Origin of the sequence: Gaoshiqia sediminis (assembly GCF_025907915.1) — a bacterium.
GTDB lineage: Bacteria > Bacteroidota > Bacteroidia > Bacteroidales > Prolixibacteraceae > Gaoshiqia > Gaoshiqia sediminis.
This window is the reverse complement of record NZ_JAPAAF010000002.1, coordinates 57,672-115,342: the sequence shown is the minus strand read 5'-3', so window position 1 is coordinate 115,342 and position 57,671 is coordinate 57,672. Positions and strand designations below refer to the sequence as shown.

Annotated in this window: 45 protein-coding genes and 1 riboswitch (2 of these 46 cut by a window edge); of the genes, 16 read left to right on the top strand and 29 right to left on the bottom strand. The window is 48.3% G+C overall.

All coding sequences use genetic code 11. The features are described 5' to 3' along the window. The 3 genes in view from N2K84_RS02215 to N2K84_RS02205 are tightly spaced (at most 19 nt apart) and all read right to left on the bottom strand, a layout consistent with a single transcriptional unit that may run on beyond the window. Window positions 1-654 carry the 5' portion of a SusF/SusE family carbohydrate-binding protein gene (locus N2K84_RS02215; RefSeq protein WP_282590133.1) on the bottom strand. The gene continues 435 nt to the left of window position 1, outside the view, so the window shows 654 of its 1,089 coding nt (coding positions 1-654); the start codon lies at window positions 652-654; its stop codon lies beyond the left edge, outside the window. A 19-nt stretch (window positions 655-673) separates the two neighbouring features. Beyond that, window positions 674-2,239: a RagB/SusD family nutrient uptake outer membrane protein gene (locus N2K84_RS02210; RefSeq protein ID WP_282590132.1), complete on the bottom strand. Its 1,566-nt coding sequence runs from the start codon at window positions 2,237-2,239 to the stop codon at window positions 674-676. Between the two features lie 19 nt (window positions 2,240-2,258). Beyond that, on the bottom strand, window positions 2,259-5,228 hold the full coding sequence (locus tag N2K84_RS02205) for a SusC/RagA family TonB-linked outer membrane protein (protein WP_282590131.1): 2,970 nt from the start codon (window positions 5,226-5,228) through the stop codon (window positions 2,259-2,261). A gap of 332 nt (window positions 5,229-5,560) precedes the next feature. Between N2K84_RS02205 and N2K84_RS02200 the strand changes: the two genes are divergently transcribed. The 7 genes from N2K84_RS02200 to N2K84_RS02170 all read left to right on the top strand — a co-directional run bounded on the left by N2K84_RS02200 (window position 5,561) and on the right by N2K84_RS02170 (window position 15,501). Then, on the top strand, window positions 5,561-6,574 hold the full coding sequence (locus N2K84_RS02200; protein ID WP_282590130.1) for a LacI family DNA-binding transcriptional regulator: 1,014 nt from the start codon (window positions 5,561-5,563) through the stop codon (window positions 6,572-6,574). A gap of 237 nt (window positions 6,575-6,811) precedes the next feature. Further along, window positions 6,812-8,326: an MFS transporter gene (locus tag N2K84_RS02195; protein WP_282590129.1), complete on the top strand. Its 1,515-nt coding sequence runs from the start codon at window positions 6,812-6,814 to the stop codon at window positions 8,324-8,326. Window positions 8,327-8,334: 8 nt separating this feature from the next. After that, window positions 8,335-9,015, top strand: coding sequence for a beta-phosphoglucomutase (pgmB, locus tag N2K84_RS02190; RefSeq protein ID WP_282590128.1), 681 nt, complete (start codon window positions 8,335-8,337; stop codon window positions 9,013-9,015). Window positions 9,016-9,024: 9 nt separating this feature from the next. Further along, window positions 9,025-11,343: a family 65 glycosyl hydrolase domain-containing protein gene (locus N2K84_RS02185; protein ID WP_282590127.1), complete on the top strand. Its 2,319-nt coding sequence runs from the start codon at window positions 9,025-9,027 to the stop codon at window positions 11,341-11,343. Next, window positions 11,340-12,233, top strand: a complete 894-nt coding sequence (locus N2K84_RS02180; protein ID WP_282590126.1) for an alpha/beta hydrolase — start codon at window positions 11,340-11,342, stop codon at window positions 12,231-12,233. Before N2K84_RS02185 ends, N2K84_RS02180 begins: the two co-directional genes overlap by 4 nt. Before the next feature lie 19 nt (window positions 12,234-12,252). Then, entirely contained in the window at window positions 12,253-14,106 is a 1,854-nt protein-coding gene (locus tag N2K84_RS02175; protein ID WP_282590125.1) for a glycoside hydrolase family 13 protein, read from the top strand. A gap of 6 nt (window positions 14,107-14,112) precedes the next feature. Beyond that, the gene (locus N2K84_RS02170) at window positions 14,113-15,501 is read left to right on the top strand and encodes an alpha-amylase family glycosyl hydrolase (RefSeq protein ID WP_282590124.1); all 1,389 of its coding nucleotides are present in this window, start codon (window positions 14,113-14,115) and stop codon (window positions 15,499-15,501) included. Between the two features lie 289 nt (window positions 15,502-15,790). On the opposite strand, the gene metG is transcribed toward N2K84_RS02170, so the two are convergent. Then, the gene (gene metG / locus N2K84_RS02165; RefSeq protein ID WP_282590123.1) at window positions 15,791-17,824 is read right to left on the bottom strand and encodes a methionine--tRNA ligase; all 2,034 of its coding nucleotides are present in this window, start codon (window positions 17,822-17,824) and stop codon (window positions 15,791-15,793) included. A gap of 191 nt (window positions 17,825-18,015) precedes the next feature. Between metG and mscL the strand changes: the two genes are divergently transcribed. Beyond that, on the top strand, window positions 18,016-18,441 hold the full coding sequence (gene mscL / locus N2K84_RS02160; protein WP_282590122.1) for a large-conductance mechanosensitive channel protein MscL: 426 nt from the start codon (window positions 18,016-18,018) through the stop codon (window positions 18,439-18,441). A gap of 207 nt (window positions 18,442-18,648) precedes the next feature. Here mscL and N2K84_RS02155 read toward each other — a convergent pair whose 3' ends face one another. Genes N2K84_RS02155 through N2K84_RS02145 form a run of 3 tightly spaced genes read right to left on the bottom strand, consistent with a single transcriptional unit; the run spans window position 18,649 to window position 21,166 of the window. Beyond that, complete coding sequence (locus N2K84_RS02155) at window positions 18,649-19,671, bottom strand: glycoside hydrolase family 2 protein (RefSeq protein ID WP_282590121.1); 1,023 nt, start codon at window positions 19,669-19,671, stop codon at window positions 18,649-18,651. Window positions 19,672-19,673: 2 nt separating this feature from the next. Continuing rightward, window positions 19,674-20,756, bottom strand: a complete 1,083-nt coding sequence (locus tag N2K84_RS02150; RefSeq protein WP_282590120.1) for a glycoside hydrolase — start codon at window positions 20,754-20,756, stop codon at window positions 19,674-19,676. A 44-nt stretch (window positions 20,757-20,800) separates the two neighbouring features. Then, complete coding sequence (locus tag N2K84_RS02145) at window positions 20,801-21,166, bottom strand: hypothetical protein (protein ID WP_282590119.1); 366 nt, start codon at window positions 21,164-21,166, stop codon at window positions 20,801-20,803. A 256-nt stretch (window positions 21,167-21,422) separates the two neighbouring features. On the opposite strand from N2K84_RS02145, the gene N2K84_RS02140 reads away from it, so the two are divergent. The 3 genes from N2K84_RS02140 to N2K84_RS02130 all read left to right on the top strand — a co-directional run bounded on the left by N2K84_RS02140 (window position 21,423) and on the right by N2K84_RS02130 (window position 25,402). After that, complete coding sequence (locus N2K84_RS02140; RefSeq protein WP_282590118.1) at window positions 21,423-22,955, top strand: ATP-binding cassette domain-containing protein; 1,533 nt, start codon at window positions 21,423-21,425, stop codon at window positions 22,953-22,955. A 93-nt stretch (window positions 22,956-23,048) separates the two neighbouring features. Then, complete coding sequence (gene dapF / locus N2K84_RS02135; RefSeq protein ID WP_282590117.1) at window positions 23,049-23,912, top strand: diaminopimelate epimerase; 864 nt, start codon at window positions 23,049-23,051, stop codon at window positions 23,910-23,912. 227 nt (window positions 23,913-24,139) lie between these two features. Further along, window positions 24,140-25,402: a diaminopimelate decarboxylase family protein gene (locus N2K84_RS02130; RefSeq protein WP_282590116.1), complete on the top strand. Its 1,263-nt coding sequence runs from the start codon at window positions 24,140-24,142 to the stop codon at window positions 25,400-25,402. Between the two features lie 116 nt (window positions 25,403-25,518). Here the strand turns inward: N2K84_RS02130 and N2K84_RS02125 are convergent, their stop codons facing one another. From N2K84_RS02125 to galE, 10 genes are all read right to left on the bottom strand, one after another. After that, window positions 25,519-25,890, bottom strand: coding sequence for a hypothetical protein (locus tag N2K84_RS02125; RefSeq protein WP_282590115.1), 372 nt, complete (start codon window positions 25,888-25,890; stop codon window positions 25,519-25,521). 108 nt (window positions 25,891-25,998) lie between these two features. Further along, on the bottom strand, window positions 25,999-26,952 hold the full coding sequence (gene metF, locus N2K84_RS02120; RefSeq protein ID WP_282590114.1) for a methylenetetrahydrofolate reductase [NAD(P)H]: 954 nt from the start codon (window positions 26,950-26,952) through the stop codon (window positions 25,999-26,001). A 6-nt stretch (window positions 26,953-26,958) separates the two neighbouring features. Continuing rightward, window positions 26,959-27,117, bottom strand: coding sequence for a hypothetical protein (locus N2K84_RS02115; protein ID WP_282590113.1), 159 nt, complete (start codon window positions 27,115-27,117; stop codon window positions 26,959-26,961). A 185-nt stretch (window positions 27,118-27,302) separates the two neighbouring features. After that, entirely contained in the window at window positions 27,303-30,983 is a 3,681-nt protein-coding gene (gene metH, locus N2K84_RS02110; RefSeq protein WP_282590112.1) for a methionine synthase, read from the bottom strand. Window positions 30,984-31,032: 49 nt separating this feature from the next. Further along, the gene (locus N2K84_RS02105; protein ID WP_282590111.1) at window positions 31,033-31,803 is read right to left on the bottom strand and encodes a UPF0280 family protein; all 771 of its coding nucleotides are present in this window, start codon (window positions 31,801-31,803) and stop codon (window positions 31,033-31,035) included. A gap of 75 nt (window positions 31,804-31,878) precedes the next feature. Continuing rightward, window positions 31,879-32,289: an NIL domain-containing protein gene (locus N2K84_RS02100; protein ID WP_282590110.1), complete on the bottom strand. Its 411-nt coding sequence runs from the start codon at window positions 32,287-32,289 to the stop codon at window positions 31,879-31,881. After that, window positions 32,286-33,446, bottom strand: coding sequence for a homocysteine biosynthesis protein (locus N2K84_RS02095; protein ID WP_282590109.1), 1,161 nt, complete (start codon window positions 33,444-33,446; stop codon window positions 32,286-32,288). Before N2K84_RS02095 ends, N2K84_RS02100 begins: the two co-directional genes overlap by 4 nt. Before the next feature lie 193 nt (window positions 33,447-33,639). After that, window positions 33,640-33,748: riboswitch (SAM riboswitch) on the bottom strand. 188 nt (window positions 33,749-33,936) lie between these two features. Then, window positions 33,937-34,992 carry a dTDP-glucose 4,6-dehydratase gene (gene rfbB, locus N2K84_RS02090; protein ID WP_428221979.1) on the bottom strand — a complete coding sequence of 352 codons (1,056 nt, stop codon included), beginning with the start codon at window positions 34,990-34,992 and terminating at the stop codon, window positions 33,937-33,939. Between the two features lie 57 nt (window positions 34,993-35,049). After that, window positions 35,050-35,979, bottom strand: coding sequence for an RluA family pseudouridine synthase (locus N2K84_RS02085; RefSeq protein ID WP_282590107.1), 930 nt, complete (start codon window positions 35,977-35,979; stop codon window positions 35,050-35,052). A 221-nt stretch (window positions 35,980-36,200) separates the two neighbouring features. Further along, on the bottom strand, window positions 36,201-37,229 hold the full coding sequence (galE, locus tag N2K84_RS02080; RefSeq protein WP_282590106.1) for a UDP-glucose 4-epimerase GalE: 1,029 nt from the start codon (window positions 37,227-37,229) through the stop codon (window positions 36,201-36,203). Between the two features lie 165 nt (window positions 37,230-37,394). Between galE and N2K84_RS02075 the strand changes: the two genes are divergently transcribed. Then, entirely contained in the window at window positions 37,395-38,306 is a 912-nt protein-coding gene (locus tag N2K84_RS02075; protein ID WP_282590105.1) for an HU domain-containing protein, read from the top strand. A gap of 50 nt (window positions 38,307-38,356) precedes the next feature. Here the strand turns inward: N2K84_RS02075 and N2K84_RS02070 are convergent, their stop codons facing one another. Continuing rightward, entirely contained in the window at window positions 38,357-39,007 is a 651-nt protein-coding gene (locus N2K84_RS02070) for an NADPH-dependent F420 reductase (RefSeq protein ID WP_282590104.1), read from the bottom strand. A 119-nt stretch (window positions 39,008-39,126) separates the two neighbouring features. Here N2K84_RS02070 and N2K84_RS02065 point away from each other — a divergent pair, with 119 nt between their 5' ends. After that, a complete protein-coding gene (locus tag N2K84_RS02065) occupies window positions 39,127-40,029 on the top strand; it encodes a S66 peptidase family protein (protein ID WP_282590103.1) in 903 nt (300 codons plus the stop codon). A 110-nt stretch (window positions 40,030-40,139) separates the two neighbouring features. Here the strand turns inward: N2K84_RS02065 and N2K84_RS02060 are convergent, their stop codons facing one another. Next, window positions 40,140-42,392 carry an inorganic phosphate transporter gene (locus tag N2K84_RS02060; protein WP_282590102.1) on the bottom strand — a complete coding sequence of 751 codons (2,253 nt, stop codon included), beginning with the start codon at window positions 42,390-42,392 and terminating at the stop codon, window positions 40,140-40,142. 157 nt (window positions 42,393-42,549) lie between these two features. Between N2K84_RS02060 and N2K84_RS02055 the strand changes: the two genes are divergently transcribed. Further along, window positions 42,550-43,587 (top strand): sensor histidine kinase, encoded by a 1,038-nt coding sequence (locus N2K84_RS02055; RefSeq protein ID WP_282590101.1) that lies wholly within the window; start codon window positions 42,550-42,552, stop codon window positions 43,585-43,587. Window positions 43,588-43,681: 94 nt separating this feature from the next. Then, a complete protein-coding gene (locus tag N2K84_RS02050) occupies window positions 43,682-44,386 on the top strand; it encodes a response regulator transcription factor (RefSeq protein WP_282590100.1) in 705 nt (234 codons plus the stop codon). Window positions 44,387-44,449: 63 nt separating this feature from the next. Here the strand turns inward: N2K84_RS02050 and N2K84_RS02045 are convergent, their stop codons facing one another. The 4 genes from N2K84_RS02045 to N2K84_RS02030 form a co-directional block, all read right to left on the bottom strand. After that, entirely contained in the window at window positions 44,450-45,673 is a 1,224-nt protein-coding gene (locus N2K84_RS02045) for an ABC transporter permease (RefSeq protein WP_282590099.1), read from the bottom strand. A gap of 1 nt (window position 45,674) precedes the next feature. Further along, the gene (locus N2K84_RS02040; RefSeq protein WP_282590098.1) at window positions 45,675-46,490 is read right to left on the bottom strand and encodes a class I SAM-dependent methyltransferase; all 816 of its coding nucleotides are present in this window, start codon (window positions 46,488-46,490) and stop codon (window positions 45,675-45,677) included. A 69-nt stretch (window positions 46,491-46,559) separates the two neighbouring features. Beyond that, the gene (gene rbfA, locus N2K84_RS02035; protein WP_282590097.1) at window positions 46,560-46,898 is read right to left on the bottom strand and encodes a 30S ribosome-binding factor RbfA; all 339 of its coding nucleotides are present in this window, start codon (window positions 46,896-46,898) and stop codon (window positions 46,560-46,562) included. Between the two features lie 160 nt (window positions 46,899-47,058). Then, window positions 47,059-48,435, bottom strand: a complete 1,377-nt coding sequence (locus N2K84_RS02030; RefSeq protein ID WP_282590096.1) for a TrpB-like pyridoxal phosphate-dependent enzyme — start codon at window positions 48,433-48,435, stop codon at window positions 47,059-47,061. 412 nt (window positions 48,436-48,847) lie between these two features. Here N2K84_RS02030 and trpS point away from each other — a divergent pair, with 412 nt between their 5' ends. Continuing rightward, window positions 48,848-49,849: a tryptophan--tRNA ligase gene (trpS, locus tag N2K84_RS02025; RefSeq protein ID WP_282590095.1), complete on the top strand. Its 1,002-nt coding sequence runs from the start codon at window positions 48,848-48,850 to the stop codon at window positions 49,847-49,849. Between the two features lie 180 nt (window positions 49,850-50,029). Here the strand turns inward: trpS and N2K84_RS02020 are convergent, their stop codons facing one another. The 6 genes from N2K84_RS02020 to N2K84_RS01995 all read right to left on the bottom strand — a co-directional run. Then, window positions 50,030-51,043 (bottom strand): branched-chain amino acid aminotransferase, encoded by a 1,014-nt coding sequence (locus N2K84_RS02020; protein ID WP_282590094.1) that lies wholly within the window; start codon window positions 51,041-51,043, stop codon window positions 50,030-50,032. A 194-nt stretch (window positions 51,044-51,237) separates the two neighbouring features. Then, complete coding sequence (locus N2K84_RS02015) at window positions 51,238-52,041, bottom strand: DUF2797 domain-containing protein (protein ID WP_282590093.1); 804 nt, start codon at window positions 52,039-52,041, stop codon at window positions 51,238-51,240. A 3-nt stretch (window positions 52,042-52,044) separates the two neighbouring features. Continuing rightward, entirely contained in the window at window positions 52,045-52,761 is a 717-nt protein-coding gene (locus tag N2K84_RS02010; RefSeq protein WP_282590092.1) for an HAD family hydrolase, read from the bottom strand. Window positions 52,762-52,918: 157 nt separating this feature from the next. Then, a complete protein-coding gene (locus tag N2K84_RS02005) occupies window positions 52,919-55,492 on the bottom strand; it encodes a beta-mannosidase (protein ID WP_282590091.1) in 2,574 nt (857 codons plus the stop codon). 119 nt (window positions 55,493-55,611) lie between these two features. After that, the gene (locus N2K84_RS02000) at window positions 55,612-56,931 is read right to left on the bottom strand and encodes a Gfo/Idh/MocA family protein (RefSeq protein WP_282590090.1); all 1,320 of its coding nucleotides are present in this window, start codon (window positions 56,929-56,931) and stop codon (window positions 55,612-55,614) included. A 34-nt stretch (window positions 56,932-56,965) separates the two neighbouring features. Further along, a protein-coding gene (locus tag N2K84_RS01995) for a sugar phosphate isomerase/epimerase family protein (RefSeq protein WP_282590089.1) crosses the window boundary here: on the bottom strand, window positions 56,966-57,671 show its 3' portion. It continues 290 nt past the right edge of the window; only the last 706 of its 996 coding nucleotides appear in the window; its start codon lies beyond the right edge, outside the window; its stop codon occupies window positions 56,966-56,968.

The window sequence follows — 57,671 nt, the reverse complement described above, 5'->3', positions numbered from 1 at the left end:
GGGATCTCCAATTTTACCAATAACACCTTTGTAGTTAACATCAGAACACAATTTAAAGGTTCCGGTAGCTTCCATCCATACGATTGTCCAGGAATCATCCGGTTCGCTGTGAACTTTGTTGAATTTAAGCTTATTGTTTTGTGCGATGCGTCCTACGCCGTCACCAAACAAGTAGAAGGTATTTGGAGCAAAAAGAATATCCAAGTAGGGCGTTGTTTTAAAATTTACTACCGCTGAGTACAGCGTATCAACCCCACTAAGCGAATAGGTCATGATTCGTGCTGAAACCGTAGCTTCTTCATCTACCGGCAGTTCCAATGACTCCGTAAGGAATTCATTAAAAGCGCCCACCGAGAAAGAGAATGAATTATCTGATGCATCAACATCAAAAGTAGTCGGGTTGGCAAAGTCCTCTGAAGCAGCAAATTGAAGTTTGTGTGTTTTAACAATATTCACTCCGTAAGTTGCAGGAGTGTACGAAACCGTAAGGGTTTCGGTTTTTCTATCTTTTGATATGTCCAAAGTTGTACCAAACCCCTGAATATTAGATGCAGGCACATACTCTGAATCATTTAATTTTACGATATCATCATCCTCACACGAAAACAAGGTAATTGTGAGGCATGCTATCAGCAGGTATTTAAATTTTTTCATGGTAATCTAATTAATAAGATTAATAACCAGTGGTTTGCGTTAAATTCGGATTGGCATTAATGTCAGAGCCGGGTATTGGGAAAAGATTGTATTTTGCATCAATTGATTTTCCTGCAGCTACAGCCCCTTTCCAAGGCCAGATGTATTCTCCGCCAGCCAGTTTGCCAAAACGTCTTAAGTCGGTTCTTCTGTGGCACTCCCAGTACAATTCGCGTCCGCGTTCATCCAGTAAAAACTGAAGCGTAAGGTCGGTCTCTGTAATATTGCCGGAATTATCGCCATAGGCTCTTTCCCTGATTTGGTTGATATAGTTTACGGCTGTTCCCATATCGCCACCTGTTCCTCCGCGAACAACGGCTTCAGCGTACATCAACAAGGCATCAGCATATCTGAACAGCGGGAAATCGGTATCCGGATGTGACAGGTTTGAGCCAACCACGCCACCCGAAGTTATGTTACGGAATTTACGTAAAGCATAACCGTCGCGGAAATTGAAAATATCTCCAATTTCAAAATTTTGGCCTTCTGTCCAAATCAAAGCGCGGCTATCGGTTTCGCCGGTAATGTCATCAAAAAGATTGGCGAATGATTTGGTTGTCCGGTTTCCTCCCCAACCACCATCAATACCAGATTCGCTGGCCGGCATATCGCCACCTACTGTTGAGTGGATCAGGAATGTCATTCCACCCCAGGTTTGGGTGTGTTCTCCGTCACATACAAGCGGGAAAATGATTTCATGGCCACGCAGGTTATTATCAGCCAGGAAAAGATACTCGTAATTCGGCTCCAGGCTATACCCTCCGTTAATTACCTTTTGGGTGTAAGTGATACATTCCGTGTATTTTGGTGTGCCAATATACGTGTCTGCATTTAAGTACAGTTTGGATAGAACCATCCAGGCAGCAGCCTGGTCAGCCCGTCCGTATTCGTTGGTGCGCGGAGCCGGCAGCTCGTTTTCAATTGCTTTGAGTTCCGATTCGATGTAATCAAACAGCTGTTGTGCAGTGGCTTGTTCCGGGAAGAAGAAAGAACCTACCGGATCTTCTTCAGTAACAAAAGGCCCCGTACCAAACATATCAAGCAAATGCCAGTAAGCCAGCGCCCTTAAAAAGCGAGCTTCAGTATTGTACGCTTCAAATTCGTCCTGGTCTTTTGTCAGCGCAATCAGGTTGTTACAATAGGCTACTTCAAGGGTGATACGGTAGTACATGGCCGTTATAAACTCGTTGGATGCCGTCCAGTCCATATCGTGTAAGTCACGCAGGTTTCCATCGTTCCAGGCACAAATAGCCTCGTCGGTAGTTAATTCCTGGTGGTTCCAAAGCTGACGTAAGTAAGATGAGAACCCACCGTCAATACTGCTAATATCAGGTTCTCCGTCAACTCCTGTTTGTCCGCCAACCACAAAGGCTGCATAACATTTAGCCAGCATTCCTTTGTAGGAGGCATCGTCCGTCAGTTTATCCGCGGTCAGCAAATCTTCGTCAAGAGGCACAGTGTCCAAATCGTTGACGCATGAGCCCAAGGCAAAGAGAAGCATCAGCATTGCGATTGCGCGATATTTTATGCTATATTTTGTATTCATGATTGTAATGGTTTATTGATTAAAAGCTTGCACTAAGTCCAAACAAATAAACTCGTGGGCGAGGATAGATGTCGTTATCAATCCCTTCGTTTACTTCGGGATCCAATCCGCTGTAGTCGGTTATGACAAATACATTTTGAACAGAAGAGTACAAGCGTAAGTTAAGATCAATGCCAACTGATTTTTTAAGCATCTTCTTGAAATTATACCCCAGCGTCACATTGTCCATCCGGAAGAATGAGGCATCTTCCAGGAAGTAATCGGAGTATTGCTGTGCCGTGGTGAACTTCGAATTATTGATTTCTGAAGGCATGTTGGTCAGATACTCATTAACCGTCAGTTCCTGATAACGGGCGCCAACAATTACGTTGTTATAGATTTGACCTCCAATTGAAGCCCGGGCGTTGAAGCCAAAATCAAAATCTTTGTAATAAAGCATGGAAGAAAGTCCCATGAATACATCCGGGGCCGGTGATTCAGCATAGTATTTGTCGTTTTCATTGATTGTTCCGTCATTGTTTCGGTCAACGTATAGTCCTTCAATGGGTTTGCTATTCGCATCATACACTTGTTCGTAAACATAAAACGTATTCAGCGGATAGCCCACAGCATGTTTTTGAATCGTATTACCTACACCAACACCACTAATATTTCCAACATCGACACCTTTGTAGTTTGGATCGTCGTAGTTGGTAAGTCTCGTAACCTTATTTCTATTGCGGGTCAGGTTGAAACTAACTTCCCAGCTCAAATCTTTGGTACTTACCGGTATTGCATTGATTGACAATTCAATACCTACGTTTTCCAAGTCACCCACATTGGTTAGCAAGCGATCTGTAAAGTTAGTTCCTGCCGGTACCGGGATGGTGTTCAGCAAGTCTTTTGTATCTCTTTTGTAAAAGTCAACAGTTCCGCTTAAACGGTTGTCGAAGAGACCAAAATCAAGACCAACGTTGTACGTTTTTGTTTTTTCCCATTCCAGGCTCTGGTCATATCCATCCGGACGAATAAGCGTGTAATATTGATTGCCCAACATGTATTGAGTACGCGAGTCACTCAAGCGATAAATGCCCAGATAAGGATAGTCTCCGCTGTTTAATTCCTGTTGACCTGTGAGTCCGTATCCTAAACGAAGCTTCAGATTACTTACAGCCTTCAGGTCTTGCATGAATGGTTCTTCAGTAATGCGCCATCCCAAAGCTGTTGACGGATAGTATCCCCAACGGTTGTCCTTGTGGAAGCGGGAAGAACCGTCAGCCCTTACCGTTGCAGTTAACAGGTACCTGTCTTTGTACGAGTAGTTTGCCCTCCCGAAGAATGACACCAGGTAGTTTTCTGTTTCGTCTTTTGAGTCAACAATAACGGTGTTGAAACGATCAACCTCATGAGCAGAAGCGTTAGACCAGAAATGTTGCCATTCGTAACCGGCCATGGCGTCCAATCTACTTTCAATTTCCGGCAGGTCTTTTTGGTAGTTTAAATAGAAGTTAAAGAGCTTGTTCCGACGTTTTTGGGTATAGTCTCGTTTTACGCCGGAGGAAGCTGTTTGCACCCAGGAAGCAGAAGTATCGGTATTGGTAAAACCATCACTGTCCGATTCGTCTAAACCAACTTTCAACGTAGCGGTGATATCTGGGAAGAAGTGCAGTTTGTAATTTGCCTGTGCATCAATGATGTATCGGTTAACATCTGATTCATCATGACGTTGCTGCAATTGAGCTACCGGGTTACGGGTACCGTTTACGTTACGCGATCCATCGGGCATCAACCAGGTGGTATAACCGCCGTAAATACCGGTGTTATTGAAAACAGGTTTGGTTGGGTCGAATCGAAGCGCGCTTCCAATGGCGCCACGCTCAGCAAAGCGGTTGCCAACATTCATGTACTTGATCCCGGCTGTTAATTTCAGGTGATTGTCAAGTAAGCTTGGATTTACCTTAAAGGTTGCTGTTTTACGATCCATTGATGAAGTTCTCAGAATACCGAACTGGTCGGTATAACCGATTGATGCGCGGAATGGAACTTTATCAAGAGCACCCGATACACTTAAATTATGTTCGTGCCCGATGGCTGTTTGAAAAATCTCGTCTTGCCAGTTGGTTTTGGCATTGCCCATGAGCGCCGGATTAACGGAGCTGCTTACTTGTGCCCGTTCGTTAACCAAAGCTCTGAATTCGTCAGCATCCAATACATCAATGTATTCTTTAATTTCGCTGACATTCATTTTCGATTCCAGTTCGACCCGGAAATCCTGATTTTGCTTACCTTCTTTCGTGGTGATAAGAATTACCCCGTTTGAAGCCCGGGAACCGTAAATTGCTGTTGAAGAAGCATCTTTCAATACCGTGAATGAAGCAATATCATTCGGGTTTATCGAGGTTAACACGTTGCTCATCCCGTCAATGGTACGGTTGTCAATGGGCATGCCATCGATCACAATTAACGGATCGTTACTGGCTGACATGGAAGACCCCCCTCGAATCCGGATTTTGGCTGAAGAACCAGGTGCTCCACCTTCTGTTTGAATCAGCACACCGGCTACTTTCCCTTGGATCAGGTCTTGTGGTGAGCTGGTTGCTCCCTGGTTAAAATCAGATGAACTAACAGAGGCTACAGCTCCGGTTGCATCTTCTTTGCGTATCTGGCCATAACCAATCACCACCACCTCTTCCAGCTGCTCGGTATCGATTTCCAGGACAACGTTGAAGGTGGTAGCTTGGCCAACCACATGTTCGGTGGTTTTGTAGCCGATGTAGGAGAACTGGACGGTGGTACCACGAGCTACCGATAGGGTATAGTCCCCGTCGAAATTGGTAATGGTACCATTGGTGGTCCCTTTTTCAACAACGGTAACGCCCGGAAGCGGTTCGCCGGTTGCACTGTCGGTAACCCTCCCGGTTAAACTAATTACCTGGGCAAAGCCGGTATGGGCTATCATTATTCCCAGGACCATTAGCAGGACTTTCAAGTTTTTGCGAATAATCTTCATGTTACTTTGTTATTAGTTCTTGAATTCAATTAGGTCATCACGTTTTACATTGATTTTTAGATCATTTACAATCCATTTTACTCGATTTTTACTCCATATTTTTTATCCGATGGTGCAATGATATGGCTTTTCCTGTCATCATTTTACGTTTTTTAACATCTTCAGAACCGCAAACGTTTGCGGTGACGTTTGCACCGATTATGTTGCAAAACAGGTAGTTACTGGTGGGTGTGTGTTTAGTTTCTTACAGGTTTCCACGCTACCCTTCACCCGCTATTCAGAATTAATTCTTACATTTATTTTTATTATTGCAGACACCTTTACCAATCACCATGAGAAGCAGTCAGGTTACCATAAAAGATATTGCCCGGATTCTCGGGATTTCTCCTTCTACCGTTTCGCGAGCCCTGAAAAACCATCCCGATATCAGTGAGGAAACGAAAGTGGCCGTAAACGAACTGGCCCTGAAACTCAAATATCAGCCCAATGCGGTAGCCCTCAGCCTAAAGCACAGCCGCAGCAATACTATCGGGGTGATCATCCCCGAAATTGTACACTACTTTTTTTCGTCGGTGATTAGCGGAATTGAAGATGTGGCTTACGAGGCCGGCTTTACGGTCATTATTTGCCAGTCGAACGAAAAGTACGACCGCGAAGTGGCCAATGCCAAAATGTTGTTGTCGCACCGGGTGGACGGGGTTTTGGTTTCCATTTCAAAAGAAACCACCAATTTCGATCATCTGGTCATGTTACAGGAAGGCGGCCTGCCACTCGTGTTCTTCGACCGGATTGTACCCGAAATCATTGCCGACCAGGTTATTATAAACGATGAAGAAGCGGCATACAAAGCCACCAAACATTTAATTGAAAACGGAAGGAGGCGAATCGCTCACTTTGCCGGACCGCAAAACCTGCTTATTGGCCGCGACCGCAAAGAAGGCTACCTGCGCGCTATCCGGGAAGCCGGATTGCAGGCGGACCCTCAGTTGATTATAGATGCCGATACGTACGAGAAGGCCTTGATTGCCACCAACCATTTACTGACGATGGACAATCCACCCGATGGCATTTTCGCTACCAACGACCTTACTGCCATCGGCGCCATGCAATCCCTGCAGAAGAAAGGAATCAAAATTCCCCAGCAAATCGCTGTTGTGGGTTTCAGCGACGGACGTTTTTCTGGCATTACCGAGCCCAACCTGACCTCGGTTGACCAGCATGGCTACGAAATGGGCTCTGTTGCCACCGAAATTTTGCTGAATCGACTATTGAGCCCAAGTGAAACCTATGTCCCTCAAACCCGGGTGTTGAGCGCCAATCTGATTGTGAGAGGTTCGTCGAAATAAAAAATTACACTTTTTTTAGTTTTTCTCTGCAAACGTTTGAAATGGGGCTTTCAAGTTGTTTTTGCCCTATTTATAAGGCTTTTACAGACTGTTCTTTGTCCGAAGCACTTGCATTTGTGCGAATAACCTCCCTATATTTGCATTGTTCATCCGATATTTTACTTCGAACTTACTCCATATTTCACCTGCCGGTTCGGTTGGTGGTTTCCGCTGTTTTTATTCTAAAATTATTGTTTTATGAAGAAGAAGCCTGTTCTTAGTTTCTGGCAAATTTGGAACATGAGCTTTGGCTTTCTGGGTATCCAGTTTGGATTTGCCCTTCAGAATGCCAATGTTTCACGCATATTCCAAAGCTTGGGTGGCGATGTTGACCGTCTGGCCGTGTATTGGCTGGCCGCTCCCGTTACCGGATTGATCGTGCAGCCCATCATCGGCCATTACAGTGATAAAACCTGGGGGCGCTTTGGGCGAAGACGTCCGTATTTTTTGATTGGCGCCATCCTGGCCTCTTTGGCTTTGTTTATTATGCCCAATTCGCCCATGTTGTGGATTGCCGTCGGCACACTTTGGATCATGGATGCGTCCATCAATATTTCGATGGAACCTTTCCGTGCCTTCGTGGGCGACATGCTGCCCAGCGAACAACGGACAAAGGGATTCGCCATGCAAAGTTTTTTCATCGGCACCGGGGCCATTGTGGCCTCCTTCCTTCCTTACGCCATGACCAACTGGTTCGGCGTAGCCAACGTAGCTGACGCAGGTCACATTCCGCCTTCCGTAAAATGGTCGTTTTACATTGGCGGGGCTGTTTTCTTTCTGGCCGTACTCTGGACGGTTGTCCGCACCAAAGAGTACTCGCCCGAAGAGCTGCAATCATTCGAAGCAGAAAAGATTTCCTCCAATCCATCGGCCAAACTGGTGTTGAAAACTGCTTTCGAGCTGATTGGCAAATTCACCCGGAACGGAATATTTTTTGCCATTGCAGGCGCCATTCTCAGTTATGTGTTTTTCTTTTTTAACCTGGAAAAAGAACTGTACATCCTGAGCGGGGGTTTGCTGGTTTTCGGCCTGATTCTGTTACTTACCGGCCATCTTGCCAAAATCAACAAAACCAAAAACGGGTTGGTAGAAATTGTCACCGACATGATGAACATGCCCAAAACGATGAGGCAGTTGGCCATCGTTCAGTTCTTCTCGTGGTTTGCGCTGTTTGCCATGTGGATTTACACCACAGCCGGGGTAACCAGCCATGTATATGGAACATCCGACACAGCTTCAGAACTTTATAACGAAGGCGCCAACTGGGTGGGGGTTTTGTTTGGCGTTTACAATGGCTTTGCCGCGGTAGTAGCTTTTCTGTTGCCGGTGCTGGCCAAATACACCAACCGGAAAATCACCCATGCCGTTTCGCTGGTGTTGGGCGGAATTGGGCTGGCCTCGTTCTACGTGGTGCGCGATCCGAACCTGCTGATTCTTTCCATGCTGGGTGTTGGCGTAGCCTGGGCCAGCATCTTGTCCATGCCGTATGCCATTCTTACCGGATCGTTGCCCGGCAACAAAATGGGCACCTACATGGGGATTTTCAATTTCTTCATCGTGATCCCGCAAATCCTGGCGGCCAGTATCCTGGGCTTTTTCATGAAACATGTATTTGGCGGGCAGGCTATTATGGCCTTACTGCTGGGCGGTGCGTCCATGCTGATAGCAGCCGTCACCGTGTTGTTTGTTGATGATATTGACAGTCCTAAATAAGTAATGGCATGAGAACACTGAAAGCTTGTCTTTTTGATCTGGACGGCGTGATTGTAGATACGGCCAGGTATCATTTCCTGGCCTGGAAGCAACTGGCAGAACAGCTTGGCATTGATTTTACCGAGGAGCACAACGAACTACTGAAAGGTGTTAGCAGGATGCGATCGCTGGATATCATCCTGGAAATCGGGGGGAAAACATTATCCGAAGAAGAAAAAACAGCTTTGGCTAATAAAAAAAACGAAGTTTATCTGGAATATATTCTGAAGATGGATGAAAGCGAAATATTGCCGGGTGTGAAATCGTTTATCACCGAACTGAAAAACAACCACATCCGGGTTGCCTTGGGTTCGGCCAGTAAAAACGCACGGTTGATCCTGAAACGGCTGAATATTGAAAACCTGTTTGACGCCGTCATTGATGGCAACAAGGTTTCGGAGGCCAAACCCGACCCGGAAGTATTTCTGAACGGAGCAGCCGAGTTACAGGTTGAACCGGAAGCATGCGTGGTTTTCGAAGATGCCGTAGCAGGCATCGAAGCAGCCCAAAATGCAGGCATGTTTTGCGTAGGTATTGGCGATATAACCATCCTGAAGAAAGCCAATCTGGTGATTCCGGGATTTGCAGATTTCAACCTGGAAAAGCTACAAGCATGCATGCAAGAAGATAGTTACCTACATGTTAAATGAAAAACTGGTATGAAAGAATATATTGTACACCACGAGTGGAAGGTTATTGAAGATGGCTTTCATCCCGATTACAACCGGGTTTCCGAAAGCCTGTTCAGCTTGGGCAACGGGCATACCGGACAACGTGCAAACTTTGAGGAAAAATACTCGGGCGACAGTCTTCCGGGAAACTATGTAGCCGGGGTTTACTACCCCGACAAAACCTTGGTGGGCTGGTGGAAAAACGGTTACCCGGAATATTTTGCTAAAATATTGAACGCGGCCAACTGGATTGGCATCCGCGTGGAAATTGAAGGAGAGGAGCTGGACCTGGCAACTGCCCGGGTCCATGCCTTCCGCCGCGAACTGGACATGAAAGATGCCCTGCTCACCCGTTCGTTTACCGCCGAACTTCCTTCCGGCAAACAGGTGGAAGTGCTTGCCCGGCGATTTTTGAGCATGAAAGATAAAGCGTTAGGGGCCATCCGGTACAACATCAAAAGCCTCAACTTTTCGGCGCCGGTAAAAATCACCTCGTTTATTGACGGAGATGTGAAAAATGAAGACTCCAACTACGACGAGAAATTCTGGATGGAGCTTGAAAAAAAAGCCAGCGACCAGGAAGCCTACCTGCTGATGGAAACCAAAAAATCCGGCTTCCATGTTTGCCACGGAATTGGCACACGTCTGCTCAAAAACGGAAAAAACCTATCGGCTGCCGGCCCGAAAGTTGACCGCGAAAAGTACCTGGCCAACACTTTTGTAGTGAATTTGCAGGAGGGCGAAGAATTGCTGATCGAAAAGTTTGCTGCTATCAACTCTTCGCTTTATATCAGCCGCAATGAGCTGATGTCAGAAACAGAAAAATCCGTTCAAAAAGCGATGGCGGCAGGTTTCGACCAGTTATTTGCAGAACACAGCAAATGTTGGGAAGAAAAGTGGGAAGCCGCCGACATCCGTATCGAAGGCGATGTGGCTGCCCAGCAGGGCATACGGTTCAACATTTTCCAACTGATGCAAACCTACACTGGCGACGACGAACGCCTGAACATTGGCCCAAAAGGTTTTACCGGCGAAAAATACGGCGGCGTTACTTACTGGGACACCGAAGCCTATTGCCTGCCCTTCTTTTTAGGAACGGCTCCTCAGCGTGTGGCGCAAAACCTGCTGATTTACCGTCACAAACACCTTCAAAAAGCCATCGAAAATGCCCAAAAGCTAGGCTTCGAAAATGGTGCAGCCTTGTACCCGATGGTGACCATCAACGGCGAAGAGTGCCACAACGAATGGGAAATCACCTTTGAAGAAATTCACCGCAACGGGGCCATCGCCTATGCCATCTACAACTACATCAACTACACCGGCGACCGCGAATACCTGGCCCCTTACGGATTTGAAGTGCTGCTGGCCCTTTCCCGTTTCTGGGCCCAGCGCGTCAATTGGTCGGATGTCAAACAGGCATATGTCATCCTGGGCGTAACCGGCCCCAACGAATACGAAAACAACGTCAACAATAACTTCCACACCAACAACATGGCCGTGTGGACCCTGAAATACACCCTGGAAGTAATTGATTACCTGAAAAAAGAACAGCCTTATTTGTGGGAAGAACTGGTGAACAAATGGAAGTTTAACGAGGTGCAGGAAACGACCAACTGGAAAGAAATCATCGAAAACATGTATTTCCCTTACGACAAGGAGTTGGACATCTACCTGCAACAGGACGGCTTTCTGGATAAAGAAATTATCCCGGCGGCCCATCTCAATCCTACCGAACGTCCCATCAACCAGCATTGGTCGTGGGACCGCATCCTGCGTTCGTGTTACATCAAACAGGCCGACACGCTGCAAAGCTTGTACTGGTTCCAGGAGGATTACGACACGGAAACCCTGCGCCGCCACTTCGACTTTTACGAACCAATCACGGTACACGAATCTTCGCTTTCATCGTGCATCCATGCTATTTTGGCCGCACGTATCGGCCGCGAAGAAAAAGCATACGAAATGTACTTGCGCACGGCCCGTCTCGACCTGGACGACTATAACAACGACACCGAAGATGGCCTGCACATTACCAGCATGGGCGGCACCTGGATGGCCTTTGTGGAAGCTTTCGGCGGCATCCGCGTAGTAAACGGGCAACTGCATCTCAACCCGTTCCTGCCCAAATCATGGAAAGGATATGCCTTCCGCCTCAACTTCCGCGATTCGCACCTGGAAATCAGCATGGCCAACGAACTGACCATCATCAACCACCATCCGGGAACTTTAACCCTGTCTATTTGGGGAGAAGAGCATATCCTGAACGGCAACCACAAGCTTGAGGTCGAAATAAAACAAACGCTATGAAGAAATGGATTCTCCTGTTTACCATGATGTTTTTGATGAACGAAACTCATGCTCAGTTGCCGGTGCCTTCGGCCGGAAGAATTGTGCGCATCCCGGATTTTCAATCCCGCTTTGTGCAGCCGCGGAATATTGATGTTTGGCTGCCGGAGGGCTACAGCAATACAGAGAAATATGCCGTGATTTATATGCACGACGGGCAAATGCTGTATGACTCAACCCTTACCGGGAACAAACAGGAATGGCAGGTGGATGAAGTTTTTTCAGCCTTAATTGACGAACAGGAAATCCAGGCGTGCATCGTGGTTGGAATATGGAACAACGCAGAGTACCGGCACGCCGAATATTTCCCGGAAAAGCCCTTGGCATCGCTGGATGAGAACCTGCGCGACTCAATAGTTGCAACATGGCTAAAAGGAAAGCCCTTGGCCGACAATTATCTGAAATTTATCATTCACGAACTTAAGCCCTGCATCGATCAGAAATTCGCAACCCTCCCCGACCTGGACCATACTTTTATCGCGGGTTCCAGCATGGGCGGATTGATTTCGATGTACGCCATCTGTGAGTATCCCGATATTTTTAAAGGGGCAGCCTGCCTCTCGACACACTGGCCCGGTACATTTGAGCAAAACGACTTCATCCCCCAAGCTTTTAACTGGTATCTGACCGAGAATCTGCCCGATCCGGCATCTCACCAATTCTATTTCGACTACGGAACGGAGACTCTGGACAGCCTGTATGAAAAACACCAACTTGTGATCGACAAAACCATGATCCTTAAGGGATATGACCATACCAACCGGATAACCCTTAAATTTCCGGGTGAGGACCATCCCGAAAGATCATGGGCCAAACGACTGCACACCCCGTTTATATTTTTATTGAAATAACCTGAACCAATTTAAAACGATGATGAAAAAATCAATGATTCTTTACGTTCTGTTGGCATTCACCATTTGCGGGTTCTCCCAACAGACCGGCAACCTGAGAGTAGAACCCATGTTTTGGTGGGCAGGCATGAAAAATCCCAACCTGCAACTCATGGTTCATGGCGAAAATATTGCCGATACCAAAGTAGATCTGAACTACCCCGGTGTTGCACTTACCAGTGTTACCCGCGTTGAAAACCCCAACTACCTGTTTATCGACCTGAAAATAGCACCCGAGGCAAAACCCGGCTCGTTTACCATCTCATTCCTCTCGAAAAAGAAAACAGTGGCCAGCTACCTGTATGAGCTGAAAGCCCGCGAGCCAAGCTCCGCCCTGCGCCAGGGATTCAACCCATCGGATGTGATTTACCTGATCACCCCCGACCGCTTTGCCAACGGCAACCCTGACAACGATGCCATGCCCGGCATGAAAGAGCTTCCCAACCGGGCCGATAAAGACGGGCGGCACGGCGGCGACCTGAGGGGCATCATCAACAGCCTCGACTACCTCCACGACCTCGGCTTTACAGCTGTTTGGCTGAACCCAGTGCTCGAAAACAACATGACCCGCACATCGTACCACGGCTACTCCACCACCGATTTTTACCGCGTTGACTCCCGTTACGGAACCAACGATGAGTACCGAGAGCTGAATGACGAGCTCGACAAACGCGGCATGAAACTGATCATGGACATGATATTCAACCACTGCGGCTCGGAACACTGGTGGATGGACGACATGCCCATGCCCGACTGGATCAACAATTACCCCGAACACAAAATCACCTCACACCGCCGCACGGTGAACCAGGACCCGCACGCCTCGGAAATCGATAAACGCGAGATGAGCGATGGCTGGTTTGTGCCCACCATGCCCGACCTGAACCAGAAAAACCCGTTCATGGCCAATTACCTCATCCAGAACAGCATTTGGTGGATCGAATACGTCGGACTGGAAGGCATCCGGCAGGACACCTGGCCCTACCCCGACAAGGATATGATGGCCGACTGGACCAAGCGGGTGCTGGAAGAATATCCGAATTTCAACATCGTAGGCGAAGAATGGAGCCTGAACCCGGCCATCACCTCGTACTGGCAACTGGGCAAGCACAATGCCGATGGCTACCAGTGCTACCTTCCCAGCCTGATGGATTTCCCGTTGCAACACGCCGTCAGCTCCGGACTGAGTACCGAAGAAGGCTGGAACGACGGACTGATCCAACTGTACGAGATGCTGGCCAACGATTTTCTGTATCCCGATGCCGAAAACCTGGTGGTTTTCCCCGACAACCACGACATGTCGCGCTTTTACACCCAGGTGGGCGAAGATGCTGACTTGCTGAAACTGGGACTGGCCTATTTCCTGACTACCCGCGGCATCCCGCAAATCTTCTACGGTACTGAGGTGCTGATGTCCAATCCGGGAACGGACGATCACGGAATCATCCGCAGCGATTTTCCGGGAGGTTGGCCCGGCGATGCTGTGAATGCATTTACCGGCAAAGGACTCTCCGCCGACCAACAAGACCTGCAAAACTACCTGAAAACCATCCAAAACTGGCGGAAGGGACAGAATGTGATTCACACAGGAAAGATGAAACACTTTGTGCCGCAGGATGGCGTGTACGTCTATTTCCGCTACAATGATAAAGATGCCGTGATGGTCGTCCTCAATAAAAACCTGGAAAGCAAAAACCTGGTAACCGAACGTTTTGCCGAGATGATGAAAGGCTACCAAAGCGGAACTGATATCATCTCATCGAATCAGATAACCAATCTAAAAAGCTTTTCCGTTCCTGCCCGTTCGGCCATGATCATTCAACTTAAAAAGTAACGAGCCATGACAAACAAAACCAAATACATTTTGCCCGCTTTCTTTATCTTGATATGGGTTGGAATAGGTTTAACGGCCTGCCTGCCCAAACAAAAGCCGGCAGACCAACAGGAAGAAACAAGCTCGCGCATTCAGCCGGAATGGCTGAAAGATGCCGTGTTGTATGAAGTGAACATCCGCCAATACACGCCCGAAGGTACATTCGATGCTTTTGCCGAACACCTTCCGCGGCTGAAGGAACTCGGTGTGGACATCCTCTGGATCATGCCCATTCACCCCATTTCGGAAGAAAAACGAAAAGGCAGCCTGGGCTCGTATTATGCCGTGCAGGACTACACCGGCATCAATCCCGAGTTTGGAACGCTCGATGATTTCAAGGAACTCGTCAACCAGGCGCACGACCTGGGCTTTAAAGTCATCATCGACTGGGTGGCCAACCACACCGGCTGGGACAATCCATGGATTTACGATCACCCGGAGTGGTTTACCACCGATTCGACCGGCGCCATCATCTCACCCGATCCGGATTGGACCGATATCGCCGACCTGAACTTCGATGTGCCGCAGATGCGCCGGGCCATGATCGATGCGATGGACTACTGGCTCACCGAAACCAACATCGACGGGTTTCGCTGCGACGTGGCCTGGGGCGTTCCGAACGACTTCTGGGAAGAAGCCCGCACTTCGTTCGACTCTATCAAGCCGGTGTACATGCTGGCCGAAGACGAAGACCACCCGGAACTACTCGAAATGGCTTTCGAATCGAACTATGCCTGGGAGTTGCACCACATCATGAACGATGTGGCAAAAGGTGAAAAAACGGCCGCTGATATCCGGAATTATTTTGAAAAGATTGGCGGCAAATATGCCGAAGGTTCATTTCCCATGCAGTTTATCACCAACCACGACGAAAACTCCTGGGCCGGAACTGTTAGCGAACGCATGGGCGATGCCGCTGATGCTTTTGCCGTATTTTCGTTTACAGTGCCGGGAATTCCGCTTATTTACAGCGGGCAGGAAGCCGGGCTGGACAAGCGGCTGGCATTCTTCGAAAAAGATGAAATTGACTGGTCGGAAATGAAAAAAGAAGATCTGTATAAAAACCTGATCGCGCTGAAAACCAACAACCCGGCCTTATGGAACGGGGAGTTTGGTGAGGACGTTCGCTTTCTGAACAACGGCCACCCGGACCAACTGCTGGCTTATGTCCGCGAAAAAAATGACAATGCTGTCCTGGTAATCATGAACCTTTCTTCACAACCGGTTGTTGATAGTGTTGAGTTCGATGTTCAACACGATTTTGCAGCGTGGAAAGGAAAGGAGAAGTTGATTGGCGGAGAAAAGGTGAATATCGAACTTCAACCTTGGGAATACAAAATTTACACACGCAAATAGATTCAGGTTTAGTTTAGGTTTAGTTGGTTTATTAGTTGAAAGGGGTCCGCAAAAGCGGCCCTTTTTTTTGCAATAAAAAACCGCCTTTGCGTACAAAAGCGGTTTCTGTTATATATAGAGTAAGCAGCCGATCTGCAAGGGCAGCACGGCAACTTACGGAAGCGCACCAACCATGAGTTGGCACGACTGTCGTAATCTTGAAAAGAGTCACCCTGAACTTGTTTCAAGGTCTGTCGGCTATTTGATGGATACGCTGAAACAAGTTCAGCATGACAGCTAAAAAAGAATTTTATCGCACCTCAGAGCCGTTTTTCACCTTGTCAACCGGTGAAACAAATTTCAGCGAACCATCGGCATCTTCGGCCATCAGAATCATTCCCTGAGACATAATCCCACGTAATTCACGGGGTTCCAGGTTCACCAAAATCGAAACCTGCTGACCGATAATCTCTTCCGGCTTGTAATATTCGGCAATTCCTGAAACAACGGTACGCGTATCGATGCCGGTATCAATTTTCAGCTTCAGCAATTTCTTGGTTTTTGCTACCGCTTCGGCTTCCATAATTGTTCCGGTACGGATATCCATCTTCATGAAATCGTCGAATGAACAGTTTTCCTTGGCCGGTTTGGCTGTAGCCTGGGCTGCCTCGTTGGCTTTTTTAGTATCCTGCAGTTTCTTCACCTGGGCATCAATTGTCGCATCTTCAATCTTCTCGAACAGCAGTTCAGGCTGCTTGGTTTGGTGTCCGGCTGCCAGCAGATCGGTTCGTCCAAGCTCACTCCAATCCAGTTTGCCAAGGTTAAGGAAACCACGCAGTTTGTCCATACTGAAAGGCAAAAACGGCTCCAGCATAATGGTCAGGTTGGCGGTGATCTGCAAACAGATGTTCATCACGGTTTTTACGCGTTCCGGATCAGTTTTCACCACCTTCCAGGGCTCTTCGTCGGCCAGGTATTTGTTGCCCAGGCGAGCCAGGTCCATGGCCAGTTTCAGTGCTTCGCGGAAGCGGTAAGTATCCAGGCTTTTTTCGACATCGGCTTTCAGTTTGCCGATCTCGGCCAGCGTTTGCCGGTCAACATCATTTAAATCGCCCAAGGCCGGAACTTCGCCGCTGTAATATTTTTGGGTGAGCACCAGCGCCCGGTTTACAAAGTTTCCCAGTACGGCCACCAACTCGTTATTGTTGCGTGCCTGAAAATCTTTCCAGGTAAAATCGTTGTCTTTGGTCTCGGGTGCATTGGCCGTCAGCGTGTATTTCAGCACATCTTCTTTGCCCGGAAACTCATCAAGGTATTCGTGCAACCAGACGGCCCAGTTGCGCGAGGTGGAAATTTTGTCGCCTTCGAGGTTGAGGAACTCATTGGCCGGAACATTTTCGGGAAGGATGAAGCTGCCTTCAGCCTTCAACATGGCCGGGAAAATAATACAGTGGAAAACGATGTTGTCCTTTCCGATGAAATGCACCATCTTGCACTCAGGATCTTTCCAGTATTTTTCCCAATCGGGGGTTAGTTCTTTAGTGGCTGAAATGTATCCGATGGGTGCGTCGAACCAAACATACAGCACTTTACCTTCGGCACCTTCAACCGGGACGGGGACGCCCCAATTCAGGTCGCGGGTAACGGCACGTGGCTGCAATCCACTGTCAATCCAGCTTTTGCATTGGCCATACACGTTGGTTTTCCATTCTTTGTGGCCTTCCAGAATCCATTCCCGCAGCCAGGGTTCGTATTCATCAAGTGGCAGGTACCAGTGTTTGGTTTCTTTCAGCACCGGCGTGTTGCCGCTAATCATCGACTTGGGGTTGATCAGGTCGGTTGGGCTGAGCGAGGTGCCGCAGCTTTCGCACTGGTCGCCGTAAGCTTTTTCGAAACCGCATTTCGGACAGGTTCCTACAATGTAACGGTCGGCCAGAAATTGTTTGTTCTCTTCGTCGTAATATTGAGCCGACGTTTGCTCCACAAACTTGCCGCTATCGTATAATTTCCGGAAGAATTCCGAAGCTGTTTCGTGGTGCACCGGTGCACTGGTACGCGAGTACACATCAAATGAAATACCGAAGCGGGCAAACGAATCTTTGATGATGCTGTGGTATTTGTCCACTACATCCTGGGGAGTCACTCCTTCGTTTTTAGCTTTTAGGGTAATGGGAACGCCGTGCTCGTCCGATCCGCCGATAAATAAAACATCTTCGTGTTTCAACCGGAGATAACGGGCATAAATATCGGCAGGAACATAAACTCCCGCCAGGTGCCCAATATGCACCGGTCCGTTGGCATACGGAAGTGCCGAAGTGATCAGCGTACGTTTATACTGGCTCATTTTATACAGATTTTCAGTGATTTCAGTATCTCTTTTTTTTGTGGGCTACAAAGATAGTCGTTTTTTTATGCTTTCCATGTTCCGGAAATTCCGATACGCCTGAAAATTTGATGTTCAAGCCTATTGATTTTTGCAGGAATCTGCTTTAACTTGATTCTTTTTTAATCACTCATTTTAAAAAAAATTCAACTATGAGTTTAATGAAAGAATTTAAGGCCTTTGCGATGCGTGGGAACGTAGTCGATATGGCCGTAGGTATCATTATTGGTGGTGCTTTCGGAAAGATTGTCGCTTCCTTTGTCAATGATGTGCTGATGCCCCCGGTTGGAATGCTGCTGGGAGGTGTTGACTTTAAAGAGCTGAAATACGTACTGCGCGAAGATGTATTAAATGAGGCTGGCGAAGTGGTTACCAAAGGGGCAACCTTGCTTTATGGTAATTTCATCCAAACCACCATCGACTTTCTGATCATCGCCTTTGCTATTTTCATGATGATTAAGGCCATGAACCGGATGCAAAAGAAGGAGGAAGCAAAACCAGCCCCGGCCCCCGAACCGCCGAAACCCACCAAAGACCAAGAACTGCTGGCCGAGATTCGCGATTTGCTGAAGAAGTAGAGATTAAATTACGATAGTAAAAGCATCCCTGTTAGCGGGGGTGCTTTTTATGTATCGTGTATTTGAACTTCTAACGCTTAGAAACTAGTGCACCAAAAAATATTCCCCGCCACCTAACCGATGAAACGGGGAACTGAAAAAACTATTTGCAAAAACTAATATTCAAGTGTGAAGTAAAAAAGACAAAAGTTTAAAATGGTAACGTAATTAACGGGGATTGACACGTTTGGATTTCCAATATGCACGGAACTTATCCTGTGTAACCAGCCCCACCGCACCTTCGACGATGCCACCTTCCACGCCGGTGTCCAAAACCCGTATTTCGACCAGATTTTCCTGATCAGCCTTAAACACGCCGGGAGGTATGAAATAGTTACGGAACTCACGATACCGGGTTTCCGGATTTCGCTTGTTGTAGTCGCCGGTTTGTCCGATCACCTGCCCGTTGATGACCAACTGGTCCACATCGTCAATGCGACCGGCAACCAATACGGTGCGCTGTTCGGCCATGGCTTTGGTCACCCTGATCTTGCGCGTATAAACCGCATAACCATCATAATTGTAGAAACCTTGATTTTCCCATTGCCCCGGCACCTGGATGGTCACAGCTTCGCTTTCATCGTACTGCCGCCCATTGTTGAAAAGCCATTCGCCGTTCAGGTCAATATCGAAAGACGGGATTTCGCCTGTTGAGAAGATTTTTATTTCGCCCGAAACAATCCCCCCGGAAAGCTGGGAGTCAAACACCCTTACGGCAATCATGTTTTCTTTCCCGAAGTTGATCAGATCACCGGGAATTTGATATTTCCGCAAGGCATTGTACGCGGTTACGGTGTGTGGCGGGAATGAACCCGATTGGCCGATTTTCTTCCCGTTCAGATAGACCTCATCCACATCGTCGATATAACCAAGCTGAAGAATGAGCGCCTGCCCTCTCATACTTTCAGGAATCACTACCGGGTTACGGTACCAAGCAAAACCGTCGTACCCCTGAAAACCTTCATCTTCCCAGCGGGCAGGTACACGAATGTCGTCCCAATCGGCATCATTGTACGTGGAAGATGTCCACTCGCTCCGATCGCCGATGCGAAATTTCCAGTAGCCTTTCAGGCTGATTTCGCCGGGGATGAAAGCCTGCACAGGCATGGCCGAAATTATCAGGCTGGTCAACAAAGCGATCAGCAGCACCCGCTTGGCGCTTAGTGTGCAATATAATTTTGTTCGTTTCATAGCTATTCAACTATTCGAAAGAGATCCCAAAATGAGAAATTCCAGTTGTTACTGCTGCTCCAACGGTGTTTATTAAGTAATTCACGAGCTGCATCGCCGGTCATGATGCCCACCGGCCCCTCGTAAATTCCGCCTACCCCCATCGGGTCGTCCACTTCCACCGAAATCAGGTTTTTAGCTTTTATCAGACCTTTCGGGATCTCGTACGCGCGGATCAGGTTGTAGGCATTTCCACGCCTGAAACGCGAATATTGTTCCAACTCTTCCACACGCCCGATTAGTTTGCCATTCAGATAAACTTTGTCAAAGTCGTCGATCTTCCCCAACACCAGGAAAAGGTCCTGTCCCTGGAGCGAGGTGGGCATGGTAAAACGTTTGCGGTACCAAGCTTTGCCGTCGTATTCGGGGTAGCCCTGACTTTCCCAGCTCATGGGCACAAACAGTTCGTCCCAACCCGAATCGTCCAGGCCTACGGAATGATTGTCACCAAAATTATCAATACTGAATTTCCAGTTCCCGCTCAGGTCAACACGCAGCATTTCCTGCTCACGGTCGTAATACAGGCCAAAGCGGTCGGCGCGTATAATTCCGCCATATTGGTACTCGTCGTACACCCGCACGGCAATCACATTGCCCGATTCTTTCAAAAGGGAAGCGGGCACCACGTAGCGGCGTTCCACGCTGTATGCAGTTTGATAATTGGGAAAAAACTGGCCGGTTTGCCCCACTTTTTGTCCGTTGATGAATACTTCATCCACATCGTCGATATAGCCAAGGAATAAGGTCAACGCCTTTGTTTTGGGAATGGCTTTCAGGTTGAACGTTTTCCGGTACCAGGCGTAACCATTGTATCCCGGATAGTAACGTTCCCAATCGCCGGGGGCATTCAGCCGATCCCAATCGCCGGTATCCGTTTCGGGGCGGGCCCAGGCCGGGTCGTCGCCTACGGTAAACAACCAAGCCCCCCTGAAATCGGTCAGTGCCCGCCAGTCTGCGGCCTTCAGTTCCGAAGAACCAAAAGCCGTCAGCATGAGCAGGGTAACTATTAAAACCTTACCGGTCTTGATCCAAAAGCGTCTTTGCATTTTCATAAATTTTTAACAGCACCAATTTACAATTTCCCCCGAAATCAATACGCTCTGTAACGTAAATCAAAGTTAACCGTGAACGCCTTTCCAACCAGGCAATCATCGGCCTTGATGTTTTTCGATTGAAGCACATGCTTCACATACTCGATAGCTTGTGGATTATCGCAGGTAACACGCAATACTCCAAGGCTTTGATCTTCGTTTACCCTGAAGATTACCAGAACATCCTCATCCAGCTTTTCAATTCCGTGCTGATAAAGATAGTTGTTGTACCGGCTGATGTCTTCAGAGAAAACGTTCTTCAGGTCAACATTCAAGTTTTGGCGGGCTTGCTGTACCGATGTGTTTCCGGCGTAGCCCAGGCTGATGACCAGCACCAGCAGAACAGTTGTCATAATTGTTTTCATGGCTCTTGTTTTTAATTGTTTCGAATTCTGTTTGTTTCTTGTTTTCTTGTTTCAATTGTACGATACAAATGTATGGCCCCCATGTAACCTGCGTGTCAAACAGATATCATACGTTGTCAGCAATTGTCACAAATTGTCACAGCCAAAAAAGGACGGAAAATCTTACACAAACCGGAAATACATTCTTTTCCGACTGATCGTTCGTCTGCATTCTGCAGGTCGCTTATCTTTGTTTATCATTTTGAAGAAAAAGAAGATGCCGGAAAAATTTGACACCATGTGGCTGGAGGCAAGAGGCGTGTCGCTCAGTAGTGGCCAGACCAGCGTTCTGCACGATGTTTCTTTTCAGCTGAAGTATGGCGAATCGCTGGCAATAACCGGAAGTTCGGGCAGTGGTAAAACCACCCTTGGACGTTTGCTGGCCGGGAGAGTTTCGCTCACCCACGGAAACCTGGCTATAGCACCCGGACTGGCTCGCCTGATGGTTGACCAGCAAGACCATTTCATGTCGCTTTCGGGCAGGCGTAGCACCTACTATGGCCAGCGCTACGAAAACCAGGGTATGGAAAACACGCCCTCTGTGCGGGCTTACCTTCAAAAGGTGCATGAAAAATTCGCAATGCTAACAAACGGGATGGAGCAGGTGATGGAGCAAATGCACATCGGCCATTTGTCCGACCGCAAATTGCTTCAACTAAGCAATGGCGAACGAAAGCGCACTCATCTGGCCGCAGCTTTAATGCAAAAACCCAACGTGTTGGTGCTCGACCAACCGTTTGTAGGGTTGGATGCCGAAGCACGCGAAAACCTGACAAATCTGTTAGAGCAGCAAATCAGTGCCGGCATTTTGCTGGTGATAATTTGTTCGCCCGAACACTTTCCCGAAAGCATCAGCAAAGTGGTTGAACTCCACAACGGCAGGGTTACCCAATTTACTGATACAAAAAACTATCAGCCGACTATTTTTGAAGAAGACCGGAAAACCATTTCAGGACCGGCGATTTTATCGGTTTTGCCCCCGGGCAATGAAACGTTTTCGGCGGTCGTCGGCATGAAAAACGTGAACGTGACAATCAGTGGAAAAGAAATCCTCAAGGGCATCAACTGGCAGGTGAAGAGCGGGGAACAATGGGCGCTGCTGGGACACAACGGCGCCGGAAAGACCACGCTGCTCAGCCTGGTAACGGCCGACAACCCGCAAGGCTATGCCAACGATTTGGTTTTGTTTGACCGCAAGCGCGGTAGTGGAGAAAGCATCTGGGAAATTAAGAGGCGCATCGGTTACGTATCGCCCGAACTGCACCTGTACTTTTTACGGGGAGAGGGAATTTTCAACACCATTCCCGGACTAAGCGACAAACCACATGCCCATTACGATTCGTTATCGTGCCGGGATGTGATGGTTTCGGGTTTTCGCGACGAGATTGGCTTTGCCAGCCAGCCCACCGACTTGCAATACGATCTGGCGGAAACCTGGTTTTCCATCCTTCAGCTCAATCACCTGAAAAACCGGCTGTTTCTGCATGCTTCGCTTGGCGAACAGCGATCGTTATTACTGGCCCGTGCGCTCGTCAAATCTCCGTCGTTACTCATCCTCGATGAACCTTGCCAGGGACTCGATCCGCACCAAACCCGGCGTTTTGTGAGCCTGCTCGACGAAATTTGTGCCCATCTGCACACCACGCTTGTGTATGTGACGCACCTGCGGGAAGAGATCCCGAGCTGTGTGAAAAACTTGCTACTGCTCGAAAACGGACAAGTCAAGCACTGCGGGAGCTGGGACAAATAAACTTCATCCAAAATAAATATGATTGACGCTTGCCGGCATTCGGGCAGGAAACATTGTTATTTTTGTACAACCAATTCTAAAATAATTTGAGCCATGAAGAATTTCTTTGTTAAATCGCACGGACTGGGCAATGACTATCTGGTTGTAAACAGCCTTGATATCAATTTTGAGCTTACTGAAAAAAATATACGCACGGTTTGTGATGTGCACTACGGCATTGGCTCCGACGGCATTTTAGTATTGGTGGATACCGACAAAGCCGACTTTGGCCTGCGCATCCTCAACCCCGATGGTAGCGAGGCCGAGAAAAGCGGCAACGGCCTGCGTATTTTTGCCAAATACCTGTTTGATTATGGCTATGCCAACTCCGCGTCGTTCACCATCGATACACTTGGCGGAGTAGTGCAGGCCGAGGTAATTGAGCAGGAAAAAGGCAAGGCCCGAACCATCCAGGTGGACATGGGCAAGGCAATTTTCGAAGCCAATAAAGTGCCCGTAAAAAGTGATCAGCCGGAATGCCTGGATGAGGAACTTTACCTCGACTGGACCAGTTACCTCATTAACTGCGTGTCGGTAGGAAATCCGCATTGTATTATTTTAAAAGATGAATTATCGGTTGACGAAATCAAACAGGTTGGAACGCATATCGAAAACCACCCGAAATTCCCCAACCGCATCAACGTTCAGTTTGCCAAGGTGATCTCGCCCGACCTGGTTGAAATCCTGATTTGGGAACGCGGCGCCGGATACACACTGGCTTCGGGAAGTTCGTCGAGCGCTGTGGCGGCCATGATGGTGAAAAAAGGCCTTACCAACCGCAATCTGACGATCCGGATGCCGGGCGGTGAACTGAAACTTCAGATTGACGAAGACTGGCAAATCCGCATGACCGGCGAGGTGCGCGAAATTGCTTCCGGCTACTTCAGCGCCGAATTGCTGGATGATCTGAACAGCTGATTTGTTTGCACCTGCATCATTGGCAAAAAGTACAGGAGACATTTTTATTGGCTAAGTTCACACGAAGAAATCAATGGAAAGAGTTGTTTCATTATTTTATCATTTTCATGAACAAAAAAGGCCGGAATTTGTCAAATCTCTGTTAACTGGAACACAGAAATAATAAATCAAAAGAAAAGGGCCATTTTTAATTAATATCTTTGTCCTTTCTATCAAAAACAGAATCTATGATCGGGAAAAAATTACCCTTTACAAAAGAACAGATTGAGCAAGTAATTGAGAAACACCCAACTCCTTTTCATATTTACGATGAAAAAGGCATGGTGGAATATGCACAAAAATTCAACGAAGCCTTTTCGTGGAACGAAGGTTTTAAGGAATACTACGCCATTAAGGCCGCTCCAAACCCTTTCCTGATGAAACTACTCTGGAAACAAGGATTCGGGATTGACTGCAGCTCGATGGCCGAGTTGGTGCTGGCCGAAAAACTGGGCATGCGCGGCGAGGAAATCATGTTCACCTCGAACGATACCCCCGCCTATGAATACCAAAAAGCAGTTGAGCTGGGCGCCATCATCAATCTCGATGATATTTCGCACATCAACTACCTCGAAACAACTGTTGGCCTGCCCGAGCTGGTTTGCTGCCGCTACAATCCCGGCGCGCTGAAAGAAGGCAACATCATCATTGGCAACCCCGAAGAGTCGAAATATGGTTTTACCCGCGAGCAATTGATCGAAGGGTACAAGCTACTGAAAGAAAAGGGCGTGAAACGTTTTGGTATTCACACCATGGTGGCCTCGAACGAACTGGATGCCGACTATTTTGTGGAAACCGCTGAAATTGTGTTCGACCTGATCATCGAAATCTCGAAAGAAGTGGGGATCAAATTTGAATTTGCCAACCTGGGCGGCGGAATCGGCATTCCTTACAAAAGCGAACATAAACCGGTTGACCTGCAAAAAGTGAGCGCTGGCATTAAAGAACGATACGAAAAAATGATTGAAGCCAACGGACTGGCACCGCTGAAAATTTTCTTCGAATCGGGCCGGGCCATCACCGGGCCTTACGGCTATTTGGTTTCCAAAGTGCTTCACATCAAAGAAACATATAAAAAATATGCCGGACTGGACTCGTGCATGGCCAACCTGATGCGCCCTGCCCTGTACGGCGCTTACCACCACATTACAGTGATGGGCAAAGAAAACCAGCCGCACAAATATTTGTATGATGTAACCGGCTCGCTTTGCGAAAACAACGACAAGTTCGCCATTAACCGCCTGCTGCCCGAGATTACACCCGACGATATTGTGGTGATCCACGACACCGGCGCACACGGCCACTCGATGGGCTTCAACTACAATGGCAAGTTGCGTTCTGCCGAGTTGTTGCTGCGCGAGAACGGCGAAGTAGTGGAAATCCGCCGGGCTGAAACCCTCGACGACTATTTTGCCACCCTCAACTTTGGCGCCTTGCCATCGTTTGAATAGGGACGAACAAACCTGATACAACAAACCCTGGAATAGCCGGTTAAACGAGCGATTTCAGGGTTTGTTTTTTATGCTCACTCAAACAGGTACGGGAAAGCTACGCCGGGCCCGGATTCTTATTGTTGGGATTTGAAATAACGCCGGAATAAGACCTTTTTCAGATCACGGAAGATGATCTGGTGGGCAATCACCTCCACCTGGTTATAACGCGGAAAATCGAGCTGCGTGCGGGCCAGGTCGCGGTCGCTGATGTCCACCTGGTACAAAATCGACATCAACAGCTCGGAATTGTCAATCAACAAGCGGTCGATTTGCCCAACCAGTTGTTGGTGCATTTCCGGGTACGCCTGCTCAATATTGCCCGAAAAATGGATTTCGACCCCAAACATGCCAAAGTCTTTCATAATTTGCGCAATGGTGTCCAGGATGATTTCTTCCCGGTCAAGGTATGTTTGCACGTTGTTGCTGTGGATATCAGGTAAGCCCATGGCATAAAAGTTTGATAGCTGCAAGATAGGAAATTCTAAAAAGAAAAGGCTCCGGCCTTTTGGGAAAGTCGGAGCCTTCAGATCAGGCTATTATATCGTTAAATCGTCTTAAAAAACGGTTTCCACAATCTTGCGGGTATTGTCCGAAACGCCGTAAGTATAGATATGCAGGCTGGGCACATGGTGTGCTACCAGGTCGCGCGATTGCTGAATGGCCCACTCGGTACCAACAATCTTAGCATCGTCATTATTCTTACATTTTGCCAGTTCTTTTGCCAAGTCCATGGGCAGGTCGATGGCAAAAATCTTCGGCAGCACCGTCAGCTGGTTTTTCAGGTTTATCGGCTTGATGCCCGGAATAATCGGCACGTTGATGCCCACAGCCCGGCACTTGTCCACAAAATCATAGTAAACCTGATTATCGAAAAACATCTGGGTAACAATGTAATCGGCGCCGGCATCCACTTTTTGCTTCAGGTACATCAGGTCGGTTTCGAAGTTTGGCGCTTCAAAATGTTTTTCCGGGTACCCGGCCACCCCGATGCAAAAGTCGAGCGGAGTAGAATTTTTCAGGTCGGCATCCAGGTATTTGCCGTTGCGCAGGTCCACAATTTGTTCCACCAGTTCGTTGGCATTGGCATGGCCATCCGGCTCCGGCCGGAACACGTGCTCGTTTTTGCTGCCATCGCCACGCAGCGCCAACACATTGCTGATGCCCATAAAATTGAGGTCAATCAGCACATGTTCGGTTTCGCTTTTAGTGAAACCGCCACACAAAATATGAGGCACCACCGGAATACCGTATTTGTGCTGGATGGCAGCTGCAATGGCCACCGTTCCCGGGCGTTTGCGCACCACCTGTTTTTTAATGGAGCCGTCAGCCATTTCCTTGAAAATCATCTCGTCGCGGTGCGTGGTGATGTTGATGTACTTCGGATCGAAGTCCACCAGACTTTCAATGGTGCGAAAAATGGCGCTGGCATCATTCCCTTTAAGCGGGGGTAGCAACTCAAACGAAAAGACGGTTTTATCACTTTTATTGATGATATCGATTACTTTCATTTTCTACTATTTAAACAGGTTTTCAATCTTCTTTCCCGCTTTGTCGGCTTCGCGTTCCAGTTGTTTTTCTATCGAGTTGTTGAAATGAAAAATCATGTCGAGCACAAACATAAGCACCATGCCTAAAATAAATGCAAGAATTGTTTTTTTCGTCGTACTGTTCATTATCATTTAATTTTTATCTGCAAAAATTATACGTTTTATCACACAAAAGTTTGAAATCCTAAACTGCAAATTTGAAATGTCAAGGTTCCTGCTGTGTCATTGCGAGTTAAGCATGACCGAAGCAATCTGACGTCAGTCCAGCAAGCAAATTACTTCGCTACGCTCTTAATGACGGTTCCAGTGGGCTACACTCCTTTATAATTCAGGTTCACCGGCAGGAATTGTTCTACCAGTTCAACTGAAACACCTTTACGACGGGCGTAATCTTCCACCTGGTCTTTGCCAATCTTTTCGAGACTGAAATAGCGCGACTCGGGATGGGCGAATAACTGACCGCAAACTGCTGCCGTGGGGTACATGGCATAGTGTTCCGACAGGGTGATGCCGATTTTTTCAGCACCTAACACGTTGAACAGGTTTTCCTTTTCGTGGTGCTCGGGGCAGGCCGGATAGCCCATGGCCGGGCGGATGCCCTGATAGCGGACTTTCAGTATATCGTCCCAGCTCAGGTTCTCGTCGGGAGCATAGGCCCAATATTCGCGGCGCACTTTCTCGTGCAGCAGTTCCGCGAAAGCTTCAGCCAAACGGTCGGCCAGCGCTTCGAGCATGATGGCCTTGTAATCGTCATGGTCGGCCTTGAACCCGGCCATCCACTTTTCAATGCCAATACCCGTCGTTACGGCAAAAGCGCCGCAATAGTCGGTTTTCCCCAGCTCCTTGGGCGCCACAAAGTCGGACAGACAGAAGTTGGGTGAGCCTTCTTTTTTCTTCTCCTGCTGGCGCAAGTGATAGAAGCGCCCGTACTCTTTGCTGCAAGCTTCGTCTTCAAACAGCACAATATCGTCGCCATCGGCCTGGGCCGGCCAAATGCCGTAGATGCCGTTGGCCTGCAACATTTTCTTGTCTATGATCTCGTCGAGCATTTGCTGGGCGTCGGCATACACTTTGCGTGCTTGTTCGCCCTGAACTTCATCTTCCAGAATGTCGGGGAAACGGCCTTTCAGCTCCCAAACAAAGAAGAAGAAATTCCAGTCGATGTATTTGCGCAGCTCGGCGATCGGAAAATCGATCAACTCGAAAATCCCGGTTTTCTTCGGTTTATAAATCACGTCGGCAGTCCAGTCAGGCGTGAATTTGTTGGCCCGCGCCTCTTCCAACTTCAGGTACTCCTTGGCTTTTTTCTGGCCGTGGAACTCACGGATTTGGGCGTATTCATCCTTAACTGACTGAATATATTCTTCGTTGTTGGCCAGCAGGTTGGCCACCACATTCACGGTGCGGCTGGCATCTTTCACATAGATCACCGGCTTGGAATATTGCGGGGCAATTTTTACCGCTGTGTGGATCTTCGAGGTGGTTGCACCGCCAATCAACAGCGGCAATGAGAATCCCTGGCGCTCCATTTCGGCAGCCACGCTCACCATAATTTCGAGCGAGGGAGTGATCAATCCGCTGAGGCCGATCATGTCCACCTTTTCCTCGCGGGCGGTTTCCAGAATCTTTTCGGTTGGTACCATCACGCCCAAGTCGATCACCTCGTAGTTGTTGCAGCCCAGCACCACGCCCACGATGTTTTTGCCGATGTCGTGCACATCGCCTTTCACCGTGGCCATCAGGATTTTTTTCTGACTGCTCTGCTGGTTCTTGAATTTTGCCTTGTCGGCTTCAATAAACGGCAGCAAATAGGCCACAGCTTTCTTCATCACCCGTGCCGATTTGATGACCTGTGGCAGGAACATCTTTCCCGAGCCGAACAGGTCGCCCACCACGTTCATGCCATCCATCAGCGGACCTTCTATGATGTTCAGCGTTGGACTGTACAACGGCACCGCTTCGGCCAAATCCTGTTCGATAAAATCTGGTAAGCCTTTTACTAGCGCGTGTTCCAGGCGTTTTTCGAGCGGCAGTTCGCGCCATTCATCTTTACGGACTGTTTTGCCTTCGCCTTCTTTCAGGGTTTGGGCAAATTCGAGCAAACGTTCTGTGGCATCCGGGCGACGGTTCATCACCAAATCTTCTACGTATTCCAACAGGTCTTTCGGAATTTCATCGTAAATCTGGAGCATTCCGGGATTCACAATCCCCATATCGAGCCCGGCTTTGATGGCGTGAAACAGGAAAACCGAGTGAATGGCCTCGCGCACAACATTGTTACCGCGGAAGGAGAACGACACGTTGCTCACCCCGCCGCTGGTTTTGGCGTGTGGCAAATTTTGCTTGATCCAACGCACCGCCTCAATAAAGTCAACGGCGTAGTTGTTGTGCTCTTCCATCCCCGTCCCAATGGTCAGGATGTTGGGGTCGAAGATGATATCCTCGGCCGGAAAATTGATTTTCTCCGTCAACAATTTGTAGGCACGCGAGCAAATTTCGATACGACGCTCGTAATTGTCGGCCTGTCCTTTCTCATCAAAGGCCATCACCACAACGGCAGCGCCATAACGTTTTATTTTACTGGCTTGTTCCAGAAACTGCTCCTCCCCTTCTTTCATACTGATGGAGTTCACAATGGCTTTGCCCTGCAAACATTTCAGCCCGGCCTCGATCACTTCCCACTTCGAGGAATCGACCATGATTGGCAGCTTGGCGATATCGGGTTCCGCCATCAGCAAATTCAGGAAGGTGACCATTTCCTTTTTGGCATCGAGCATCGCGTCGTCCAGGTTCACATCGATCACCTGGGCGCCGTTTTCCACTTGTTCGCGGGCAACAGCCAGGGCTTCTTCGTATTTTTCTTCCCGGATCAGGCGGGCAAATTTGATGGAACCCGACACATTGCAACGCTCGCCAATATTCACAAAATTAGTTTCGGGCGTGATGGTCACCGGCTCCAATCCGCTGAAACGGGTCAATTCATCGTTCTTTTGTTTTATGTGGGGCTGTGCCGCCTCTGCAATACCCGCAAACTTGCGGATGTGGTCGGGTGTGGTCCCGCAACAACCACCAATAATATTGACAAAGTGGTTGTCGAGGAAATCTTTCACCTGCGTAGCCATTTCTTCGGGCGTTTCGTCGTATTCGCCAAACTGGTTAGGCAAGCCGGCATTCGGGTAGGCACTGATGTAAAACGGCGCTTTTTGAGCCATTTCCTCCAGGTACGGGCGCATGTCTTTAGCGCCAAGCGAGCAGTTAAGCCCGATGCTCAGCAAGTCGATGTGGCGCACCGAGTTCAGGAATGCCTCAACGGTTTGCCCGGAAAGTGTCCGCCCACTGGCATCAGTAATTGTTCCCGAAACCATCACCGGCAGACGTATCCCGCGGGATTCCAGCACTTCTTCGATGGCAAACAGGGCGGCTTTCGCGTTCAGCGTGTCGAAAATGGTTTCTACCAGTAACAGATCCACACCGCCATCCAGCAGCCCTTCCACCTGTTCGCGGTAGGCTTCTTTAACCAGGTCGAAGGAAGTAGCCCGGTAGCCCGGGTCGTTCACGTCGGGAGACAGTGACAGCGTTTTGTTAGTTGGCCCCAAGGCACCGGCAACATAGCGCGGTTTATCCGGGTTTTTGGCCGTAAATTCGTCTGCCACTTCGCGGGCAATCACAGCCGACTGCTTATTGATCTCGTACACCCATTTTTCGGTGTGATAATCGGACTGCGAAATGCTGGTCGCATTGAATGTATTGGTTTCAATAATGTCGGAACCCGCTTCCAAAAAGGCCGCGTGAATACCTTTGATCACATCCGGACGGGTAATGGAAAGCAGGTCGTTGTTACCGAAAAGCTCATTTTTCAGCTCGTTCAATTCCTCGTTTCTGAAATCTTCCTCGGTCAGCTTGTGCTTCTGGATCATGGTTCCCATGGCCCCGTCCAACACCAGCACCCGGTGTTTCAGTTCTTCACGTATGTCTTTTTTTATAGTCATCATAATTGTTTTAGTGAGCGGGTGACTTGAAGTCACCCGCTCACTATTTAGCTTAACTCAACAATTTCATCTCAAACTCGCCACGGATGCCGATTTGGTCTTCGCAAATCAGCACGGCCGCAATAATCGCCGGAAAAGTTTCTGTTCGTTTCAGCACCTTCTCCACGTCACCTGGTTTTTTGATCAGGTTGCCCAGTCCGGTGGCAAAAGCATCGGCCAGCGCCGTTTCCTTGCAGGCGATCATCACGGCATCTGCCTTACCAAAGCTCATCGACGGGCCAACCGTCCCCGCAGAAGTACAAATACCCATCGGTGTTTGTTCAGGGGTAATTTCCAGTCCCACCATGCCCGACAAAGGCGATTCTCCTGCAAAGATACTCATGATCAGCGGATTTTGCAGTTTCAAAAAGATGTCGCCGCCATTTTCAATAACCAACTCACCGATGGTAAAGTTTTCCAGAAGCGCCTGTCCAATAATTTCGCTGAACATTCCAGCTACGGCGGCCATGGGCCCAACGCCTGCTTTTTCGGCTGCTGCCGCCATTTGTCTGGCCATTTGGGGAGCAGTTTCCTGTACCGGGCAGGGTTTCAGGCTTTTTTTGAAGAACGGATCGACGGCAATATAGGCTTCCAGCTCATCGCGGATCCCGGTCAACTTCTTCAGGGCAAATTCAGCCATTTCTTCTTTAAACGAAGAATGATCGATGCCCACCCACAAATCGGAATCTTTGTAGGTTATCACAAACGACTGGAAACGCTCCTTCGAAAAACTGTTGCGATATGTTCTGGGTTCGAATATCATGTTATATGTCAAATTCGTCATTCTGAACTTATTTCAGAATCATTATCATTTTTGCAGGCCCTGAAACAAATTCAGGGTAACTTATTCTTTATCAGCTTACTCCCTAAAGTCAATTTCAAATAAATTCAATGGGCATGCCGGAACACATAGTTCGCACACGATGCACTTTTCGGGATTGAACGTCAGCTCCCAATTGCTGTCCATGGTGAGTGCGCCCGAGAAACAAACGGCCGTACAATTTCCGCAGTTGATGCATTGCTGGTGGTTCCAGCGGATTTTTTTGTCAATCGGTTCGCAGGTTACCTGGTTGGCTTCGAGCCAGGCAATCCCCTTTTTCAGGTTCTCGGCTGTTCCTTCCAGCTCCAGCAGCAAGCTTCCGGTTTTTCCCGGCCATACTTCCGCCTTCAAAATATTGATCCGAATGTCGTAATCTTTTACCAGGTGATAGCTCAGGGGCTTATCGCCACTTTGCGCCGGGAACTTCAGTATATACCGTTTCTTTCTCATGCTTCACCTCCTGTTTCTTTCAGGCCCTTCAAAGATGTATTCGACGGGAATCGCATCACGGGCTTTGTGATTTCAAACTCACCCTTCTGAATTTTTTCTTTCAGCAAACCGGCAATTTTTCGGGCTTTCTCCAAGCTCGAAACCGGCGCTGTACGCACCTTCTTTCCATTCACCTTGATGGCTCCCGACCGGAGCTGCTCATAATTAACACGCCCCAGGGCAGGCGTGCCCTCGCTACCGTAATCCAGCACGGTGGTTTCTATTTGTTCGTTCCGGATGGAAAGCCGTCGGGCCATATCTTCATCTAAAACCGGAACCGGGATACCGATACCCACAAACAGGCTCACGCCATACTTTTCGTAATAGGCAGCCCGCAGGTATTCCGAGCTCATTTGCTTCAGGTCGCCAATAACAGCAATGGTGGCCGAATTGCTCACCGGCACGCCAAATTCGTTTTTGGGTTTGCTGGTGTTGAATTGGGTGCCCGGCCACACTACATAACCTTCAGTCCCCCCCAAAAAGATGCGCGTGCCCAGCCCGATGGTGCGGAATTCGGGGTCGTTCAGCAGCGGGCTCAGCTCGCCCGAGGTGGAATAGGTCGCATTCCGCAAATTGGGGAGCAGCGTTCCCATGTAAGTATATTTGATTTTGTCGGTGGTGTTGACGGCCACGTTGTAGTTTTGGTACGCATTGCGCGGGTTGAACAGGAACATTTCGTTTACGGTTTCCTTGCTAATTTTGGTGCGGATGTACTTGCGCGGGTAGCAATCCGTTCCTTTACCCCAGGCTTCCAGCTCCAGCTCTTTGCCGTCCACCAAATCCTGAATGACATGTGCCCCGCCGTATTTCGGGTTGTCGGGATCGCAGGCGGTGGCGCCAATATAAGTGTCAACCGCAGCCAGTCCCTCGTAAACGGGTACGCCATTCAGCCGGATTTTTTCCATGCGAATGGGCGGGTCGGCGTGGCCAAAGTTAATGAACGCCCCGCTGGAGCACATGGCTCCGAAAGTGGCTGTGGTCACCACATCTACCTTTTTTACAATCTCGGCAGGTGACAGTTCTTTTGCCATAGCCGACACTTCTTCGGCAGTCAGCACCACGGCTTTCCCGCTTCGGATTTTTTCGTTTATCTCTTCGTATGTTTTTTTGATGCTCATTTTCCGGATGATTTATTAGTTCTGTGCAACCTGAAATGCAGTTGTTCCATTCCCGTTACCGGGAACAGTTTTCGGATAAGGATGAAAAGGTAAAGCGCCGGTCAGCGCATACAACTGTTAGCGAAGTGCATCCGGCTTAGACAGAAAAGCCGTAAGGTGTTTTTGTTCAATTCGTTCATCTTGTTTTTGGTTTCAATTATAATTCCGTTTCCGGCCGGGTTTTGGCACCGTTCCTGCTCAACTGAAAAGGATGGTTGCCAGAGTTTCGCTGAGCCCGATCTCTCCGCTCTTCGCTATAATCAAAAGTCCCGGTAAGGTGGGATAATTTGATAATTTCCCGCAAATGTAAGCTCAAAACTGATAATTATCAAATTATAGGGACGATTGGCTTAAAAACTTTTCTTTCCCTCAACAAAAAAGGGGCGCTTGGCCCCTACTCTTTTGTACAACAATCAACGGTTGCTGTTTATCTTGTTTTATTTGCCCTCAATCAACGTTTTTGGTACTGCCCTTCGTAGTATTTCTGGTAGTCGCCGCTAGTGACGTTTTGCAGCCATTCTTCGTTTTCCAGGTACCAGTCGATGGTTTTTTCCAAGCCTTCTTCAAACTGAAGGCTGGGCACCCAGCTCAATTCCTTTTGAAGCTTAGTGCTGTCGATCGCATAACGCAGGTCGTGCCCGGCGCGGTCCTTTACGTAAGTGATCAGTTTTTCCGAAGTACCTTCTTCGCGGCCCAGCTTGCGATCCATAATTTCGCACATCAGTTTGATCAGGCTAATGTTTGTCCACTCATTATGTCCGCCAATGTTGTAGGTTTCTCCCACTTTACCCTGGTGGAAAATGACATCGATAGCCCGGGCATGATCTTCCACCCACAGCCAGTCGCGGATGTTTTCGCCTTTGCCGTAAACCGGCAGCGGCTTATTATTGCGAATGTTGTTGATGAACAGCGGGATCAGCTTCTCCGGAAACTGGAACGAGCCATAGTTGTTGGAGCAATTGGAAACCAAAGCCGGCAGGCCAAAAGTATCGTGATAGGCCCGTACAAAGTGGTCGGAGCTGGCTTTGGAAGCCGAGTACGGACTGTGCGGATCGTATTTGGTGGTTTCGGTAAACATCCCTTCTTCGCCCAGCGAACCATACACTTCGTCGGTTGAAATGTGATAAAACAGTTTTCCTTCGGCCTGGCCGTTCCAAATGGCGCAGGCAGCATTTAGCAAGTTTACCGTGCCAATCACATTGGTGAAAACAAACTCGGTGGGGTTCGAAATCGAACGGTCAACATGCGACTCGGCTGCCAGGTGAATCACGCCATCAAACTGCCGTTCCTGAAAGAGCTTCAGCATGGCCTCGCCATCCACGATGTCGGCTTTTACGAACTCGTAGTTGGACTTGTTCTCCACATCTTTCAGGTTGGCCAGATTACCGGCGTAGGTGAGTTTATCGAGGTTAACGATGTTGTAATCGGGATATTTGTTGACAAACAACCGGACCACATGCGATCCGATAAATCCGGCACCGCCGGTAATGAGGATGGTCTTCATGATTCAATTTTTACAAAAGTCAAAAATAGGTCTTTCTGCTGAAAATGGAAACCTCCCCTGCTAGAACAACTTCAGAAAACTGCTGGGGATGGAGGTTTCGAAACGTACTTTTTTACCGGTGATGGGATGTGTAAATGCCAGCACCCAGGCATGCAGCCCAAGCCGCCCGATGGGATTCGATTTGGAACCGTATTTTTTGTCGCCAATTATCGGGTGCTCCAAATCTTTCAGATGAACACGAATTTGGTTTTTTCGCCCGGTTTCGAGGTTGACTTTCAGCAAGGAATACAGATCATTGCTTTTCAGGGTTGAATAATGCGTAATGGCCTTCTGCCCTTTCTCGGGATCCTGGCTGGAATGCACGATAAACACTTTGCTCTCGAACAAATAGGAGATATGGGTGCCCTCGGGTGGATCAAGTTTTCCTTCGATGACGGCCAGGTAGCTGCGTTCGGCAATGGTTTGTTTCCACGATTCCTGCAATAATTCCTGCATTTCCTTGTTTTTGGCAAACATCATCAGGCCACTCGTTTCGCGATCGATGCGGTGAACAATGTATATTTTGTTGTTTTTATTTTCATCCTTCACATATGTGCTGAGCATGCTGTAAACCGTTTCACGCTTTTCCTTGTCGGTGGCAATGGTCAGCAGACCGGCATTCTTATTCACCACAATCAGGTCTTTATCCTCATACACAATGTTGATGCCACGCAGGTGCACGGCAGCTTTCCCCGGTTTGCGGCTCAATTCAACGGTCTGCCCCGGTTTCAACAAATGGTTGAACTGGGTAATGGCAGTTCCGTTTACCAGCACCTGCCTCTTTTTCAGCATGGTTTTTATGTTGTTGCGGTTTTTGTGGGGCAGTTGCGCAATCAGGAATTTCATCAGCTCCTCTTGCACTTTCACTTTGAATCGGATGGATGGGGCTTGCCCCGGTTTGGTTCTTTTTTCGCTCGGTTTGGTTTCCTTTTTTTCTTTTTTCTCTTTCATCTGGATAAACGTTAACGGCAGGCTGACTTGATTTTAGCCTCCGCCGCAAAGATAGCTGTAATCTTTGTTCTTTTCAGAAATGAAGGTGTAATTCATTTTGATCCACACCAAAACAACATCAGGCAACAAGTGATTATGAAAAAGGCGGGTCCTGCTTTTCTGCAAAACCCGCCTTCAAATTCAGTTTCGGGAGATTATCCTCCTGCAAGTATGCCTATCTCCTAATTGATCCCGCGAACCCGTTTTTCCCAGTTCCAGGCCGAAAGCAGGGTTTCTTCCAGGCCTTTTTCAGCTTTCCAGCCCAGTTCTTTGTTGGCATAGCTGGTGTCGGCCCAGATTTTAACGATATCGCCGGCTCTGCGCCCAACAATTTTGTAGTTCAGTTTAACGCCGGTCGCTTTCTCAAAACCATGTACGATTTCGAGCACCGAATAGCCATTTCCGGTACCCAGGTTGAAAACTTCATAGCCCGCTTTGTTTTTGTTTTGCAGCAAACGTTCGATGGCCACCACATGTGCTTTGGCCAAATCCACCACGTTGATATAATCGCGGATGGCCGAACCGTCGGGCGTATCGTAATCGTCGCCAAACACGCTGATCTGCTCGCGCAGGCCGGCAGCCGCCTGGGTGATAAAGGGCACCAGGTTTTGCGGAACGCCAAGCGGCAACTCGCCAATCAACGCAGACGGATGGGCGCCAATCGGGTTGAAATAGCGCAGGGCAATCCCCTTCAGTTGCGGATAGGCTTTAATGCTATCCTGCAGGATGTCTTCATTTACCCGCTTGGTATTTCCGTAAGGCGACTCGGCATCCTTACGCGGTGTGCTTTCGGTTACCGGCAACTTGTCGGGCTGGCCGTAGACAGTGCACGACGACGAAAAAACCAGGTTGGAAATGTTGTACTTCAGCTGTCCATCCAAGATGTTCATCAGCGACACCAGGTTATTGCGGTAATAATGCAACGGTATTTTCACCGACTCGCCCACCGCTTTGCTGGCTGCAAAATGAATGATGGCAGCGATATCCTGATTCCGGGAGAAAAAGTCATCTGTTTGAGCCGCATCAGCCAGATTGAATTGTTCAAAAGCCGGCCGTGTTCCGGAAATTTGTTCAATATTATCCAGCACATCGAGGCTCGAATTGGAAAGATCGTCAACCACAACAACGCTGTAGCCTGCCTGCTGAAGTTCCACCACCGTGTGAGAGCCAATGTAACCGGTACCACCGGTTACGAGAATTTTTTTAGTCATAGGTAATTGAGTATTTTGCCCAAAATTACAAATTATATCTTCGGCTTATGGATTAAGCCCGTGTATATTACAAGCATCCCGGTAAAAACTCGGTTAAAATGTTGAAAACTTTAGGTTGCCAACCTATTAATTTTTCTTTAATTTTGGACGTAAACTCTATCATCCGTGGAATTATTAGCCTACATCAAAGAATTGTTATTACTGAATGATTGTGTCATCATTCCGGGATTTGGTGGCTTTGTAACCAACTACAAACCAGCCGGTATGCGTTCAGCCCAATTTACGCCCCCGGCAAAATCCGTGAGTTTCAATAAAAAGCTGAATTTTAACGATGGCCTGTTTATCAACCACGTGGCCTCGGCCGAAGGGATCAATTATATCGCAGCTGGCAAAAAAGTGAATTTGCTGGTGCAGGAATTGAGCTACCGGCTGACTGACGGCGAGGAAATCAGCATTTCCGGTGTCGGATCGCTCCGGTACGACGATCAGGAAAACCTGATTTTTACCCCCGCCCTGATGAGCAACCTGAACCTGGACGCTTTTGGATTGGCACCTTTTTCTTACGAAACCCTATTTGCCCGCAACCAAGCAAAAAAATCAGTACCACAACTTCAACAGGATGCTGTACAGGTAATGTTTCAACGCAGAACTTTGAAGAAAGTGTTGGTTGCCGTGCCGCTGTTACTGGCGCTGGCTGTTACGCCACTGAAAAACAACAAGGAGAACCTGCTAAAATCCGATCTGGCAAACCTGACCGAGATGATGACCGTGCAAACTCCTTCAAAACCGGTTGTTGAAGAAGAGGTAGCAATGGCTGCGGAACAAATTCAGGAAGAACAGGTAGTTGAACATCACTACTTCATGATTGGCGGAAGCTTCAAAAACGAAGAAAATGCCGATACCTTCATTGCACAAATGAAAAACAAAGGGTACGAGGCGGAAAACTTAGGTGTTATCAAAGGGCTTCATTACATTTCGCTGGGAAGTTTTGCATCGCTTGATGAGGCAAAAAACGCCCGCGACGAATACAAAACAAAATCACCCGGCTCCGGCGTTTGGATTTACGTGAAAAAATAAACTCTTCAACCCCTCCACTCGAGGGGTTTTTTGTTGGACGGCTGCGAAAGCTATTTTTTCAGCAATTTGAAAGCATGCCGCCATTCGTGCCGTAAAAAGCCCGGGATGCACCATAAAATAGCCAGCGGCTCCAACGCCCGGGCAGACTGAACACCTCCCATATCTTCGCATTCCCAGCCAAACATCTCCAGGATTTTCTCCACATCCGCTTTGGCCTGCGCATTATTTCCGCAAATAAACATGGTGGGTTTGCCTTCCCTGAAAACCGGGTTTACCATCAAATCATTCCCGACACTGTTAAATGCTTTTACAAAGTGAATGCGCGAATATTTCGTCTGCAAGTGCTCCATCAACGACTGATTTGGTTTGGTAAAATATCGCAGCACGCCATTTTCTGGTGCCTCTTCGCTTATCGGGTTGCACGTGTCGATCACGGTTTTCTCATGCAGGTTGGCCGCCCCGGCCAGGTCGAGTACGAACTCCGCCGCACTGCCCTTGACCGCGAGCACCACCTGGTCGCCAAAATGCGCGGCATTTTCAAAGCTACCCACCGACCCCTTTTCGCCAGCCTGTTCCAGCCAATCCTCCAAATTTTTCGGGTCGCGGCTACCCATCATTACTTCATACCCATTTTGCAAAAATCCATTCGCCAAAACCCGGGCAACAATACCCGATCCCAACACGCCAATTCTCTTTCTCATCGGTTTTAATTCTAATTGTTAAAATTTCAGCACATTGTGCTGATTAGTACGCATTCCTTTCTTTTTGGTTCACCAACAATCCAACAGAGATTTGTATCTTCAACTTAAAATTTCAGGAAATGCTCAAACCAGCCAATTTAAAAGAAGGAAACCGGATCCGGATTGTTTCGCCTGCCGGAAAAGTGAAAGAAGAAAAGGTACTTCCTGCCATGGATTTGCTCCGCCAACAGGGATACGAAGTCGTGTTGGGCAAGCATGTTTTTGATACTCATTTTCAGTTTGCCGGTACCGATGAGCAACGATTGGGCGATCTGCAAGAGGCGCTGGATGATCCGGATTGCCGCGCCATAATTTGCTCACGCGGTGGATACGGCGCTGTCCGTATCGCCGAGAAACTGGTTTTTACAGCCTTTCGCAACCATCCGAAATGGCTGGTCGGATTCAGCGATATCACCTTACTGCACGCCCTCTTTCAGCAAAAAGGCTATTGCAGCATTCACGGGGCCATGCCGGCTTTCTACCTGAAAGACGGACAACCGACCGAAAGCTTCACCACACTGATGGATATTCTAACGGGTAAAAATCAGCCTATTGATTGCCCCGCACACCCGCTTAACCGTGCAGGAAAAGCAACCGGGCAAGTCACAGGCGGAAACCTGTCCATTTTTTACAGCTTGCTGGGAACCCCTTTTGAGCCCGATACCCGAGGAAAAATCCTGTTTTTGGAAGATCTGTCGGAATACCTCTACCACCTCGACCGGATTATGCATAGCCTGAGAATGGCCGGCAAGTTGCAAAACTTGAGCGGAATGATTATCGGCGGCTTTACGGAAATGAAAGATAACGATTCGCCTTTTGGCCAAACGGTTGAAGAAATCATCCTGAATGCCGTCAAGGAATACAATTTCCCGGTATGTTTCGATTTTCCCGCCGGGCACACCGACCGCAACCTACCCCTTGTTTTTGGCGCCGGATACGAGCTACATGTATCCAGTCAGGGAAGTTCAATCAGAAAGACCTGAGACCTTGGGAACAATTCCTTCTTAAGGGAAAGTTATTCAACAAAAAAGCCTGAATAAAGGCGTTTTTAAGGCATTTATCCAGGCTTTTCGATCAATAATGAAACGTCGCACTATTTTTTTGCACGCGAGAAGAAATCGCGTTGTGCCTTAATCAAATTGACATAGTTCATCAACAGGTTCTTTGTTTCGGTAATCATATTGAAGAAAAGAACCGAGTTTCGGGTATTAACTTCTTTGTTTTTTATCCGTTTAATCTGAGCTTTTTCGAGAGCCGATAACTTTACGATCAGTTCATCGCGCTGGCGAATTACATTGTCGATCTCTTCAAAACGCTCTTCCTTAACCACATGCAGTGTCAAGTTGACAAAATCATTGGTCTCCGTAATAAAAGAATTCAATTCTTTCACCTGGGCTGCTACAAAGGGGCGGTGATTATTTTCAAGGTGCTCGTACATAGGCTCTACCAAATAGTTGAGCGAATGGAAAACTTCGCGCAGGTAATCAACCAGCTGTACATAAAAATGACCGATCTCGAGCGAATCACTTTGCTGAAGGGTGGTAATAACTTCAGAAAGCTTATTTTTCATCTTTTTGGTCTTCTTATTAAACGAATCCTTGGCGTCCAGCGCTTCTTTCAGGTGGCCCCGGTCTTCGCGCAGGAAGCTTTCAAGACTGACTGAATAAACTTTGTTGATGGTCAAAACCGCATTTACCACTTGCTTTTTGGTTTTCTCGATCACCTTGTCAGCCTCATCGGTTTCAACAATATTTTCTTCCTCTTCCGATTTACGTGTGGCCGCCTTTTTCTTTAAGATGATGTGCGTGCGGGCGATGGTGAAAATGGCCAGAACAATGAAGGCAAAAACCATATAATTGCCTCCAATAGAAATAATCCAGGCAATTACCGCCGAAACAGAAAAGGCAACCAAGGCAGTAAGAAACCAACCGCCAACTACGGCAAACACGCCGGAGATTCGGTAAACAGCACTTTCGCGGCCCCAGGCGCGGTCGGCCAACGAAGTACCCATAGCCACCATAAAGGTCACGTAAGTTGTTGAAAGCGGAAGTTTAAGCGAGGTACCCAGTGAAATCAATATCCCGGAAACAATCAGGTTAACTGCTGCCCGTATTTTATCGAAAGCAGCCTTCTCTTCACCTTTTTTTGCAGGCGCTGCCTTCGGATGTTCAAACCGCGAGTCAATGGCCGCATTCAGTTGATGGGGAATTAATTTGCGGATATTTTTATTAGCCTGGATCGTTTTCCGTACAATTACCCGCGATAAAACCGATGAGCCAAAACGCTCATCGCCTTCACTTTGACGCGAAAGATCAACCGTTGTTGCCACCACATTCCGCGCCTTTTTGGATGTGATAAGCGTAATAATCATGACCAATCCGGCAATTACCAGCATGTACTCCGGGGTTGGCACCTTGCCTTTCAGCATTTCCATAGAAAAGGCATCTGCGCCAACACCACCGCTTGCACTCCAGGCAGTAAACGACTGAAAACCAGCCAACGGAACCCCAATAAAGTTGACCAGGTCGTTTCCGGCAAAAGCCATAGCCAAACCAAACGTTCCCACCAACACAATCATTTTAGGAATATCAATCTTGAAAATCCAATACAATAATTGCAGAATGATGGTCCATCCAATAAAACTGATTAGCAGCAAATTGAAAATGTTATCCATTAAAAAGGCCACCAGTTCATCCGACATGAACGTCGCACCTTTGGCTCCTTTAATCAGCATAAAATACGTCATAGCAGCAATAGAAAGCCCACCGAAAATTGCGCCGTAATATTTGAGCGTCCGGTGTTGCCGGAACGAAAAAACCAACCGCGAAATGTACTGCACAATAGCACCAACCGCAAAGGCGATAATAACCGAGATGAGGATACCGGAGATAATGGCCAGCGCCTTTTCGCTGTTGATGTATTTGTAAAGAGTGCTGATACTGTCGCCTGCCCGTTGAATTTTTACCAACGATACGGCAACGGCCGATCCCAACAGTTCAAAAACAATAGAAACCGTAGTAGATGTAGGCAAGCCAAATGTATTGAACATGTCCAGCAAAATCACATCGGTAATCATCACCGCCAAAAAGATGATCATTATTTCCGAAAACATAAACATGTCGGGGTGAAAAATACCCTTGCGGGCAACCTCCATCATGCCACTCGAAAAAACAGAGCCAACCAACACACCAAGGGCGGCAACAGTAAAAATGATCCACTTAGGAGCTGCTTTTGATCCGATAGCAGAATTCAAAAAGTTGACAGCGTCATTACTTACTCCAACAACCAGATCAGAAATGGCCAGAGCAAACAAGACTACAACCAGAATAAGGTAGTATTGTTCCATGTACTTAAGATTGAATATAAACGCGTGCAAAAATATACGCTAAGTAAAGAGCTGTAACTCTACGCGTATTAAATTAGTGTTAACTAACCATCAATTTACTGTTAATGAGGATGAACTATGATTTTTGTTATATTTTTACTGACAAAATTATGATGAAATGAAGACCTACCCGGTACGAAAACTGGCCTTTTACATGGCCCTAATGATCAGCGTTTTATATCTCTTTTTCGGCCTTTTGTCAACCTACTCCAAAAGCCCGGCTTATATCAACCTACTGTTTGTTGCTATTTTCTTTTTACTCATTTACCTAAGCGTTGTCTTCGTACTTAAGAAATATATTAACGATAAAATCGAGCCCATCTACAAAGTAATCCGCGAAATCCCGGTGCAGGAAAAAGCCAAGGGGAAGAAGGCCGCTCAGGAGGGAAACGTAATTGCCGATGTTCGCCGCGAAGTAGAAGAGTGGGCCAAAAACCAAACCCAGGAAATTACCCGGTTGAAAGACCTGGAGCGTTACCGCAAGGAATTTGTGGGAAACGTTTCGCATGAACTAAAAACCCCCATCTTCAACATCCAGGGGTACATTCTCACCTTGCTGGAGGGAGGCCTGGATGACCCGAAAATCAACAAACTTTACCTGAAACGCACCGAAAAAAGCATCGACCGGATGATTTCCATTGTGGAAGATCTGGAATCGATCACCAAACTCGAGTCGGGCGAACTGAAGCTGCGCATTGAAAGTTTCGACTTGGTAAAGATGGTAGATGAGGTGTTCGAGATGGAAATGATGATGGCCAACGAACGAAAAATTCAACTGGTTTTTGAGCGGCCGGAAAAACCCGTATTGGTGCGTGCCGATAAAAAGCGGATCATGGAAGTGATGACCAACCTGGTAGCCAACGGAATAAAATACGGCAAACGAAAAGGTTTTGTGAAAGTGTCGTTTTACGATTTGGCCGGAAATGTCATGATTGAGGTGATGGATAATGGGATCGGAATCGAAAAAAACGACCTCCCGCGCGTGTTCGAACGGTTCTACCGGGTTGACAAATCCCGCTCGCGCGAGCAGGGGGGCACCGGCCTGGGCCTGTCCATCGTGAAGCACATCATTGAGGCGCACAAGCAAACCATCAACGTTAAATCAGTGGTTGACGAAGGAACAACTTTCACCTTCACCCTTGAAAAAGCCAAATGAAATTGGTAATTTTCGTGAAATTCTTTTTTAATGAATTTGTAATGTTTTGTTAATACAATCGGAATACCTTTAGTACCTCTTAACAAGTGCCATTATGAGCGACGAAAAATACAAAATCCTGCTGGTTGACGACGAAGTGGATATCCTCGAATTCATTAGCTATAATCTCGAAAAAGAAGGTTTCAAAGTATATACGGCACAGAATGGCGCCGAAGCCATCAAAATTGCCGAGAAGAAACTCCCCCACCTGATTATCCTGGACGTGATGATGCCCGAAATGGATGGCATTGCCGCCTGCGAGGAAATGCGCAAAATCCCGGCTCTACAGGGAAGTATTATCGCCTTTCTCACGGCAAGGGGCGAAGATTATTCTCAAATAGCCGGTTTTGAAGCCGGTGCCGACGATTACATCACCAAGCCGATCCGGCCAAAGGTGCTTGTCAGCCGGGTGAAAGCCTTACTAAAACGTACCGGTAGCAGCAGCACGGCTGCAGCAGCCCCGGTAGAAAACAGCAATACCGTTACCATTGGCGACCTGGTTATCGACAAAGAACGCTACCTGATTAAAATGAGCAACGAAGAGATGGTGCTGCCGCGAAAAGAATTCGAATTGCTTTCCCTGCTGGTGTCGAAACCCGGAAAGGTGTTCACCCGCGAAGAAATATACTATTCGGTGTGGGGCGACAATGTGGTGGTGGGCGACCGTACCATCGACGTTCACATCCGCAAATTGCGCGAGAAAATCGGCAACGACCACATCAAAACCCTGAAAGGGATCGGCTATAAATTTGTGGAATAGTTGAAATATTTCAACAAAAAGAGTCGGTGATACATTACCCTTGAGAACACAAATGAAAAAAATCTAATTGTACCCCGTAGTTTTACGCTTCGCCAAGCTCTTTACGGGGTACCAAGCGGCCAGAAAACCAATGCCCAACACAATTAGCAAGGTAGCTACCACATCAGGTAATTGTAGCTGTACAGGATAGGCCGAAATGGCAAAGGCGCCGTCGCCGGGCAATTTCAGCAGTTCATAGTTTTTTTGGGCCCATACCAGACCAATTCCCAGTACCAGACCGGCAAAGGCCCCGATGGCTGAAATCAGCCAACCTTCGAGCAGAAAGATCATCCGGATAAGCCGGCTACCGGCGCCCATGCTTTCGAGGATGTGGATGTCGTCCTTTTTATCGATGATAATCATGGTGAGCGAGCCCAGGAGATTAAATGAGGCAATCACCAAAATAAAACTCAGGATCATAAAGCTGCTCCATTTTTCGGAGCGCATCACCCGGTACAAAAATTCGTGTTGCTCAAATCGGTCCTGCACCCGGTAACCCGATCCCAGCAATTGCTGAACCTGCGACTTCACCATGCTGACGTCAACGCCCTCCTTCAACTGAAGCTCCAGCGACGTTACCCTCTCTTCCAACTGAAAAATGGAGCGCGCAAAGGCAATGGGCACCAAGATGTATTTGCTGTCGATTTCCTGCTGCACCGAAAACACGCCGGAGGGAAACAAGGATTCGTGGTTGAACGAATTTTCGAGTGCAATTTGGGTTCGTTGTTCTTTCTTTGGATAGTAAACATGAATGGGATCGACGAAATTTAAGCCAACCGACAGGTCAACGGCCACCCCCTGCCCGATTACAGTAAACTGGTGCGGCCCGTTTTCCAGCATAAACTGACCGTTAATAATCATGGAATCCAAGCCGGAAAACGAGGCATAATTGGTTTCCACGCCTTTCACCACAGCATATTTTTGCCGCTCGTCGTACTGAAGGAGCGCATTTTCTTCCACCACCTGTGTCCAGGAAGCGATACCCTCCAGGTTGGTTACCTCGTCAAAAATCTGCCCTTCAGTCGAAAAACTTTTGCCCTCGGCCACCGTAATTTTCAAGTCCGGATCAAAACTGGACAGCAAATCGCGGATAAACAGGTCGATCCCGTTGAAGGCCGAAAGCACGACAATCAGCGCCAAAGTACCCACCGCAACGCCCACAACCGACAAGCCCGAGATCAGGTTGATCACATGGACCGATTTTTTCGAAATCAGGTAACGGCGCGCTATGTAAAAGGCCAGTTTCAATTTATTTAAAAGCTTTTACGATTAAACCGGTTCCGGTAGTGTGGCGGCTTTTCACATCCCTATAATTCAGCAAAGCTGCCAAGGGAAAAACAATCAGGTAGTAAAAGGGCAACAGGACGAAGAACAACTTGCTCGCCCCAAGCAGTTGGATGGGGTATTTCATGGACAGACGCCACGACAGTCTGCCGGGTTTGCCGTACGAATAGCGGGCTTCAACCCTGGAGAAGCCTGCCAATTTGAGTTTTTCTTCAATCTCGCGAATGTTGTAGCCATCGCGAACATGCTCATCAATAAAACCATGCACTCCCTCTTCGTGGTCATGGTCGTGCACATCCGAGCCACCCTGATCCGACGGCGTGGAAATGAGCAACACACCTTCCTCTGTCAACGACTGATGAAAATTGCGAAACACCTGCACATCTTCTTCGATGTGCTCCATCACATCAATTGAAATGATCAGGCTGAATTTACCAGGTTGCACAAACCGGGTGAGGTCTGCTTCTTCAAAACGCACCCGGCCAGCCCGCTTTATTTGTCCAAAAAAGCGGTTGCAATCGGCAATTTGATCTTCTTTCACATCCACCGCCAAAATGCTGGCCTTCGGAAACATCCGGCTCATGCGGTAAGTGTACTGTCCAAAACCAGAACCGGCATCCAGAATATGTGCTGTCTCGGGAAGATTCAGCTTTTTTAGCTCTTCCCCGACATGCCAGGCACGCAGCAGCAGCAGATCGAGCAGGCGATAGAAAAGCTTTCTCAATGCCGGAGTTTGGTTGAACACCCTACCCAGCGAACGTTTGATCGGATCGTATTGCATACAGTTTCGAGTTTGCCGTTTTCAGTTCAAGATTGTTATCTGCCAACTGAGACTGATCATCGGGACTTTTTATGATTTCAGGAGTTCGTCAATTTTATCGATGTAATCAAGGCTGTCATCAATGTAAAACTCAAGTTCGGGAATAACGCGTAGCTGTTTTCCTACCCGGCGCCCCAGGAGCCCCCGGATTTTTGGATTGGCAATACGGATTTGCTTTAAAACTTCCCGGGCATTTTCTGAAGGGAAGATGCTAATGTAGGAACGTGCCAGCGCCAGATCGGGACTTACACGCACCGTGGTCACGCTGATTATTTTTCCCATAAACAGGGTACGGCTTTCTTTTTGAAAGATATCGGCCAGTTCTTTTTGCAGTAACCGGCTTATTTTTTGCTGTCGAGTTGATTCCATTTTCGAAATTTGCTAGTCAGCTGCAAAGTTAAGCAAAATACTGTATTGTCCGATTTTATTCGGTAGAAGCCTCCCATGCGAAACGGTTTCCTTTTAAACAGAAACAGAAGTCCCGGACAATGCCGAAACTTCTGCTCTGCTCTCCTTATTTTAATGCTGTTTATTTGGGAAGCGGGAATCCTTTCAATTGAGACAGGTTGGCCTCTATTTCATGTTCCGGGTATTCGTAGTCGGACAATTTCCCGGCCAGATATTTATCGTAGCCCACCAAGTCCATCAAACCGTGTCCGGAGAAATTGAACAGGATGACTTTTTCCTTGCCTTCCTCTTTGGCTTTTTTAGCTTCGCGAATGGTAGCCGCAATAGCATGGGTAGTCTCCGGCGCCGGGATGATGCCTTCGGTTTTAGCAAACAACAAGCCAGCTTCAAAACATTCGCTTTGGTGAATAGCTTGAGCCTCCATCAAGCCGTCGCGCAGGGCGGCGCTTACCAGCGGAGCCATACCGTGGTAACGCAATCCACCGGCATGGATGGGCGCCGGGATGAAATTGTGGCCTAAGCTGTGCATGGCCATCAGCGGTGTCATTTGAGCCACATCCCCATGGTCGTATATAAACGGAGCTTTTGTTAGCGTTGGGCACGAGAACGGTTCAGCGCCAATCACCTGGATATCGGCGCCATGAATTTTGTCGTAAATGAACGGGAACGACAAGCCGGCAAAGTTACTTCCGCCGCCGCAGCAGCCGATCACCACATCGGGTTTGGAAATGCCGACTTTGGCCAATTGTTTTTTTGCCTCCAAACCAATAATGGTCTGGTGCAACATCACATGGTTCAACACCGAACCAAGCGAATAACGGGTTTGCCCGGTTGGGTCGGTTACGGCGGCCTCAATAGCCTCGGAAATGGCAATCCCCAACGAACCGGGGGTGTCCGGGTATTTGGCCAGAATGTCGCGTCCGGCCTGGGTTTCTGTACTTGGACTGGCAATGCAGGTGCCGCCCCAGGTTTGCATCATCATTTTGCGGAAAGGCTTCTGGTCGAAACTTACACGAACCATATACACCTTGCACTCGATGCCACCAATGATGGAGCAGGCGAACGACAGGGCCGAGCCCCACTGTCCGGCGCCGGTTTCGGTGGTCAGTTTTTTAATGCCAAATTGCTTGTTGTACCAGGCTTGGGCAACAGCCGTATTGGGCTTATGGCTTCCGGCAGGCGAAACGCCTTCGTTTTTGTAGTAAATCTTCGCCGGGGTTCCCAACGCTTCCTCCAACTCGTAAGCGCGAATGAGCGGACTTGGGCGCCAGCGGAACAGAATTTGGCGAATTTCTTCGGGAATGTCGATCCAGCGTTCCATGCTCACTTCCTGTTCAATCAGGTTCATCGGAAAAACCGGGGCAAGCATTTCCGGGGTTACCGGCACACCACCCGGGCCCAAAGGCGGGTTTAGCGGAGTGGGTAGGTCCGGCGCCAGGTTATACCATTGTTTAGGCATATCTGCCTCGTCCAAATAAATCTTTTTGTGTCTGGCCATAATTCAGTTATTTTATCAGTTTATTTTTTGTTGCACTTGAAATATCATCCCCAAAAAGCGAGGCCATGCTGCGTAAACAACATGGCCTTTGTATTTTATAATCTACCAAGAAATTGTTTACGCCAGCTGTTTCAGGCTGCGCCACCACCAATTTCCGGCATGTGAATTGACAATCAACATCTGTTTCAGTTCAAATTTCCGTAAAACTAATTATTATTTTCAAAGTTTTCAACCGAAAAAAAGTACGGATTGATATTTTAAATTGATTCTTGATTGCAAATCAAAGGAGAAAGTTAAAAGTAAAAAGGCCAAAAATACTTCACCCAAAACTACCCGTCAGGCAGTAAAATAAATTTTTGTCTTTCAGGGAATCAAGCTATTTTTGCAGCTCACTTTCTTCAAGAACTATCAGATGAACAAAAAGACCGTTGTAAGTGGCATCAGGCCAACAGGATATTTACACTTGGGCAATTATTTCGGAGCAGTGCGTAATTTTCTGCGAATGCAGGAAGATTTCAACTGTTTCTTCTTCATTGCCGACATTCATTCGCTGACCACCCATCCCACGCCCGAGAACCTTCAGTCGGGGGTGAAACAAGTACTGGCCGAATACCTGGCCTGCGGGATCGACCCCGAAAAGGCCACCATCTTTATCCAAAGTGATGTGCCCGAAGTAACCGAGCTATATACCTTTCTGAATATGAACGCCTACCTGGGCGAGTTGGAACGCACCACTTCGTTTAAGGAAAAGGCACGCAAGCAGCCCGAAAATGTCAACGCCGGCCTGCTGACCTACCCGGTACTGATGGCAGCCGACATCATCATTCACAAAGCCAACTTTGTACCGGTTGGCAAGGACCAGGAGCAAAACCTGGAGATGGCCCGCAAGTTTGCCAAGCGTTTTAACCGGATGTACGGGAAGAAAGTGTTCCCCACGCCCAAACCGTTTACCTTTGGCGGTGCCGACCTGATTAAGGTTCCCGGCCTGGACGGCAGCGGAAAGATGGGCAAATCGGAAGGAAACGCCATCAACCTGTACGACGACCCGAAGGACATCCGCAAAAAGGTAATGCGCGCCGTTACCGATGCCGGCCCTACCGAAATGAACGCTGAAAAACCAGAACCTATCCAAAACCTGTTTACGTTGATGGGCATTGTTTCCGATCCCGAAGTGGTTCAACATTATGAGCAAGCTTACGCCAACTGCCAAATCCGCTACGGTGATATGAAAAAGCAGCTGGCCGAAGATATTATCGGCTACACCTCGCCCATTCGCGAGCGCATTATCGAAATCCTGGAAGACGATGCTTACCTGGCCAAGGTGGCCAGGCTGGGCGCCGAAAAAGCCCGGGAATCGGCTTCACGCACCTTGGAAGAAGTTAAATCGATCATCGGATTCAAACGCTTGTTTTAGCATTCTCTGCAAAATGATTCATAATTCATGCCGGACAGTTTTGTTCGGCTTTTTTTGTATGTATTATCCAGGGCTTCACTTAGATTGAAGCCCTGAATTGGGGCGGACTGAGAAACTTTACCGAAGCAAAAAGCCCCATCCTGAATCCGGACGGGGCTGTGTATAATCGTTTAGAAACGCTTACTCAACTAAGGTTACCCAACCATGAACATCGGGTTCGTCGCCACACTGGATAGCGCGGAGCTTTTCGTACAATTTTGTGCTCCAGGGGCCAGGTTCGGTACCGTACAGGTATTCCTTGTCCAGATCATCGTCGTGGATGCGCTTGATGGGCGAAATCACCGCAGCAGTTCCGCAGGCGCCCACTTCCTCAAACGTTTCCAATTCCTCAACGGGTACCCGCCGACGGTCCACCTTCAGCCCCAAATCTTCGGCCAGCTGCATCAAACTCATGTTGGTGATAGAGGGCAAAATAGAATCGGACTGCGGGGTGATATAGGTATTGTCTTTAATAGCAAAGAAGTTGGCAGGGCCGCATTCGTCGATGTATTTTTTCTCGCGCGAGTCGAGGTAAAGCACGGCCGAATAATGTCCGGCTTTGGCTTTTTTACCGGCTACGAGGCTGGCAGCATAGTTTCCGCCCACTTTGTATTTACCGGTCCCCTGGGGTGCTGCACGGTCGTATTTGCGCATAATCACCAGGTCGGTGGGTTTAAACCCTTCGGGGAAGTATGGTCCAACGGGCATCACAAACACGATAAACATGTACTCGCTGGCAGGTTTTACGCCAATCTCGGGACCGGTGCCAAACAATACCGGACGAATGTACAACGAAGCGCCGGAGCCATACGGAGGTACAACATTCAGGTTTTTCTTCACGGCAAGTTTCACGGCTTCGGTAAACTTCTCAACCGGAAGCTGCGGCATCAGAATGCCATCACACGACGACTGCATACGGCGGGCATTGTCTTCCATCCGGAAAATGCGCACCTTGCCGTCCTTGCCCGTAAAGGCTTTCAGGCCTTCAAAAGCCTCTTGCCCGTAATGCAAACAAGTAGCTGCCATGTGCAAGTTTAGGTACTCCGAATCATTCACTTCGAGTTCGCCCCAAGCGCCATCTTTATAATAACAACGCACATTGAAATCGGTCTTCCGGTATCCGAAACCTATGTTTTTCCAATCGAGATTTTCCATAATAAAAAATGTTTGTCGAGCCGTTTTTAAGGAAAGTTTAAAATAACGAAAAAATTAGCTGACAATAAACGACAAGCCGCTGAAATAGGCTGAAAAATTAATGTTATAGAAATAGTTTATGTAACAAGCGATTACGAGATTGAAAGGGATACAAATCCGCTACTTTCTAATTAACTCAATCAACGGTAGAACAATTATGAATCGAAAGTGACCGTCAGAAAATAGCCATTATGCTTGCGGATATTGATGACACGATTGCTGTCGAACAGCAGATATTGGCCTTTTATGCCCTGCAAAATTCCTTCAACCACGGGATCCTTGTCAAAGGTAAGACTGTTGATTTTTGCCGGGTATTCCAATACCGGATAATGCAAGGCTATCACCTCATTTTGGGGACATTCATACTGTTGCAGCTCGGCAGGCAGCAGATGTATGAGGTTGGCCTTTTCCTCCGCAAGGTCGAAGTTTTCGGCCACGTTGTTTTGCAGCATGGCCCTCCAGTTGGTTTTGTCGGTGAAGTGCTTTTTCAGGAAAACCTCCATTACCCCGGCAATGTGGCGATTGGGTGTTTTGGCCACTCGGATGGCATAACTGGCGCCCTGGTCAATCCAACGGGTGGGGATTTGATGATGACGGGTAACGCCCACTTTCAGCTCGCTTGAAACGGCCAGATACACATAGTGATCGATCAGGTCGTGCTCGCGGGCCCATTCCAGATCGCGGGCAATGCCGAATTGGGCTTTAGACAGTTCCGGGCGCATAACGGTCTCGCTGGCCTCAGGAACAGTTTGAAAACAGGCATAACAGAAGCCCTGCCCGAAGGAAGTTTTCGTCTTTTTCCCGCAGGCAATGCAGTTGATTTGCCCGTTGAACTGAAAACGGATGGACTTGCCCAAAAGAGCGTTCATGTCGATTTCCTGTTCGCCCACCGGCAAAAAATACCGGATAGGTTCGTCAGGCTCGGTGCGCATTTTCAGGATATTTCCCTTGTATTCCATAGTTTAAGTGTATAAAAACGTTTCGCTGAACAGGTCTAAAACTTCGTGAATTTGTTTCAGTTCAAAAAAGCGCTCGCTCTGAATATCTTTGGGGTCCATCTGCTCAAAGATCCAGGTGGTGTAGTACGGAATATGCGCGCCATAACCGCCCAGCTCAATAACAGGCAAGATATCGGACTTCAGCGAATTACCTACCATCAGCAGATTTTCGGCCGGAATGTCGAGGTGTTTCAGCAGTTCCTGGTAGTTTTCCTTTCGCTTGTGGGTCATGATCTCGATGTGGTGAAAATACTTCAGCAGTCCCGATTTCTTCAGCTTCCGCTCCTGGTCGAGTAAATCGCCCTTGGTAGCCAGCACCAGCCGGTACTTGCCGTACAGTTTGTCGAGCAGGTCCACGATGCCGTCCAGCAAAATCACATCCTTTTGCAGCATGTCTTTCCCGATACCGATGATGGCTTCTATTTGTTCCGGCCTCACTTTTTTATCCGACACCAGCAGCGCCGTTTCAATTAACGAAAGAATGAAAGCCTTGATACCGTACCCGTAAAGTTCCATGTTTTGCACTTCGGTGCGGTACAAGGCTTCCATCACTTTTTTGTCGGGTTGAAATTCGGCCATCACCCGGCAAAAGTCGTGTTCGGCTTCCCTAAAAAAGTTTTCGTTTTCCCAAAGAGTGTCATCGGCATCAAATGCAATGACCTGTATATGTTGCAAACTCATTCTCGTTCCTTTCTTTTCAAGCGGCGATGATAGTCACTGATTTTCGATCACCAAAAATACAACGTTCCATATAAATGAAACAGATGAGGACAAGAAAGTTTTAGCTGAATGAGTTTCTCCTCCAATTGAAAACTTACTCCCTTACCGAAAGTTCGGCTCAGAATGCCCCGTCCAGGGTTTGGATGGCCAGCACTTCATCAAGTTTCTCCTTCGGAATAGCTGTTTGCAGCTTGATTTTCACCGGTTCTCCGGGTAACAGATCGAAGTAGTTGTCCGAGAAAAAGCCTTCTTCGTCGCCGATGGTTATAAACAGATTTTTGGCCAGTTTGTCAGATTGCAAGCTAATCTCGAAGCCACCATCAACTGCTGCAATCGTGTAATCCACCTCAGGTTTCGGCAGGTTCAATTCTTTGACTGGACGAAAATAGAACAAGTTTTTAGCAATTACCTGTCCGTTTTCAACCACCTCGGCAACCAGCAATTGGTTTCGGCTGTCTTTCCCTTCCAGGAATTCCACCAGGTTTACGTCGTAATACGATGCGCTGGAGTTGGCGGGTATTTCTGCCAGCACGGCATTTTCCCAAACCACTTTCCCGCTGAAATCCACCATACTGAGTTTCAACGTTGCATTAATTCTCTGCAGCCGGTCACTCACGATGCCTATTTTCAGGAAATCGCCTTCGGTGTACGGTGAAACCAGAATGGGCTCGAAACCCTTTTTCACATAGTATTGCAGGGCTTTCCAGCGCTGGTAATAGTCGGTCGAGCTCCACGAAGCCACCGGCCAGCAGTCGTTGATTTGCCAGTACAAACTGCCCATGCAATAGGGCATGGCACGGCGATGGCCTTCCACGGCAAACTTAATACCTTCGGCCTGCAACACATGGTTTACATACAGGAACGACTCAAAATCCTTTGGCTTTTTATAATCCTGCAACATATAGTACTCGATGGTTTTGTTACCGATCGACGAACGTTGGTGCGAGTTCATTACCTCCGAAACAATGTCGAAATCCTCGGGCAAGGCGTATTGTTTCACGGTCTTCAGTTCGGGAAACGACTGGAATCCGTATTCGCTCATGAAACGGGCGATGTGGGTGGCGTAATTTTTAAACGGTTCTTTGCCCCACCAAACTCCCCAATAGTGCTCGTCTCCATTCACCAAATCGGCCGGTATGCCTGTCCCCGATGACGGGCTGGAGCTCCAATATGCCCGCGCAGGATCGTGCTCTTCAACCGCCTCGGCAAGGACATTATGGAAGATATCTTCGTATGCTTTCCAGATTTTATCCGCATTTTCCTGGCTCTTTGCCTCTTCTGCCTGTTTCCAGCCCCAGCTGTACCAGGCTGCCAGAATCTCGTTGTTGCCGCACCATAGGCCAATGCTGGGGTGATTGCGCAACCGGCGGATGTTGTCGGCAGCTTCTTCCTTCACGTTGCTCAGAAATTCATCGTCGCCGGGGAACATGGCGCAGGCAAACATAAAATCCTGCCAAACCAGGATACCGGCTTCGTCGCACAAATCATAAAACAGGTCGTCCTCGTAAATGCCGCCGCCCCAAATGCGCAGCATGTTCATGTTCGATGTTTTGGCCGTGTTCACCACCGTTTGGTACATATCGTCCGAAACACGCGACGGGAAGGCATCGTTGGGGATATAATTGGCGCCCTTCATAAAAACCGGCACACCGTTTAATTTGAAGTAAAAAGACGTACCCTGCTCGTCTTTTTCGCGGACCAGCTCCAGCGTACGAATTCCAATGCGGCCGGTTGCTTCGGTTGTACGCCCGTCAATGCGCAGACTGGCTTTGATGGTGTACAAAGGTTGTTCGCCCAAACCGTTTGTCCACCACAATTTTGGGTCGGCGATTTGAAAATCAACCGGGTAGGTAGCTGATCCGGCTTGCAGTTTTACTTGGGCAGTGGCCAATACTTGCCCATCATTTTCAAGCTGAATGATGGCAGGCCCTGATTTTTCCGATTCAACCTCAATAACAGCTGTGAAGGTGGCTTTTTGTTCGTTCACCTCATGCTGAACAATCTGCAGATTGTTGATACGGGCATCGTCCCAGGCTTTCAAATAAACCGGGCGCCAAATGCCGCTGGTTACGAGGCGGGGCCCCCAATCCCAGCCAAAGTGATAACCCGCTTTCCGGGTATAAACGCTCACCTTTTTGCCACCTTCCACCTGCCCGATTTCAGCCAGATCGTTATCCGACACGGGGATAACAAACGGATTGGCATCGTATTTTTTTAAGCCTTCGACGATGGGCGAGCGAAAAACAATTTTCAGCTCGTTTTCGCCTTCTTGCAGGAAAGACTTCACATCCACCAGATATTCGCGGAACATGTTATCGGTTGATGCTACCTGCTTGCCATTCAGAAAAATGTCGGCGTATGTATCCAATCCTTTAAAATCGAGCGCCACGCGATCGCGCGCCATCAGTTCTTTTTCTACCCGGATGTTAGTTTTATAAGCCCAGTTCAGCTTGTCGATCCATTGCAGATCGCGTTCATTCAGGCGGTAGAAGGGATCTTCAATTTTTTCGTTGGCCAGCAGGTCGGTGTGCACACAACCGGGCACTGCGGCAGGGAGCCAGTCATCTTTGCCATCTTCGGCAAATTGCCAGCCCTCATTAATTTCCTGGGTTATCATTAGCGAAGGGTCTTTGGGTTGACAGGCAAACATGCCGGATGCCAACACCAGGATTACAGATAAGTGTTTGATCATTGGGTTAGACGTTTAATATTCAAAAACCAAAATTCGGAAATGAATCGTTGATACACAAGTAAATCCAGCCTATTTGTAAAAAGATCCGGCCCATATGAATGAGACCGGATCTGGAAGCGTTAGATTATTGGCAATTCCCACGGGCTGCGGTAAGTGGGGACAAGGAATTTATTGGCTTCCTCATCGCCAACAAACTGGCTTTTATCGCTGTCCCAATACAGGCGGCGGCCGGTTTTCAGGGCAATGTTACCCAAATGGGCCACCCGGGCTGTGTTGGCAGCAATATCGATGCTGCAATTCAGGTCGAATTTGCGGTTGCGTACTCCATCCAGGAAGTTGGCCATGTGAAGTTCCAGCCCTTTGCCGGTTCCTTTTTGCAGTTCCACCCGTTCAATCAGGTCTTTGTCGTTTTTGCGTTCGGGGATCACTTCCCAGCCATTGCGATCGACCACCAGCGTACCATTGTTGCCCACGTAGGCTACACCGTGGTCGCGGCCAAAGTGACCTGCGTTGATGCCCGTGCCGTGGTCCCACAACAGGGTAAAGTCGTCAAATTCGTACAAAGCCTGCAAGCTGTCGGGAGTTTCCGAAGCATCGTCGGGGTAAGCAAATTTACCCCCCATTGCCATGACCGATTTCGGCGCTTTGGCTTTCATCCCAAATAAACCGTAATCGATGATGTGTACGCCCCAATCAGTCATCAGCCCGCCGGCATAATCCCAAAACCACCGAAAGTTAAAGTGAAAGCGGTTGGGGTTGAAAGGCCTTTTCGGGGCAGGGCCCAACCAGAAATCATAATCCACGCCGACAGGTGGTTCTTTATCGGGCTGAACGGGAACCGGCTCCATCCATCCCTGGTAGGCCCAGGTTCGCACGGTGCGAATTTTCCCCAGCTTACCGGAATACACATACTCCACGGCATCGCGCCAGTGCGGGTCGCTGCGTTGCCACTGCCCCACCTGTACCACCGTTTTGTATTTAGCGGCAGCCCGCTCCATGATGTTGATCTCTTCGATGGAGTTGGCGAGGGGTTTTTCGCAATAAATATCTTTCCCGGCTTCGCAGGCAGCCACAAAGGGCAGGCAATGCCAGTGGTCGGGTGTTCCGATAATGACGACATCCACCTCCGGATCTTCAATCAACTTTCGGTAGTCATTATAGGCTTTGGGCTTCTTCCCCTGTAACTTTTCGGTGTCGGCCACGCGGGCATCCAGCACGCGCTGGTCCACATCGCAAATGGCCACACACTCGGTGTTGGGCTGCCCCAGGAAAGCCCGAAGGTCGGCAAAGCCCATGCCTTTTGCGCCAATCAGTCCGCAACGGACCAACTTGTCGGGACTGGAACAGGCACTCATCGCTGCCGGCATTGAGGCCGCCAGGCCAACAGCAGCAGTTGCTGCTGTCGTGTTTTTGATAAATGTTCTTCTGCTTGTTGTCATTGATTTAGGTTAAAATAAAATAATGTTTGTTGGATTACTCTGCTTTCATCACATCGTCAAAAGCTTGTCCCGAAGGTGCAAAATCTACTTTCTTTACAAAGTTGCAAGCTTCAGCAGCACCGGCTTCGCGGTCCATGCCGCTGTCTTCCCATTCAACCGAAAGGGGGCCGTTGTACCCGATGTCATTCAAAGCGCGAATGATGTTCTCAAAGTTGATCTTGCCGCGTCCGAGGCTGCGGAAGTTCCAGTAGCGCCGGTTGTCGCCAAACTCCATATGCCCGCCAAAAACACCGGCAGTTGTCGGAATGTCGCTCCAGTACACATCTTTCATGTGAACATGAAAAATACGGTCAGCAAATTCGTTGATAAACCGCACATAGTCCACATGCTGGTAGCCAAAGTGGCTCGGATCGTAATTGAAGCCAAAAGCCGGATGGTAGTTGACGGCCTTCAGTGCCCGATGGGCAGTGGCAATGTCGAAGGCAATTTCTGTGGGGTGGACTTCCAGCGCATATTTCACCCCCATCTTTTGATATTCGTCCAGGATAGGTGTCCAGCGTCGGGCAAATTCCTCATAGCCTTTGTCCAGCTGCGCCTGCGATACGGCCGGGAATGAATACAGCATGTGCCAGATCGGGCTGCCGGTGAAACCCACTACGGTATCGATACCCAGTCGTTTGGCCACCTGCCCGGTTTTGATCATTTCCTCAGCGGCTCGCTGTCGGACGCCTTCCGGGTCA

Coding starts and splice junctions, on each gene's coding strand:
- N2K84_RS02210 (WP_282590132.1), bottom strand. CDS start 2,239: ATGAATACAAAATATAGCATAAAATATCGCGCAATCGCAATGCTGATG.
- N2K84_RS02205 (WP_282590131.1), bottom strand. CDS start 5,228: ATGAAGATTATTCGCAAAAACTTGAAAGTCCTGCTAATGGTCCTGGGA.
- N2K84_RS02200 (WP_282590130.1), top strand. CDS start 5,561: ATGAGAAGCAGTCAGGTTACCATAAAAGATATTGCCCGGATTCTCGGG.
- N2K84_RS02195 (WP_282590129.1), top strand. CDS start 6,812: ATGAAGAAGAAGCCTGTTCTTAGTTTCTGGCAAATTTGGAACATGAGC.
- pgmB (WP_282590128.1), top strand. CDS start 8,335: ATGAGAACACTGAAAGCTTGTCTTTTTGATCTGGACGGCGTGATTGTA.
- N2K84_RS02185 (WP_282590127.1), top strand. CDS start 9,025: ATGAAAGAATATATTGTACACCACGAGTGGAAGGTTATTGAAGATGGC.
- N2K84_RS02180 (WP_282590126.1), top strand. CDS start 11,340: ATGAAGAAATGGATTCTCCTGTTTACCATGATGTTTTTGATGAACGAA.
- N2K84_RS02175 (WP_282590125.1), top strand. CDS start 12,253: ATGATGAAAAAATCAATGATTCTTTACGTTCTGTTGGCATTCACCATT.
- N2K84_RS02170 (WP_282590124.1), top strand. CDS start 14,113: ATGACAAACAAAACCAAATACATTTTGCCCGCTTTCTTTATCTTGATA.
- metG (WP_282590123.1), bottom strand. CDS start 17,824: ATGAGCCAGTATAAACGTACGCTGATCACTTCGGCACTTCCGTATGCC.
- mscL (WP_282590122.1), top strand. CDS start 18,016: ATGAGTTTAATGAAAGAATTTAAGGCCTTTGCGATGCGTGGGAACGTA.
- N2K84_RS02155 (WP_282590121.1), bottom strand. CDS start 19,671: ATGAAACGAACAAAATTATATTGCACACTAAGCGCCAAGCGGGTGCTG.
- N2K84_RS02150 (WP_282590120.1), bottom strand. CDS start 20,756: ATGCAAAGACGCTTTTGGATCAAGACCGGTAAGGTTTTAATAGTTACC.
- N2K84_RS02145 (WP_282590119.1), bottom strand. CDS start 21,166: ATGAAAACAATTATGACAACTGTTCTGCTGGTGCTGGTCATCAGCCTG.
- N2K84_RS02140 (WP_282590118.1), top strand. CDS start 21,423: ATGCCGGAAAAATTTGACACCATGTGGCTGGAGGCAAGAGGCGTGTCG.
- dapF (WP_282590117.1), top strand. CDS start 23,049: ATGAAGAATTTCTTTGTTAAATCGCACGGACTGGGCAATGACTATCTG.
- N2K84_RS02130 (WP_282590116.1), top strand. CDS start 24,140: ATGATCGGGAAAAAATTACCCTTTACAAAAGAACAGATTGAGCAAGTA.
- N2K84_RS02125 (WP_282590115.1), bottom strand. CDS start 25,890: ATGGGCTTACCTGATATCCACAGCAACAACGTGCAAACATACCTTGAC.
- metF (WP_282590114.1), bottom strand. CDS start 26,952: ATGAAAGTAATCGATATCATCAATAAAAGTGATAAAACCGTCTTTTCG.
- N2K84_RS02115 (WP_282590113.1), bottom strand. CDS start 27,117: ATGAACAGTACGACGAAAAAAACAATTCTTGCATTTATTTTAGGCATG.
- metH (WP_282590112.1), bottom strand. CDS start 30,983: ATGATGACTATAAAAAAAGACATACGTGAAGAACTGAAACACCGGGTG.
- N2K84_RS02105 (WP_282590111.1), bottom strand. CDS start 31,803: ATGACGAATTTGACATATAACATGATATTCGAACCCAGAACATATCGC.
- N2K84_RS02100 (WP_282590110.1), bottom strand. CDS start 32,289: ATGAGAAAGAAACGGTATATACTGAAGTTCCCGGCGCAAAGTGGCGAT.
- N2K84_RS02095 (WP_282590109.1), bottom strand. CDS start 33,446: ATGAGCATCAAAAAAACATACGAAGAGATAAACGAAAAAATCCGAAGC.
- N2K84_RS02085 (WP_282590107.1), bottom strand. CDS start 35,979: ATGAAAGAGAAAAAAGAAAAAAAGGAAACCAAACCGAGCGAAAAAAGA.
- galE (WP_282590106.1), bottom strand. CDS start 37,229: ATGACTAAAAAAATTCTCGTAACCGGTGGTACCGGTTACATTGGCTCT.
- N2K84_RS02070 (WP_282590104.1), bottom strand. CDS start 39,007: ATGAGAAAGAGAATTGGCGTGTTGGGATCGGGTATTGTTGCCCGGGTT.
- N2K84_RS02065 (WP_282590103.1), top strand. CDS start 39,127: ATGCTCAAACCAGCCAATTTAAAAGAAGGAAACCGGATCCGGATTGTT.
- N2K84_RS02060 (WP_282590102.1), bottom strand. CDS start 42,392: ATGGAACAATACTACCTTATTCTGGTTGTAGTCTTGTTTGCTCTGGCC.
- N2K84_RS02055 (WP_282590101.1), top strand. CDS start 42,550: ATGAAGACCTACCCGGTACGAAAACTGGCCTTTTACATGGCCCTAATG.
- N2K84_RS02050 (WP_282590100.1), top strand. CDS start 43,682: ATGAGCGACGAAAAATACAAAATCCTGCTGGTTGACGACGAAGTGGAT.
- N2K84_RS02040 (WP_282590098.1), bottom strand. CDS start 46,490: ATGCAATACGATCCGATCAAACGTTCGCTGGGTAGGGTGTTCAACCAA.
- rbfA (WP_282590097.1), bottom strand. CDS start 46,898: ATGGAATCAACTCGACAGCAAAAAATAAGCCGGTTACTGCAAAAAGAA.
- N2K84_RS02030 (WP_282590096.1), bottom strand. CDS start 48,435: ATGGCCAGACACAAAAAGATTTATTTGGACGAGGCAGATATGCCTAAA.
- trpS (WP_282590095.1), top strand. CDS start 48,848: ATGAACAAAAAGACCGTTGTAAGTGGCATCAGGCCAACAGGATATTTA.
- N2K84_RS02020 (WP_282590094.1), bottom strand. CDS start 51,043: ATGGAAAATCTCGATTGGAAAAACATAGGTTTCGGATACCGGAAGACC.
- N2K84_RS02015 (WP_282590093.1), bottom strand. CDS start 52,041: ATGGAATACAAGGGAAATATCCTGAAAATGCGCACCGAGCCTGACGAA.
- N2K84_RS02010 (WP_282590092.1), bottom strand. CDS start 52,761: ATGAGTTTGCAACATATACAGGTCATTGCATTTGATGCCGATGACACT.
- N2K84_RS02005 (WP_282590091.1), bottom strand. CDS start 55,492: ATGATCAAACACTTATCTGTAATCCTGGTGTTGGCATCCGGCATGTTT.
- N2K84_RS02000 (WP_282590090.1), bottom strand. CDS start 56,931: ATGACAACAAGCAGAAGAACATTTATCAAAAACACGACAGCAGCAACT.